This window comes from Vibrio sp. UCD-FRSSP16_30 (assembly GCF_001676025.1).
In the GTDB taxonomy this organism is placed as follows: domain Bacteria; phylum Pseudomonadota; class Gammaproteobacteria; order Enterobacterales; family Vibrionaceae; genus Vibrio.
In genome coordinates this window covers 1-57,671 of sequence record NZ_LZFW01000009.1, presented here as the reverse complement: position 1 = coordinate 57,671, position 57,671 = coordinate 1, and the positions used below count along the sequence as shown (strand labels likewise).

The window sequence follows — 57,671 nt, the reverse complement described above, 5'->3', positions numbered from 1 at the left end:
GTTAAACTGGCTGGAGAAGCGGGTTATAAAGGTCAATTAGAAGACCTAACTGATGATGTTCTGATTTACCATCTCAAGATGCGCAACAGTGGTAAAGATGAAGAGATTCCAGGACTTGCAAAAGATAGAGAAGACGATTTTAAAACCGCTCTTCTACGTGCTCGTGGCATTATCGACTAGTTTTATAAAGGTCAGTAACACCGCTTACTGACCTCTGCCAAAGATATCAAAACATCCTCGCTATTTATGCAACTCATGTAACAACTAATCTTTATTTAGTTCGCTATACTGCGCCTAAAGTTTAGGTTGGAAAGTGTTTAATGAACAAGGATCGTATCGACGTTAAAGACGTCACTGCCAAGGAATTTAATCCTAAGACGCATAAAGGTCAGGGTGATAGGTTCAACCCCAGCAATCGCATCTATGTCAGAGCAAGCAAGGGGGTATTTCAAAAACTGCGCCGTTACGGAGCTTGGTTACTGCTGCTTCTATTTGCTTTAGTACCATGGATTCCCTACGGAGAAAACCAAGCCATTCTATTGGATATTGGTCAGCAGCAATTCAATTTCTTTGGTACCACTCTATACCCACAAGATCTCACTTTGCTCGCCATGTTATTTATCATCGCGGCATTTGCGCTGTTCTTTATTACTACCTTTTTAGGCCGAGTATGGTGTGGCTACCTGTGCCCGCAAACCGTTTGGACATTCATGTACATTTGGTTTGAAGAGAAACTAGAAGGCGCGGCTAATAAACGAAAAAAGCAAGACTCCCAACCACTGACCACCTCTTTAGCATTTAGAAAAACCGCTAAGCATCTTATTTGGTTCGGCATCGCACTGCTGACTGGGCTCACCTTTGTTGGCTACTTTGTGCCGACTAATGAGCTTTGGTATGACTTCTTTACCTTAAACGCCTCATCTTGGACCTACTTTTGGGTGCTGTTTTTTGCGGTATGCACTTATGCCAATGCAGGTTGGATGCGATCTATCGTCTGTATCCACATGTGTCCTTATGCGCGCTTTCAATCGGCTATGTTTGATAAAGACACCTTTATTGTGGGCTACGACAAAAAACGAGGCGAAAGCCGAGGCCCTCGTTCGCGCAAAGCTATCCCTAGCGATCTCAATTTAGGCGATTGTATCGATTGTAATTTGTGTGTGCAGGTTTGCCCGACTGGCATAGATATTAGGGACGGTCTTCAATACGAATGCATCAACTGCGGAGCATGCATCGACGCTTGTGATGTAACAATGGATCGCATGAATTACTCAAAAGGTCTCATTAGTTACACCACAGAACACAAACTTGAAGGTACACAAACCAAAATCATGAGACCAAAACTCATCGGTTATGGCTTAGTCATGATACTGATGTTTGGCTTCTTCTTTATGCAGATTGCAACGGTTGACCCTGCTGGCTTAACCGTAATTCGAGATAGAACTCAGCTATATAGAACCAATAGTAATGGTCTTATTGAAAACACCTATACGCTAAAAATCATCAACAAAACCCAACAACGTCAACGTTATGATTTAGAAGTATCAGGGTTAAATGAAGCGCAGTGGTACGGTCGTCAAAGCATCAGTGTCGCACCTGGAGAGGTGTTTAACTTGCCAATCAGTTTAGGTATTGATCCTGAGCAACTGAGCTCACCGGTCACTACCATTGAGTTTGAGCTAGAAGATCAACACGGTTTTTCTATTGCAGTAGAAAGTCGCTTTATCAAACAGCTTTAGCAAGAATTAATATATAGAGAGGGTTATACTGCAAAATAACCCTCTTTTTTCGTCACTGGCAAATTCAACTATGACCACCCTATTCAACTTTGATTCTTTAACTCCAGATTTTATGTGGTATGCATTAGCCGGTATTGGAGTGCGTGCTGAGTCTGGTTTTCTAGCCCTTAACAGCTACGAAAATCGAGTTTATCAATTTGTTGACGAAGAAAAGAAACGCTACGTAGTAAAATTTTATAGACCTCAGCGTTGGAATGAACAGCAAATACAAGAAGAACATGACTTTACTTTATCCCTGCTAGAGCATGAAATTCCGATAGCGCCACCAGTCATTATCAATGGTAAAACCCTACATCGACATGAAGGTTATTTATTTACCCTGTTTGAAAGTGTTGGCGGAAGACAGTTTGAAGTCGATAATTATAATCAGCTAGAAATGGTTGGGCGGTTTCTTGGTCGTATTCATAAGGTCAGTGAGGGGTTACCCACTTTTCAACATAGGCCAACAATGGGGCTAGAAGAGTACCTGTATCAGTCTCAAGAAATACTCAAAAAAAGTCAGTTTATTCCTCAGTATCTTGAATCCGCTTTTTTCCAAGATATGCAGTCGTTAATTACTGCTATTGAAGAACAATGGCAACCAAATTACACACCAATTCGCTTACACGGGGACTGCCACCCAGGCAACATTCTTTGGCGTGACGGCCCCATGTTTGTTGATTTAGATGACGCGAGAAATGGGCCCGCCGTTCAAGATTTATGGATGCTTTTAAACGGAGATCGCCAAGAAAAATTGCTGCAATTGGATATCGTATTAGAAGGCTATCAAGAATTTTGTGATTTTGATGCTAATCAATTGAAACTGATCGAGCCTTTACGCGGTCTACGTTTAATACACTATATGTCTTGGCTCGCAAAAAGATGGCAAGATCCTGCTTTCCCTGTGGCATTTCCATGGTTTAATGATGCAAGATACTGGGAAGGTCAGGTGCTAGCATTAAAGGAACAGCTATCTGCGCTTCAAGAGCCAGCATTATCTCTAACCCCTAACTGGTAATACCCAAAAATTTTATTAAAGGAGTACCCCAATGAATAAGTTGATTGCCTTTGTGGCAACCATATTTCTAAGTCTATCTGTTCACGCAGCTCAGTTTACAGAAGGTCAAAACTATAAAGTTCTTGATTTGCCAGCAGCATCATCGCCAACCGTGAATGAGTTTTTCTCTTTTTACTGCCCGCATTGCCATCACTTTGAACCCATAATTAACAATCTAAAAAAAGCACTGCCTGCTAATGCTAAATTCCAAAAATCTCATGTTTCTTTCATGGGTGGCAATATGGGAACGCCAATGAGCAAAGCATACGCAACTATGATTGCTTTAGAAGTTGAAGATCAAATGATCCCAGTGATGTTTGACCTTATTCATAATAAAAATGCGGCGCCTCGTACTGAACAACAGTTACGCCAAATCTTTTTAGATAATGGCATTAGCGCGAAGAAATTTGATGCGGCATACAATGGTTTTGCTGTGGACTCTATGGTTCGTCGTTTTGATAAGCAGTTTAAAGACAGCGGCCTAACCGGTGTACCATCTATTGTTATTAATAATAAATATCTAGTTGAAATAAGTTCAATCAAGTCATCAGAAGATTTGAACAACCTAGTTAATTACTTATTAAAACTAAAGTAATAACAAATGGGGAGCCACTAGTAATAACTGGGGCTCCCCTTTTTATTAAAGCTACATCTTATTGAAGCAATATCAGCCTGCCACTTGCCGATGAATTGACTGTAATAAGCGATCCATTGCGCGATAACCTAGCGCCTCACTCAAGTGCTGTTTCTGTATATCTTCCGATTGCTCCAAATCGGCAATCGTACGCGCCACCCTGATTATTCGATGGTAGGCACGAATCGATAATCCTAAGCGATTAATTGCAAACTCTAAAAACTTCGCATCTTCTTTCTGTAAGCAACAATACCGCTCCATTTCCTGATTTGATAATAATGCATTCGCCTTGCCTGCCCGAGAGTTCATGATATTTCTCGCGTCATTAACTCTTTCTCGACAAGCCTGAGTTGACTGTCCTCGATCTCCACCTTCACTTAACGTACCTAGAGGCAACAATGGAATTTCAACTGACATATCGAAGCGGTCGAGAAAAGGCCCAGAAATACGACTCAAGTATTTCAATATCGACTGAGGAGACTGACCGTACTGATTCTCCTTATACTGCCCTGATGGACTTGGATTTAAAGCGGCAATTAACTGAAACTGAGCAGGAAACGAGGTTTTGCCTGACGCTCGTGAAATAGCCACTTCACCGGCCTCTAAAGGCTCTCTAAGCGCATCTAAAACTCGACGCTCAAACTCTGGTAGCTCATCCAAAAAAAGAATCCCATTATGCGCCAGCGATATCTCTCCCGGTCTAGGAGTTGAGCCTCCCCCCACTAAAGCAGCCATAGAACTGGAATGATGTGGCGCACGAAAGGGACGATTACGCCACGTTGTTTCATCTAAATCATGATCAAGTAACGAAGCAACAGCGGCAACCTCTAGCGCTTCTTGTCGACTCATCGGCGGGATTAAATGTGGCAGACGAGACGCCAACATGGTTTTGCCTGTACCCGGTGGACCCAAAAAAAGTAAATTATGCTGACCGGCAGCCGCTATCTCTAATGCTCGCTTACCTTGCTGCTGTCCAATAATATCCTGCATATCTTTGCTAGGTTTTGCAGTGAAAGGTTTTACAGTGAAAGGTACCACGCTAGTTTCGGCTAAATTTAATTCCCCTTGAGCCGCTAAAAAAGCCGCTACCGTAACTAAGTGGCTTGCTGATAAGTTACTTTTCTCATCAACCAAACGAACCTGATTGGCGTTATCTGTCGGGCTAATTAAAGTTCGTTGTTCTCTATTACTTGCTAAGGCGGCAGAAATTACCCCCTTAACAGGGCGCAACTCACCAGATAAAGCCAGTTCACCAAGCAGTTCGATATCATTGAGTTTATCAACCGGGATTTGCTCACTGGCAACCAAAATACCAATGGCAATAGGGAGATCAAAGCGTCCTCCCTCTTTAGGAAGATCTGCGGGAGCAAGATTGACAGTAATTTTATGACTGGGAAAACGAAACTTTGAGTTCAAGATAGCACTTCGCACCCTGTCTTTTGATTCCTTCACGCTGGTTTCGGCCAGCCCAACCAGATGAAAACCCGGCATACCAGGCCCAATATGAACTTCGACAGTCACCTCTGGCGCAGATACCCCTAAACTTGCTCGACTATGTACTATCGCTAACCCCATATAACACCCAGATATAGACTCCTATATAGGTTTAGATGTAGAGTCTATGAAGATAAAGTGAAAAAAGAATGAGTTTTTTCTTGTCAGATCGCAAGAAATTGTGATACCACTATTGGGATAAACACTGTGCAATTTTATTTGGGAATTATGCAAACTACCCTTCGACTACTTTCTCTGGTGAACCTTATTGTCGTGGTGATTATTCACATCGCGCGAGGGCGAGTAGGCGTAAACTAGCACAATGCTACTTACAAGCCCTCGCACTGAAAAGTTCGGGGGCTTTTTAGTTTATAGGTCTCGCAGAGACCCTGATTAGGAAAATGGAGCACAAGATGTGCAGTAAGACTGAGAACATAAACAAGCAGCAGCTTGTCTCATCACAAGGAGATGTCCAATGACGGGTGCACAACTGGTAGTAGAAGCACTTCGCCTACAAGGTATTAAAACCATCTTTGGCTACCCCGGTGGCGCAATAATGCCTATCTATGATGCATTATATGATGGTGGCGTTGAGCATATTTTATGTCGACATGAACAAGGAGCAGCAATGGCTGCAATTGGCATGTCACGCTCAACTCAAGACGTTGCTGTATGTATGGCCACCTCAGGTCCCGGAGCCACTAACTTAGTGACCGGTCTTGCTGATGCTTTCTTAGATTCTGTACCTGTTGTTGCGATCACAGGGCAAGTCGCAAGCACTCACATCGGTACTGATGCGTTCCAAGAAATGGACGTCATTGGTATGTCTCTGTCTTGTACTAAGCACAGTTACCTAGTTACCGACATCAACGATCTTGCACCGACACTGGCAGAAGCCTTTGAAGTCGCAAAAGCCGGTCGCCCAGGTCCTGTTCTAGTCGATATAGCTAAAGATGTTCAGCTTGCAGAAGCGCCAGAAACCGACTTCCCTGCATTTCATCAGCCAATGATGCCAGTTCCTCAACCAGAGGACTATCGTCTAGCTCAAGCGCTACTTCGAGAAAGTCATCGACCTGTGCTTTATGTAGGTGGCGGTGTTCAGTTAGCCAAAGCTACGGACTCTGTGCGACAGTTTTTATCTGACAATCCTATGCCTTCCGTAAGTACCTTAAAGGGCTTGGGAACCATTGAACGTCATGACCCTCATTATTTGGGCATGCTAGGTATGCACGGCACCAAAGCCGCTAACCTAATTGTTCAAGAATCTGATCTTCTTATCGTTGTCGGTGCTCGTTTTGATGATCGGGTAACAGGCAAGCTTGATACTTTTGCACCAAATGCCAAAGTCATTCATTTAGACATCGATAAAGCCGAATTTAATAAACTGCGCCATGCACATTCTGTATTGCGTGGCGATCTCAATGAAATCTTGCCCCAGTTGCATTTAGAAAGTGATATCACACCTTGGGTTCATCACTGTGAAAGTTTGCGTAGTGGGTTTAAGTGGCGTTATGACCATCCGGGTGACTTAATCTATGCACCTCGATTATTGAAGCAACTGTCAGATATGATGCCAGATAGCTCAATAGTATCGACTGACGTAGGTCAGCACCAAATGTGGGCAGCGCAACATATTCAGCCTCGCAACCCGCAGAATTTTATCTCTTCTGCAGGTTTAGGCACCATGGGCTTTGGTTTACCAGCGGCGATGGGCGCTGCAGTGGCAAGACCTGACGATCAATCCATTCTTATCTCTGGTGACGGTTCATTTATGATGAACGTACAAGAACTTGGTACGCTTAAGCGCCGCCAAATTCCAGTGAAGATGGTACTGATCAATAATCAACGTTTGGGTATGGTAAGACAATGGCAGTCCCTATTCTTTGATGGGCGCCATAGTGAAACTATTTTAGATGATAACCCTGACTTTGTAATGCTCGCGAAAGCATTTGATATTCCAGGAAAAACCATCACTAAAAAAGAAGAAGTAGAGCCAGCATTGAAAGAAATGCTAGCAAGCAAAACTGCTTATCTACTGCACGTTCTTATTGATGAAGAAGAAAACGTATGGCCATTGGTACCGCCAGGTGCATCCAATGCAGACATGCTAGAGAACACTTAATAGAGGCGATCATGGAAAGATATTTATTAGATATTAAAGCGGATGATAAGCCGGTTCTTTTAGAGCGTGTACTGCGTGTGGTTCGCCATCGCGGTTTTATCGTTCGCCAAGTTGCGGGTACACAGAATCATCAAAGCAAGATCGCCAGTGTGGAGATCATTGTCGACAGTGAACGTCCCATCACATTTTTAACCAATCAAATTGAAAAACTTTGGGATGTGATTAGCGTAGATGTCATCAAGATCGACAACAACGAACTCCCTAACAACAATTTACAGCACAACGTGAGCGCATAAGGAAAGCAGCAATGGCTACAAAGACAGCAGATTTTATTTGGTTTAACGGTGAAATGGTTCCGTGGGCAGATGCCAACGTACACGTGCTCACTCATGCAATGCACTACGGCACTTCAGTATTCGAAGGTGTTCGCTGTTATAACACCCCTAAAGGGCCTATCGTTTTTCGTCATCCAGAGCATGCAAAACGCCTAAAAAACTCAGCAAAAATTTACCGTTTTCCTATTCCTTACACTATTGAAGAAATCATGGAAGCAACACGCGAGACGATTCGTGTCAACAAACTTGAGAGCGCTTACATTCGCCCATTGGGTTTTGTAGGTAACGTTGGCTTAGGTGTTTGTCCTCCTGTTGATAGTGAAATGGAGCTTATTATTGCGGCATTCCCTTGGGGCTCTTACCTAGGTGAAGAAGCACTAGAAAACGGCGTAGATGCTATGATCTCTAGTTGGAACCGCGCAGCACCAAATACGATTCCAACAGCAGCTAAAGCGGGTGGTAACTACCTGTCGTCTTTACTGGTTGGTGGTGAAGCTCGTCGTCATGGTTACGATGAAGGTATTGCACTGAGTGTTGACGGCTACCTATCTGAAGGTGCTGGCGAGAACATCTTTGTCGTTAAAGATGGCACCATAATTACGCCACCAGCAACAGCTGCCATCCTACCGGGTATTACACGTGATTCAATCATGGTACTTGCACGTGACAAAGGCTATGAGATTGTTGAAAGCAATATTGCTCGTGAAGCACTATACCTTGCCGATGAGATATTCATGACAGGCACAGCAGCAGAGATTGTTCCAGTACGCTCTGTTGACCAAATTCAAGTCGGTGAAGGCAAACGTGGCCCTATCACTAAAGACTTACAAGAGACCTACTTTGGCCTATTTAATGGCACCACTGAAGACAAATGGGGTTGGTTGGATTATGTCTACCCAGCTGACGCAGAGAAATAAGGAATAATTATGCCAATCTATCGTAGCGCAACCACAACTCACGGTCGTAACATGGCTGGTGCACGTGCCTTATGGCGTGCAACCGGTGTAAAAGATGAAGATTTCGGTAAACCAATTATTGCCGTTGTAAACTCATTTACTCAGTTTGTTCCAGGACACGTTCACCTTAAAGATATGGGTCAACTTGTTGCTAAAGAAATTGAACAAGCAGGTGGTATCGCTAAAGAATTTAACACCATCGCCGTTGATGATGGTATCGCAATGGGTCACGGCGGCATGCTGTACTCTCTGCCATCACGCGAGCTTATCGCTGACTCTGTAGAATATATGGTAAATGCTCACTGTGCAGATGCGATGGTGTGTATTTCAAACTGTGACAAAATCACCCCAGGAATGCTAATGGCCTCTATGCGCCTTAATATCCCAGTGATCTTTGTTTCAGGTGGCCCTATGGAAGCGGGTAAAACCAAGCTTTCTGATCAGATCATCAAGCTCGATCTTGTTGATGCGATGATGCAAAGTGCCGATCCTACCGTATCGGATCAACAAAGTGAGCAAGTTGAGCGCAGTGCCTGCCCAACATGTGGTTCTTGTTCTGGTATGTTTACCGCTAACTCAATGAACTGTCTAACGGAAGCGCTGGGCCTTTCTCAGCCAGGTAACGGTTCAATGCTAGCCACGCACGCCGATCGTGAAGATTTATTCATTAATGCTGGTAAGCGTATCGTTGAGCTAACTAAGCGTTACTATGAGCAAGATGACGAATCTGCACTGCCTCGAAATATTGCCAACAAACAAGCTTTTGAAAATGCGATTGCTCTTGATATCGCAATGGGTGGATCAACCAATACGGTTCTTCACCTAATTGCTGCGGCTCAAGAAGGTGACGTTGATTTTACTCTAGAAGATATTGATGAAATGTCTCGCCGAGTACCAAACCTATGTAAAGTTGCACCGTCTACTCCTAAGTACCACATGGAAGATGTTCACCGCGCAGGTGGTGTAATGGCTATCCTTGGTGAGCTAAACCGCGCTGGATTGCTAAACAACCAATCTCGCACTGTACTTGGCCTATCGATGGAAGAGCAACTGGCACACTATGATGTTATCCAGACTGAATCAGAAGAAGTGAAATCTTTCTTCCGCGCAGGCCCTGCTGGCATCCGCACAACGAAAGCGTTCTCTCAAGATTGTCGCTGGGAGTCACTTGATGACGACCGTGAAGAAGGTTGTATCCGCAACAAAGCAAATGCGTATAGCCAAGACGGCGGCCTAGCGGTACTAAAAGGTAATATCGCTCTTGACGGTTGTATCGTTAAAACGGCAGGTGTTGACGAAAGTATCCTTAAATTTACTGGTCCTGCAGTCGTATTTGAAAGCCAAGAAGATGCAGTAGATGGCATCCTTGGTGGCAAAGTGAAGTCTGGCGATGTGGTAGTAATTCGCTACGAAGGCCCTAAAGGTGGTCCAGGCATGCAAGAAATGCTTTACCCAACCACTTACCTAAAATCTATGGGACTTGGTAAAGAGTGTGCACTATTAACTGATGGTCGTTTCTCTGGTGGTACCGCAGGTCTGTCTATCGGTCACGCTTCCCCAGAAGCAGCTGCTGGTGGCACAATCGGTCTAGTACAATCTGGCGACCAAATTGCCATTGATATCCCGAATCGTACTATCGAGCTAATGGTCTCAGAAGCGGAACTTGCCACACGTCGCGCGACACAAGACACTCTAGGCTGGAAACCAGTCTCTCGCCAACGTACTGTTTCGTTTGCACTAAAAGCCTATGCAAGCATGGCAACAAGCGCAGATAAAGGTGCGGTAAGAGATAAGTCTAAGTTTGAGGAGTAAGACAATGAGTCTTACTACCCCACTGTCTGGCGCAGATTATCTGCGCCAAGTTTTGCGAGCACCGATCTATGAGGTGGCAACACTCACTCCGTTGCAACACATGCCTCGTTTATCGGAGCGTTTAAATAACCATATTCAGATCAAACGTGAAGACCGTCAGCCAGTTCACTCTTTTAAGTTACGTGGCGCTTACAACATGGTGGCCAACCTAACCGAAGAGCAAAAACAAGCGGGCGTAATTGCCGCTTCTGCTGGAAACCATGCCCAAGGTATGGCGTACTCTGGTACTAAGCTCAATATCAGCACCACCATTGTTATGCCAAAAACAACACCGGATATCAAAGTGGATGCAGTGAGAGCTTTTGGTGGCAAAGTGGTTCTGCACGGTAGCAACTTTGATGAAGCCAAAGCTGAAGCTGTCCGACTTTCTGAACTACACGGTTACACCTTTGTCCCTCCCTTTGATCACCCGTTAGTGATTGCAGGACAAGGCACCATTGGTATGGAGATGATTCAGCAAAATGGCAATCTTGACTACATCTTTGTTCCTGTTGGTGGTGGTGGTCTAGCCGCCGGTGTTGCAGTGTTGGTAAAACAACTGATGCCAAACATCCAAGTGATTGCTGTTGAACCTGAAGACTCTGCTTGCCTTAAAGCGGCGTTAGATGCAGGCAAACCGGTGACACTGGATCAAGTGAGCATGTTTGCTGATGGTGTGGCGGTTAAACAGATTGGTAGTGAAACCTTCCGTTTATGTAATGAAAATATTGATGGCCATATCACGGTTAGCAGTGACGAAATTTGTGCTGCGGTAAAAGACATCTTTGAAGATACTCGCGCTATTGCTGAGCCTTCCGGCGCGCTGGCACTGGCTGGTTTAAAGAAATTTGCTGAGAAGAACCAACTTCAAGGTAAAAATCTAGCCACTGTATTATCTGGCGCGAATACCAACTTCCATGGTCTTCGTTATGTGTCTGAGCGTTGCGAATTAGGTGAAAAACGAGAAGGTCTACTTGCCGTTACTATCCCAGAGCGCCCAGGGGCTTTCTTTGAGTTTTGCAATATCATTGGCGGACGCGCGGTAACTGAGTTTAACTACCGTTACAACGATGATGAACAAGCCAATATCTTTGTTGGTGTACGCTTACATGAAGGTCAAGCCGAGCTAGATGGCATCATTGCCGATCTACAAACTGGCGGATACCCAGTGGTCGATCTTTCTGATGATGAAATGGCAAAACTGCATATTCGTTACATGGTGGGCGGTAAGCCGAAAAAACCAATCAAAGAACGCTTATACAGCTTTGAGTTTCCGGAATACCCGGGAGCCTTAGTTAAATTTCTAAGCACCCTTGGTACCCATTGGAATATCAGCTTATTCAACTACCGCAATCACGGCGCCGATTATGGCCGTGTACTGTGTGGTTTTGAGTTAACTGAAGACGATATCGAGCGCTTTTCTAGTCACTTACAAGAGCTAGGCTATGGCTACAAAGATGAATCGGATAACCCGTCTTATCGTTTCTTTCTTAGCTAATTAAATCTAACTCTTTATGAAGGCAGCCTTGGCTGCCTTTTTATTTGCTACTAATCCAATCACGATGCAATTTATCTTCATCTCCAAGGTAATCCAACATCCATTTGATTAACTTATTACTGCTATCTTTGCGCCATACCATACAACACTCACTTGGCGGAGCTTGAAAACCAATACTCAGAGCAACCAGATCTTGATTGCTAACTAAAGCATGCGCTATGTGTTCTGGTACAAAGCCCACCCCTACTCCTTCTTTAATGCACCGTATAGCCGTATGCCAGTTCGGTGTAAGCAAGCGTCTTTGATTAGTAAACAAGGTCTGATGACGCTTAGGAAGCACTCGAGACGTATCGTCTAAGCTCACGCTAGGGTATACCGCGATATCTTCTACGCTCAGGTTCGATTTATGCGTTAATGGATGATCAGGAGAGCACACAAAGACCCAATTCATCTTTCCCATGCCTTTAATGCCAAAATCACCACTGACCGGTATGGCAGAAGTTGCCCCAAGGACAATATCGGCTCGCTGTTGGGCGATCGCCTCCCAAGAACCATTGAAAACCTCCATATTGATTTGCAACTCAGCAAAATCAAACTGTCGATAAAAGTCATCAATAAGGTGCTGTAAATTATCTAGCTTTACTACGTTATCAAGCGTGATTTTTAAGGTTTGTTGCCAACCCTGCGCAGTACGCTTTGCTTGAGATTTAGCTTCTTCCATTTGTCGTAGCATTGAACGCACTTGCTCTAAATAGATCTCGCCTGCTGGCGTCAATTCCACTCTTCGCGGTAATCGCCTAAATAGAATGACATCCAGCTCTCGCTCTATTTGGCGCACTGAATAACTGACAGCTGAAGGGACTTTATGTAGATACTCAGCCGCTGCGGAAAAACTGCCTAATCGGGCAATCACATCTAATAACTCAAAGTTCTTTTGCGATAACATAGCTTTCAAATTTTTTGATAGATAACCACATATATTAGCGCTTAATTTGTTAGTTAAGCCAATTTAGAATGCATCACAATTAATATCTATTTGAAATGGCGTCTAATGTCTGTCAGTAAATTACAACTGGGTTACCTTGCCCTACTTTCCATGCTTGGCTTTATCGCCACGGATATGTATCTTCCAGCATTCCAAACACTGCAAGCAGAGTTTGCGACAGGCCCTGAGCCTATCGCTCTATCACTAAGTATCTTTTTAATTGGTTTAGCGTCTGGTCAACTGGCGTGGGGTATCCTCTCTGACCGATTTGGACTGCGTAACTCTCTAGTGCTCGGACTTATCATATTTACGGTCGCCTCTATTGGCATCAGTTTAAGCACTACCGTTTCGCAATTATTGGTGTTTAGATTTATTCAGGCTATTGGCGTATGTGCTCCGACCGTTATTTGGCAAGCAATGGTCATTCAGCGCTACCAAGCAGATGACCGCCAACGTATTTTTGCCTCCATCATGCCCTTGGTGGCGTTATCTCCGGCTTTAGCACCGCAACTTGGCGTACTACTAAATACCACCTTAGGTTGGGAAAGCATCTTTGTGGTGCTGGCGATTATCGGAACGGGCTTACTGGTCGTGACCGCTAAACAACCAAAAGAAGCAAAACCTGAAAAATCACTTTCTTTAAAAACAGATCTTATCGGTTTGATAAAAAACCGTACCTTTATTGGCAATGTCACCATCTTCTCTGTCACCTCAGCGGTATTTTTTGCCTACCTTACGGGTATGCCAGAGATCATGACTCAGCTTGGTTATTCAGCAAAAGACATCGGTATGAGTTTTATTCCGCAGACGATTGCTTTTATGCTTGGTGGATATGTCGGTAAAAAAGCTGTTGAGCGCTATGGTGATGGAAAAGTACTGTCGATAATTTTAGTCATATTTACACTGGCTGTCGGCGCGGTATTTATTGCGAGCCAAAGCACGCTTACATCAATTTGGCCCGTTCTACTGCCGTTTTGTTTTGTCGCGGTTGCTAACGGCGCTCTGTACCCAATAGTGGTGAACCGCGCTCTATCTAGCGCTCAAAATAGCCCTGCAACCGCCGCAGGACTGCAAAACAGCATTCAGATATGCGTTAGTAGCCTTGCAAGCATGACCGTGGCTATATTTGCGCAGCAAGCGCTGATTGCCATTGGTTGGACAATGCTAGTTTGTTTGTTGGGCTTAGCTGGTGGTTTACTGCTTACTCGTCAAAAAAGTGTATTAGTTGAAGCGACAACTCAATAAATAACAGGCATAAAAAAGGAGCGATTAATCGCTCCTTTTAAAATTTAATCAACACTTACAGGCTAGTTAAGCCCCACTTCTTAGCGGTTTTATCAAAGAAGCCTTGCGCTGTTTTTAGTTCAATCCAATGGTTTACATAATTAATCCACACTTGGTCTTTCTGTGGCAATAACATCGAAATTGGCGTTGGGTTCTTTGGTTCTGCAACTGGAACAACGGCCAATTGTTTAAACTTCTCCACCAGCGTTGCCGCTTCTACATTTGAAGTAACCGATACATTCGCTCTGCGAGCAAGCAATTCTTGAAAGTCTCGCGCTGGCGCTTCAATCACAATGTGTTGCGCGTTAGGGAAAAGCTCTTTCACCATTTTCTCTTGTACTGTACCTAGAGTCGCCGCCACTTTAATCTCTGGCTTATCAAAATCAGCCCAGCCAGTGTACTTCTCAAGATCTTTTTTCGGTACCACTGGAACAAAAGCAAGATAGAAATAAGGTTGGCTGTAGCCAGCAACTTTCGCGCGTGACATGTTTAATGAAGCACTACCCGTAATGTCGTATTTGTTGGCTGTAATACCGTTAACTAGGGTTTTCCAATCTGTTGCGACGTACTCAACCTTAACGCCCATATCTTTAGCAAGTTCAGTCGTGACATCAATATCAAAGCCTCGATAGCTGTTATTGGCTGGGTTTTTCATCGACATTGGATTCCAATCACCAGTAGTTCCGACTCTTAACACTCCATTGTTTAAGATCTCTTGCAGTCGGCTAGAATCAGCCATTGCAGGTGAAAGGGTCAAGATAGATAGGCCTAAAGCCAAAAGTAATTTTTTCATCATAAATCCTTTTAAAGCAGTAACGTTTGCATGATGGTCTGATACCATAACAGCTTATAAGCTATTGTGTGCTTAAGGATAGGCATATTTTGAAATTTAATATTTTAACCGTAACGCTATGTTGTCTTTTTCTTACTGGCTGCTCAAATTATGAGTGGGGCTGGTATGTGCTTGATCCATCAACCGATCAGGGAAAGATCAACCTGAGTTTTCTTACTGATGGCTTTGGCGCTACTATCAGCCTTTCGCTGCTCAGTATGCTATTTGCGATGGTGATCGGTTTTATTATCGCTCTGCCTGCACTCTCTTCCAATCCTTATGTACGCAGTATTAATCGGGTCTACGTAGAGGTCATTCGCGCTATTCCAGTGCTGGTACTTCTTCTTTGGGTTTACTACGGCTTACCCACTTTAATGGATATTTCTTTAAACCATTACTGGGCGGGAGTCATTGCATTATCCATTGCCGAAAGCGCCTTTATGGCTGAGGTATTTAGAGGCGGTATCCAAGCCATTCACCGTGGTCAACATGAAGCAGCTCACGCGCTGGGATTAAGCTACTGGAAAACAATGAGGCTGGTGGTCTTTCCACAGGCACTACGTCAAATATTGCCGCCGCTTGGCAACCAATTTGTGTACATTTTAAAAATGTCATCGCTCGTCAGTGTTATCGGACTGAGCGATCTCACCAGACGTGCTAATGAGTTGGTGGTCAATGAGTACCTGCCATTGGAAATTTATACTTTCTTGGTGTTGGAATATTTAATTTTGATTCTGGCGGTTTCGCAAGGGGTGCGCTGGTTAGAAAGACGTTACGCCATTCCCAACTATTAACGACTAAATATTGAATAAACAAAACCCCGCATTAAGCGGGGTTTTGTTTATGTATGTTAAGCACTTAAGTTAAACATTAAGTGTCAAAACTCAGCTTTATTTTTTCTTAACTGGGCGCTGCCAATTGGCAATGCGGCGCTCTTTAGCGCGAGAAATAACAAGCTCATTCTCATTCACATTCTTAGTGACCGTTGCGCCAGCACCAATGGTGGCACCGTCAGCAATAGTAACAGGAGCAATCAGTTGGCTATCAGAACCGACAAAGACGTCATTGCCAATAATGGTTTTAAACTTGTTAGCGCCATCGTAGTTACAAGTAATCGTACCCGCGCCAATATTAGTACGTTGACCAATTTCAGCATCACCTAGATAAGTAAGGTGATTGGCTTTAGAACCTTCACCAAGACGAGCATTTTTCACTTCAACGAAGTTACCCACATGCGAGTCATTACACATCTCAGCACCAGGGCGAAGACGAGCAAACGGCCCAACAGTACACTGCTCACCCACAGTTGCGTTCTCAATAATAGAATATGGACGCACAACGGTGTTGTCGTCGATTTCACAATCTTTTAGTACACAGCCTGCACCGATAACAACATTATCACCAATAGTGACGCTGCCTTCGATAACGACATTAACGTCAATCTCTACGTCCATACCGCATTGTAATGAACCACGTAGGTCAAAACGATTAGGATCGCGAAGCATTACACCTTGCTCTAATAATTTGTCGGCTTGCATCTGTTGGAAAGCGCGTTCTAGACGAGCTAGTTGACGACGGTCGTTGACACCTTCCACTTCTACTGCACTTGCAGGATGTACTGCTTCAATTTTCTTACCATCATTGTGCGCAGCCGCAATAATGTCAGTTAAATAGTATTCACCTTGAGCGTTGTCATTGCTTAGGTTAGACAACCAACGCTTAAGATCTTTACCATCAGCCACAAGAACGCCGGTGTTAATTTCACAAATGGCTTTTTGCTGTTCTGTTGCATCTTTTTGCTCAACGATAGCAACAACAGAGCCGCTCTCACGAACAATACGTCCGTAACCCATAGGGTTGTCTAAAACGACAGTTAATAGCCCTACACCGCCTTGTGGCTGGCCATCAAGAAGTGCTTCAACTGTTTCGCTAGTAATAAGAGGAACGTCACCGTAAAGAACCAGCACTTTTTCATCATCTGAAAAATGAGCTGAAGCCTGATCAACTGCATGCCCAGTACCAAGTTGATCTTTTTGCTCAACCCAATTAACAGGTTCACTGGCCAATGTCGCTTTCATTTGATCACTGCCGTGACCAAACACTAAGTGGATGTTGTTAGCGCCTAAACCAACACAGGTATCAATAACATGCTTAGCCATTGGCTTGCCTGCTAATGTATGCAGTACTTTGGGCTTTTTCGAATACATGCGAGTACCTTTACCCGCAGCCAGAATGACAGCACTAAAATTATTCATTACCTATTTCCTTGAAACTGAACGTGAGCTTTTATTATTTTAACCCTATGACATGGCTAAATTGTGGCATGTCTGGGCATTACTTGATTGTCATTATATGACTCAATAATTTCAAGGTGACACGCGCAATATCGTGGCATCGTGAAATCACTGGGGCATATATTACCCTAAATATTATCGCTTTGGGCATTAAACAAAAAGGTGACCCTAAGGTCACCTTTATCATTACGCTATGGCTAATAAAATTAGCGACGCTTTCTGGTAAGTTCTGCAACTCGGACTTGAGCAATCGCTTTAGCCAATTCACTGGCTGCCTGAGCAAAGTCCATATCGCCGTGCTGATTGAGAATGCTCTCTTCAGCTTTGCGTTTGGCTTCTTCTGCTTTGGAAGCATCGATATCTTCACCACGAATAGCGGTGTCAGCTAGAACTGTCGCGTTACCAGGCTGAACTTCAACAATACCACCAGAGACATAAATGAACTCTTCGTGACCATGTTGCTTAACGATGCGAACCATACCAGGAGTAATAGCGGTCAACAGCGGGGTGTGGCCATGGAAAATACCAAGCTCACCTTCGCTACCGGACACCTGGAACGTTTCTACGCGCCCAGAAAACAATTTTTTCTCTGCGCTTACCACGTCAAGGTGAAAGGTTATTGCTGCCATATTGCCTCCTAATCAGACTTATAGCTTCTTAGCGTTCTCTAGAGCTTGATCAATGCTACCGCAGTACATGAATGCTTGCTCTGGAATGTCGTCGTAATCACCAGCTAGTAGGCCTTTAAATCCACGTAGTGTCTCTTTAAGAGGTACGTAAACGCCTGGGTCACCAGTAAATACTTCCGCTACGTGGTAAGGCTGAGTAAGGAACTTCTCAATCTTACGTGCACGAGATACCACTTGCTTATCTTCTTCAGAAAGCTCATCCATACCTAGGATTGCGATGATATCTTTTAGCTCTTTATAGCGCTGTAGCGTTGTTTGAACGCCTGAAGCTACGTCGTAGTGCTCTTGACCAACAACCAACGGATCAAGCATACGAGATGTTGAGTCCAATGGGTCAATCGCAGGGTATAAACCCATAGCTGCGATGTTACGGCTAAGTACAACCGTTGCATCCAAGTGAGCAAACGTTGTTGCCGGAGATGGATCCGTCAAGTCATCCGCAGGTACGTATACCGCCTGTACAGATGTGATAGAACCCGTCTTCGTTGACGTGATACGCTCCTGTAGAACACCCATCTCTTCTGCAAGAGTTGGCTGATAACCTACCGCAGATGGCATACGACCTAGAAGTGCCGATACCTCTGTACCCGCAAGGGTATAACGATAGATGTTATCTACGAAGAACAGTACATCACGGCCTTCATCACGGAAACGTTCCGCCATGGTTAGACCTGTCAATGCAACGCGCAGACGGTTACCCGGTGGCTCGTTCATCTGACCGTAAACCATTGCTACTTTTGATTCTTCAGGTTTTTCGATGTTTACAACACCTGCTTCCTGCATTTCAAAGTAGAAATCGTTACCTTCACGAGTACGCTCACCTACACCTGCAAATACAGATAGGCCCGAGTGTTGTAGTGCGATGTTGTTGATAAGTTCCATCATGTTGACGGTCTTACCTACACCAGCACCACCGAATAGACCGATTTTACCACCCTTAGCGAATGGGCAAACCAAGTCGATAACTTTAACACCAGTTTCTAGAAGTTCAGTAGCATTTGACTGGTCTTCATAACTAGGTGCTGGTCGGTGAATTTCGTAATGCTCTTCAGCACCGATTTCACCACACTCATCAATCGCGTCACCAAGAACGTTCATGATACGACCAAGAGTTTTAGTACCTACTGGAACTGTAATTGGAGCACCAGTATTTGTAACATCTAGTCCACGACGTAAACCGTCTGAGCTACCCATTACGATAGTACGAACTACGCCACCGCCTAACTGTTGCTGAACTTCAAGAACTAAACGTTCTGGAGCGTCAACTACGTTAAGTGCGTCGTATACACGTGGTACTTCGCCTTGTGGGAACTCTACGTCGACTACCGCACCGATGATCTCTACGATCTTACCTGTAGCCATTGTTAATCCTCTAAACTAATTCGTTTGACCTAAAACTAAACCGCAGCAGCACCAGAACAAATTTCTGATAGCTCTTGGGTAATCGCCGCCTGACGAGCTTTGTTATAAACAAGCTCTAAATCTTCAATCAGGTTACTTGCGTTATCCGTTGCAGCTTTCATCGCAACCATTCGTGCGGCCTGTTCACTAGCTAAGTTCTCAACCACGCCTTGATACACGCTAGATTCGATATAACGAATCAAAAGTGCATCTAGCAGAGGTTTTGGCTCTGGCTCGTAAATGTAGTCCCACTGATGCTCGCGCTGCATCTCTTCACTGTCTGATTTAGGTAAAGGCAGTAATTGATCGATCGTTGGTTCTTGAACCATAGTATTCACAAACTTATTGAACACTATGAAAAGGCGATCCAACTCACCTTCATCATATTTCTTCAACATAACACCGACAGAACCGATCAAATCTTCAAGGCTTGGCTTATCGCCTAGACCAGAAGTTTGCGCCGATACTTTCGCGCCACTGTTGTTAAAGAATGCTGTTGCCTTAGAGCCAATTACGGCAAGGTCAATTTCAGCACCACTTTCCTTCCAAGTTTGCATATCTGTAATGGCTTTTTTGAACAAGTTAATGTTCAAGCCACCACACAAACCACGGTCGGTAGAAACTATGATGTAACCAACACGCTTGGCTTCGCGTTCCTCTAGGTACGGATGTTTGTACTCTAGGCTACCGCTAGCCAAATGACCGATCACCTTACGCATTGTTTCTGCATACGGACGGGACGCTTCCATCGCATCTTGCGAGCGACGCATTTTTGAAGCGGCTACCATTTCCATAGCTTTCGTAATCTTCTGTGTGCTTTTAACACTACCGATTTTATTACGTATTTCTTTTGCGCCGGCCATCGTTACTCTCCGTTAGTAGGTGACTCTTTCAAGTCACCAACCAATTACCAGGTTTGGGTTGCTTTAAAATCAGTGACGATTTTTTGAAGCTGAGCTTCAATTTCGTCATTGTAAGCACCCGTTTGGTTGATCTCTTTCGCTAGATCAGCGAACTGACCATGAGCATACGACAGTAGAGCGGCTTCAAAATCTAGGATCTTATTAAGTTCAATATCCCCTAGGAAACCACGCTCAGCAGCAAAGATAACTAGTGCTTGGTCAAAAACTGACATAGGAGCGTATTGCTTCTGCTTCATCAGTTCGGTCACTTTAGCACCGTGGTCAAGTTGCTTCTTAGTCGTGTCATCAAGGTCTGAAGAGAACTGAGCAAATGCTGCTAGTTCGCGGTATTGAGCTAGTGCTGTACGAATACCACCAGACAATTTCTTGATGATCTTAGTCTGCGCTGAACCACCTACACGAGATACCGAGATACCTGGGTCAACTGCTGGACGTACGCCGGCGTTGAATAGTTCAGTTTGAAGGAAGATCTGGCCATCAGTAATCGAGATTACGTTAGTCGGTACGAATGCTGATACGTCACCAGCTTGGGTTTCGATAATAGGAAGAGCGGTCAAAGAACCTGTCTTACCTTTTACTTCACCCTTGGTGAAACGCTCTACATACTCTTCGCTTACGCGAGCTGCACGCTCAAGTAGACGTGAGTGGAGGTAGAATACGTCACCAGGGAATGCTTCACGACCCGGTGGACGTTTCAGTAGTAGAGAGATTTGACGGTACGCTACCGCTTGCTTAGACAAATCATCATAAATGATTAGAGCGTCTTCGCCGCGATCGCGGAAGTATTCACCCATTGCACAACCAGCATAAGGCGCTAGGTATTGCAGTGCAGCAGATTCAGATGCAGAAGCAACAACAACGATAGTGTTAGCTAGTGCACCGTGCTCTTCAAGCTTACGAACCACGTTAGCGATGGTTGAAGCTTTCTGGCCGATTGCTACATAAACAGAGAAAATACCAGAATCTTTCTGGTTAATGATGGCATCGATTGCCATCGCTGTTTTACCAGTCTGACGGTCACCGATGATAAGTTCACGCTGACCACGACCGATAGGGATCATGGAGTCAACTGACTTATAACCAGTTTGTACAGGTTGGTCTACTGATTTACGGTCGATAACGCCAGGTGCGATAACTTCTACAGGAGAAGATAGTGCTGCGTTAATCGGACCTTTACCATCAATAGGCTCACCAAGTGTGTTTACCACACGACCTAGTAGTTCAGGACCAGTTGGTACCTCAAGGATACGACCTGTACCTGTTACTTTCATGCCTTCCTGTAGGTCAGCATACGGGCCCATTACAACTGCACCAACCGAGTCACGCTCAAGGTTAAGTGCAAGTGCATAACGGCCACTTGGTAGTTCAATCATTTCGCCCTGCATAACTTCTGCAAGGCCGTGGATACGAATAATACCATCACTTACTGAGACGATAGTACCTTCGTTGCGAGCTTCATTTACAACGTTGAAAGATTCAATACGTTGTTTAATTAGATCGCTAATTTCCGTGGAATTAAGTTGCATGATCCAATCCCCATTAAGACTGCAATGCATCGCTCAGGCGGTTCAAACGACCACGCGCTGAGTTATCGATGACTAGGTCTCCGGCTCGAATAATAACCCCACCAAGTAGGGTCTCATCTATACTGCAATTCAGCTTCACTTTGCGGTCAAAGCGTAGCGCTAACTTGTCAATCATGTCGTTTTGCTGTTGCTCCGACAGTTCTGACGCAGAAATAACTTCTACATCAATACACTTGTCGTGCTCTCTTCTAAGAGCTAAGAACTCAGCAAGAACATCAGGTAACGCCTTTAATCGGCCGTTATCTGCCATTACCTTAAGTAGGTTTTGGCCATGCTCATCAAGTTGGTCGCCACAAACAGCAATGAAAAGTTCAGATAGTTTGTTGGCTGTTAATGAGCCATCAAGCAAATCAGAAATTTCATGATGTTTTGTTACTTCAGCAGAGAAAGCCAACATTTGACCCCATTGGTCTAACGTGTCTTTTTCTACCGCAAATTCGAATGCTGCTTTAGCATAGGGGCGTGCGATTGTTACCAAATCCGACATAAGCGCCCCTTGCGTTAAAGTTTTGCAGTAATGTTTTCAAGAATATCTTTTTGCGCATCTTTATCGATTGTGCGCTCCAAGATTTTCTCGGCACCAGCAATAGCCAGAGTAGCAACTTGTTTGCGCAGTTCATCGCGAGCGCGACTACGATCAGCTTCAACTTCTGCTTCAGCTTGCGTTAAGATTTTTTGGCGTTCTGCCTGTGCATCTTCACGAGCTTCGTCAATAATTTGAGCTTTACGTTTATTCGCTGAATCGATGATCTCAGTTGCTGTGCGCTTCGCTTCTTTCAATTGTTCAGAAGCGTTGGCTTGTGCCAGGTTCAAATTTTTCTCTGCGCGTTCAGCAGCAGAGAGACCGTCAGCAATTTTCTTCTGACGTTCCTCGATAGCTTCAATGATTGGTGGCCATACATATTTCATGCAGAACCAAACAAACATAGCAAACGAGATGGCTTGACCTAGCAGAGTTGCGTTCATTTCCACAACAGCTACCCCTTTTAGTTAATCAACAAAGTTTCAGATGAATGATCGACTGATTAACCGGCTAGTTGACCGACAAATGGGTTTGCAAATGTGAATAGTAGTGCAATTACGATACCGATCATTGGGATCGCATCTAGAAGACCCGCGATGATGAACATCTTAACTTGAAGCATTGGTGCCATTTCAGGTTGACGCGCAGCGCCTTCTAGAAATTTACCACCTAGGATAGCGAAGCCAATAGCAGTACCCACTGAACACAGACCAACGATGATCGCTACAGCAACAGCAGAAAAACTCAGAACAGTTTCCATTTAAAAATTCTCCAATTTAAATTTTAGAGTTTACGTTTATAAAATTAGTGATCACTATCTTCATGAGCCATCGATAGATATACGATCGTTAGCATCATAAATACAAAGGCTTGAATCAAAATAACCAAAATATGGAAGATAGCCCAAGGTAGAGAACCTACCCATTGTAAGTACCAAGGGAGCATTGCAGCACAAAGAATAAACACAACCTCACCAGCAAACATGTTACCGAACAGACGCATACCAAGAGAAATAGGCTTCGCTAGCAGCGATACTGTTTCTAATAGCAAGTTGAACGGAATCATAAGTGGATGATTAAAAGGATGCAGTGCTAATTCTTTAGCAAAGCCACCGATGCCTTTAACTTTAATGCTGTAGTAAATCATCAAAGCAAACACACCAAGTGCCATCGACATAGTAATACTCACGTCTGCTGTAGGAACCACCTTAAGATAAGGGATACCAACTAGCTGAGCTGGATATGGTAAGAAGTCGATAGGCACAAGGTCCATCAAGTTCATTAAAATAATCCACACGAATATTGTTAATGCCAACGGTGCAATCAACGGGTTGCGTCCATGGAAAGTGTCTTTTACGTTCTCACCAACGAATTCCACTACCATTTCTACAGCACATTGCAATCGGCTTGGTACACCAGTTGTTGCTTTCTTAGCTACCGAGCGAAATACCCAAAGGAATAACACACCGGTCAACACAGAAAAGAACAGGCTATCGATATGCACGTTCCAGAAACTGCCCTCAGCAACAACACCTAGCTTAGCTAAAGATAAATGTTGTAAGTGATGGTCAATGTAACTGGAAGATGTCAACGCTTCACCAGGCGTAGCCATAACTTTTCCTATTTTCTTTTGTTAATAAAAAACACTGGAGCAAACATATTTATAAGTAAGACCAGCAAATAGGTTAGCTTGAGAGGAACAAGTTCCAACTCCATATACACGTAGGCAATGGTAAACAAGACTATAGTTAGGAGTATCTTAAGCGCTTCACCTGTATAGAATGAAAAAGCGACAAACTTTACCGCTCTTGCACCTGCATACATAAACGCAAATAAAGAAAACACTGCATTTGCTATGACAAAAATGCCACCACCTATGAGTGCCGATAGCCCCCAACTAGGATTAACAGTAATGCTTATCCCAATTGCCACTAATGTAACCACGCTAAACTCAATCATTAGCAAGCGCCTAGCAAGCTCTCGCCCTGGTTTGGCTAACGCAGTTACCATGTATTCTTCCTCGAAAAACAATTTTTGCTTCTAACACCAAGCAAAAATTTCGAATTTTGTATCTAAAGTCTCTTATTTCACGCAAAAAATCACGAAGTGCATGAATAATAAAAACTTATATTGAATAAATGTGATTATCACACGATGCGTTCAAGCTTCGCGATTAACTGCTCTAATTTGTGAGGCTCGTCAATACTAATCGTCAATTTTGCTGTGCCACTTTTGTTTCTAATCAAAGAAACATCATTTCCTAATTTTTTTGACAATATTTGTGACAAAGAAACCGCCTCTTGATCGATGATTTTTTCATCTGTTTTTGTTGGCGGTTGAAGGGTTTTCTTAACCAGTTGTTCCGTTTGTCTAACCGTTAATTGTTTCTTCACTGCAAGTAAGGCTAATTCGACTTGTTGCTCACCATCGAGAGCTAACAGTGCTCGGGCGTGCCCCATATCCAGTGATCCATCAGAAACTAATTTTTTGACGTCATTTTCTAATTGATTTAAACGTAATAGGTTACTAACAGCCGCTCTAGATTTACCTATTACTTCAGCTATTTGCTGATGCGATAACTCAAACTTGGTGCGTAGGCTCTCTAATGCATGAGCTTCTTCAACCGCATTTAAGTTTTCACGTTGAATATTTTCGATTAAAGCCATCGCTATAGCGGCTTTATCTTGTACACGCTTAACAACACAAGGAACTTGAGTTAACCCTGCCAGTTTTGCTGCGCGCCAACGTCTTTCACCAGCGATAATTTCATATTTAGCGTTATCAACTTGACGAACAACGATAGGCTGGATAATGCCTTGTGAACGAATAGAAGCACTTAATTCACTTAACGCCTCTTCATCCATCTCAGTTCGGGGCTGATAAACACCTGGCTGTAATTTTTCTACCGCTATATCTTGCATGTCTCCACTAGCCGACGTTTGAGATACATTTGAATCTGTCGTTGGAGTTGCTTTTTCTCTTGCAATTGCACTGGTTGATAGCAGTGCATCTAATCCTTTACCTAGGCCGCGCTTTGACATTGTTGTTGTTCCTTAAAAATAGAATTTAGGCGGTAACTTCATCACGGCGCAATATCTCTCCAGCAAGGGCAAGATAAGCTTTAGCTCCAGCTGAATGTTTATCGTAATACATCGCTGGTTTACCATGACTTGGAGCTTCAGCTAAACGTACATTTCTAGGTATCACTGTACGATAAACTTTGGTTCCAAAATGTTGCTTTAATTGATCGGAAACCTCATTTGAGAGACGGTTTCGAGGATCAAACATTGTACGCAACAAGCCTTCTATTTTTAGGTTTTCGTTTACAACTGCTGCCAATTTACTGATGGTATCCATTAATGCCGTCAACCCTTCAAGGGCAAAGTATTCGCACTGCATAGGAACTAATACTGAGTCCGAAGCAGCCATCGCATTAATGGTGAGTAAATTTAATGATGGCGGACAATCGATAAAAATAAAATCGTACTGGTCTTTCACACTCGCTAAGGCATTTTTTAGCCTTACTTCTCGCGCAAACACTTCCATTAACTTTATTTCTGCCGCAGTCACATCACCGTTTGCTGCGATTAAATCGTAGCCACCCGTTGTTGAACGAGTAACAACTTCTGCAAAAGGGGTCTCTTCCACCAACAAATCGTATGCTGTTGTTTCGATTTGATATTTGTCCACTCCGCTTGCCATTGTGGCATTGCCTTGTGGATCAAGATCGATAACTAAAACGTTGCGTTTAGTAGCAGCCATAGAGGCAGCTAGGTTGACGCAGGTTGTGGTTTTACCGACACCGCCTTTCTGATTGGCTATTGATATAATTCTTCCCACGTTCAAACTCTTCCCTGCTCTTGGTCTTGTAACATTACAAGATGTCGCTCACCATCAAGCTCAGGTACTATCAAAGGTTTGACGCCGATCACGTTACACCAATCAGGAAGCTGATCTATCTCTTCTTGCGAGGCTTGGCCTTTAAGAGCCATAAACACTCCGGATTCCTCTTTGGTCAAATGACGACACCAAGTCACCATGTCAGTCATTGACGCAAACGCTCGACTCAAAACAGCATCAAACTTTTCTTCGGGTTGAAATTCTTCAACGCGGCTAAGAACAGTTGTTACGTTCTCAACTTTAAGCTCATGCAATACTTGTTTGATAAAACGAATTCGTTTGCCAAGACTATCCAAAAGGAAAAACTCGCAATCAGGATTCATAATCGCTAATGGAACACCTGGTAAACCAGGGCCTGTACCTACATCGATAAATCGCTCTCCCTGCAAATGGGGAGAAACGACAATACTGTCCATAATATGTTTAATTAACATATCTTCTGGATTGCGTACCGACGTTAAGTTGTAGGCTTTGTTCCATTTGTTTAATAATTCCACATAGCCGACTAACTGATCAATCTGTTTTGGTGAAACTGTCAATTCTGTTTTTGCAACAAGTAATTCTAGTTGTTGGTGTAAACTCATTTTTCAATTTCCTCGCCTTTCTTCAACAAACCTTGTTTTTTTAAGCTAACGAGCAAAATAGATATTGCTGCTGGCGTGATTCCAGAGATACGAGAGGCGATGCCAATCGTTTCTGGTTTAGTGTCACTTAACTTTGCGACAACCTCGTTGGACAAGCCTGAAACGTGTGAATAATCGAAATCGATTGGGATTTGGGTATTCTCATGACGCAACGATTTGGCAATCTCATCTTGTTGACGCTGAATATAACCTTCATATTTAACTTGAATCTCAACTTGCTCTGAGGCTTGTAGGTCATCAATCGCTGGTGCAAAAGTATCTAACGCAGCAAGTTGCTGATAATTCAGTTCAGGTCTGCGTAGAAGATCTTCACCGCTGGCTTCTCTGGTCAATGGTGTTTTCAAAATGCTGTTTAGCTTGTCTACACCTTCAGATTTAGGATTAACCCAAATACTGGCTAATCTTTGACGCTCAGTTTGCATGTTTTCCATTTTCTGATTGAATCGCGCCCAGCGCTCCTCAGAAACTAAACCAAACTCACGGGCTTTTTCAGTTAAACGAATATCGGCATTGTCTTCACGAAGCAACAAGCGATATTCCGCACGAGAAGTGAACATACGGTACGGTTCTTTAGTGCCCATTGTTGATAAATCATCAATCAATACGCCCATATAAGCTTGATCACGACGTGGTGACCAACCTTCTTTTTCTTGAGAGTACAAACTTGCATTAAGACCTGCCATCAAGCCTTGCGCAGCCGCTTCTTCATAACCCGTAGTTCCGTTAATTTGACCGGCTAAGAACAGACCTTGAATAAACTTAGTTTCATAGGTGTGCTTCAGATCCCTAGGATCGAAGAAGTCATATTCGATCGCATAACCAGGGCGCACAATGTGTGCATTTTCAAACCCTTTCATAGAGCGCACGATCTGCACTTGAACATCAAATGGCAAACTTGTTGAGATACCATTTGGGTATAATTCGTGTGTGGTTAAACCTTCTGGCTCAATAAAAATTTGATGACTATTTTTATCAGCAAAGCGCATCACTTTGTCTTCGATAGAAGGGCAATATCTTGGGCCAATACCTTCGATAACACCTGCATACATAGGGCTTCTATCTAAATTATTGCGAATGACTTCATGAGTAGATTCGTTGGTGTACGTGATGTAACACGGCACTTGCTGAGGCTGTTGATTACGCTTGCCCATGAACGAGAAAACAGGGGTTGGATTATCACCGTGTTGTACTTCTAATTGGCTAAAATCAACACTACGAGCATCAATTCTTGGGGGTGTCCCTGTTTTAAGTCGATCAACTCTAAATGGAAGATCACGTAATCGTTGAGCTAAAGCGATCGAAGAAGGATCACCTGTACGGCCTCCAGAAGCACTTTCCATACCAATATGGATCTTGCCACCTAAAAACGTTCCAACTGTCAATACAACCGCTTTGGCTTCGAATTTGAGGCCCATTTGGGTAATAACACCTTTCACTTGATCCTTTTCAACGATCAGATCATCGACTGATTGCTGAAATAACGTGAGGTTAGGGGTGTTCTCTAATTCTGATCGAACAAAAGCCTTGTACAGCGCTCTGTCTGCTTGAGCACGAGTAGCACGTACTGCCGGACCTTTTGAAGCGTTTAGTGTTCTAAATTGAATACCTGCGTGATCAATCGCTCTTGCCATTAACCCGCCCATGGCATCGACCTCTTTCACGAGATGACCTTTACCAATACCACCAATGGCAGGGTTGCAAGACATTTGGCCTAAAGTATCAATATTGTGAGTCAACAGGAGTGTCTTTTGGCCAGTTCTAGCTGCAGACAAGGCAGCTTCTGTACCAGCATGACCACCACCAACGATGATGACATCAAATTTTTCGTGATAAAGCATAGTTGACCTCGAATACGGCTATCGTGAAATGAGTGAACAAAAAGGACGCGTATTCTACCTTCTTTCTGATCATTAGAAAATTGCTTTTAATGTTTTGCACATTTATCCAAGAGCTTAATATATATAAGATCTTTATATAGATCTTTTATTAGATCTATTATTAAGGAAGCGATCCACTGTGGATAAGTCAATTTTGATCAATAAGATCAACACGTTTTAGAGGATCACTTTCTGTGATCTCTACCGGATCAAACTCTGTATTAGCTGGGATCAAAATAGGTACTTATTCACAGGGGGTGGGATCACTATAAGTTGTTATTGGGATAACTATAGGTTAATCACTGAATACCTATGTACTTATCCACAGAAAATATTTTTCTTTTTGCTTATTAAATGAGCGGTTGAACATAAAAAAGAAAAAGCCGTTGAGCGTTTTATCGCATCAACGGCTTTAAATGGATGGGGAAAGCAGGGGATTTAGAAGAGGTGTTTATGATCTTCGAACCAATCTTCAGCCGCTTCTTCAGGCACTGGGTGGCGAAGAACATCAATAGTTAGGCACTCAGCAAGCGCTGTTGCTCCAATATCTTCTAGCAATTCATAACAATTTAAGCCGGCACCACAGAAGGTATCGTAGCTTGAATCACCTATCGCGATAACCACATAGTTCAGAGACTTAGTATTCGGTGGTGTCTCTTGAAGTTGAGCAATGAAAGGTTGGATATTGTCTGGATAATCACCTGCGCCGTGGGTCGAGGTGACTATGATCCAAGTACCTTCCACTGGGATTTCAGCAAGGTTAGGATGATTATGAATCGCGGTATCTTTATCTATACCGTGCAGTAGATCGCTAAGATGATCTGCTACATATTCAGCGCCACCGAGGGTGCTACCTGTAATTAATTGAATGGTGGACATCGTTACTTCCCTATACAAAATGATGTAAATATACGACCTAGTAGATCATCAGAGCTAAATTCTCCGGTGATCTCATTAAGGTGTTGCTGAGTGATTCTAAGCTCTTCTGCTAAGATTTCTCCTGCCATATAGCCTTCTAATTGCTGCTGGCCAATAGAGAGGTGCTGGGCTGCTTTATCCAATGCGTCTAAGTGTCTACGACGCGCCATAAAGCCGCCTTCTGTCGTGCCAGAGAAGCCCATGCACTCTTTTAGATGATTACGAAGAGCATCAATACCTTGACCTGTTTTGGCGCTAAGACGAATCAAAGTAGGATCGTTGACGTGGCAAATCCCTAGCGCTTCTGTGGTTTGATCAACTTTATTGCGAATTACGGTCATACCCATATTATCAGGTAGTCGATCGACAAAGTCGGGCCAAATTTCTTGAGGGTTGGTGGCATCGGTTGTTGTGCCGTCAACCATAAACAATACTCGGTCGGCTTGTTCTATTTCTTCCCAAGCTCGCTCGATACCAATTTTTTCAACTTCGTCGGATGCTTCACGCAGGCCTGCGGTATCGATAATGTGCAGAGGCATTCCATCAATGTGGATATGCTCTCTAAGAACATCACGAGTGGTCCCGGCAATATCAGTCACGATAGCTGAGTCTTTACCTGACAGGGCGTTTAACAGGCTTGATTTACCAGCATTTGGTCTACCGGCAATAACCACCTTCATACCATCACGCATAATTGCGCCTTGATTGGCTTGGGCACGAACGGCTTCTAGGTTATTAATAATCGTTTGTAAGTCAGTACTTACTTTACCATCGGCTAAGAAATCAATTTCTTCTTCTGGAAAATCGATGGCCGCTTCAACATAGATACGCAGATGAATGAGTGAGTCGACAAGAGTTGTGATTTTCTTAGAAAATTCACCTTGTAGCGATTGCAGAGCAGATTTTGCCGCTTCTTCTGAGCTTGCATCAATTAAATCTGCAATAGCCTCTGCTTGAGTTAAATCCATCTTATCATTAAGAAAAGCTCGTTCAGAGAACTCTCCTGGGCGCGCTGTGCGGATGTTAGGAATCGTTAGGATACGTTTAATAAGCATATCCATTACCACTGGACCACCGTGTCCCTGAAGCTCTAAAACATCTTCACCTGTGAAAGAGTTTGGATTGGGAAAATAAAGCGCGATGCCTTGATCCAGTTGCACTCCAGCATCATCGACAAAAGGAAGATATTCAGCTCTTCTTGGTTGCAGCTCGCGTCCAACAACTAACTTAGCCACTTGGTTAGCTTGTGGGCCTGAAACTCGAATTATGCCGACTCCGCCTCGTCCTGGCGCCGTAGCTTGAGCTACGATGGTATCGTTAGTCATGTTCGTCTCAATTGGAATAATTAGGTAAATTGTATATTTAAACAACTACGATTGATATTAGTTGCTCAATTTATAGAAAATAAAAAGGCGACCCTAAAAGGTCGCCTTCTGTTTATCAATGTAGGCTAACTTAAGCTCTATTTCTTAGAGTGTAAGCCTTTTTTCTCTAGACCTCGGTAGATCAACGTTTGCTGAATCAGCGTAACAACGTTTGATACCAACCAGTATAGAACTAGACCAGACGGGAACCAAAGGAAGAAGAAAGTAAACATAACCGGCATGAAGGTCATGATCTTCTGTTGCATTGGATCCGTTACAGTCGTTGGACTCATTCTTTGAATCATAAACATACTTGCACCCATCAATAGGGGAAGAATGTAGTACGGGTCTTGTGCTGAAAGGTCAGTGATCCATCCAAAGAACGGAGAGTGACGTAATTCAACTGATTCCATTAGTGCCCAGTAAAGGGAGATGAAAATAGGCATTTGCAGAATAAGAGGTAAACAGCCACCTAGTGGGTTTACTTTCTCTTCTTTATACAGCGCCATCATTTCTTGGCTCATACGTTGACGGTCATCGCCGATACGTTCGCGCATTGCAGCCAGTTTTGGTTGCAGCATACGCATTTTAGCCATTGAGGTGTACTGAGCTTTAGTCAGTGGGTACATCGCACCACGAACAATAAATGTCAGTACCATGATTGCTAGACCCCAGTTAATTACTACGCTTTGAATCATAGAAAGTAACCAGTGAAGTGGTTTAGCAATGAACCACAACCAACCATAGTCAACTACAAGCTCAAGATTTGGAGCAACAGCAGCCATTTCTTTTTGCAGTTTAGGACCAACCCAAAGTGTTGCTTTCATTTCGCCGGTAGTACCGTTAGCGATAGTCTTGTTAGGAAGACGAACACCGATATCACCAAGGTTACCTACAACGCGAGTATAAAGGCTTGCACCTTCTGCATCACGAGGAACCCAAGCTGAAGCAAAGTAGTGCTGAAGCATTGCAACCCAACCTTGACCTGTAGGCAGGTTTTGTTGAAGGTTACGATCTTGCATGTTGTCGAAGCTGTATTTCTTATAGCGAGTCGACTCAGTAGAATATGCGCCGCCACGATATGTTGGCATTGTTAGACTGCCACCAGCATCTTTTAGGTTCTCACGAAGATGAGCGTACATACCAACGGTTGCGTTCGCACCAGAGTTGTTCGCAATGTCATATACAACATCAATAGCGTAGCTACCGCGTTTTAGGACGAAGGTTTTAGTGTATTGGATACCATTGTCTGTATAAGTCATTGGGATGCGCAATTCGTCTTGACCATCAGCCATAGTGAAGCTTTTTGCATCTACGGTGTAATGAGGACGAGTTGTGCTACTTAAATCGATACCCTGAGGACCAATAAGACCACTTTGAGCAATGTACTGCTCGTTGCCTTTTTTGCTTAGAAGGGTAAAGCGTTCTTCTGAGCCAAAGTCTTTAGCGTATTTATTTAGCGCTGCAGATACTACATCACCACCGACAGCATCGATAGATAGAGTAAGTACATCTGTTTTAACAGAGACAATACTTGCCGTGTGTTGCGCTTCTGGAGCAGGATCTGCCATTTCATCCGTGAATGAAGCTGGCAATGTACTATTACTGCCTGTATTAGTACTTGATTGTGCCTGGTTAGTCACAGGAGCTACAGGGTTTTCACTTTTTTGCCATTGTTGAAATAGCAGAAATGAAACCATAGCTAATGCGATAAACAGAATATTACGTTGAGAACCCATCGTTATTTATCTCTGTTTGTTGTGTTTTTAGGGGGTACAGGGTCGTATCCGCCATCATTTAAAGGGTGGCATTTTAATAGACGTTTGCCCGATAACCAACATCCTTTTACAAATCCATGGCTTTTTAATGCCAAGATTGCGTACTCGGAGCAGGTTGGGGTAAAACGACAGCGTGGTCCGATGAACGGACTAATGCCAACTCTATATAGGTAAACTAGACCTATTGCTATCCACGCGAAGGGCGAGAAAGTCTTAGCCATAGCTTATCAAAGAGTTTAAACATATCATCATTGCTCAATTCTTGGGCACTTTTCTTTGCGATAACAACGAAATCTTTGTTAGCAAGTTTGTGCTGATTAAGACGGAAGCTTTCTCTAGCAATTCTTTTGAATCGATTACGGCCAGGGGCAGTTTTGATTTGTTTTTTAGGTACTGCTAATCCAAGTCTTGGATGAGAAAGAGAGTTTTTACGGGCAATGATAGTAAAATGAGGGGAGCCAGCTCTGTGAGCTTTTTCAAAGACATTTTGATAATGTTCGGGAGTTAACAGACGTAACTCCCGATTGAACGCGTGCGTAGTCAAAATAATCGCGAATTATTTTGAAAGGCGCGCACGGCCTTTTGCACGACGTGCATTAATAACTTTACGACCGTTCTTAGTAGCCATACGAGCACGGAAGCCGTGAGTACGTTTACGCTTTAGAACTGAAGGTTGAAAAGTGCGTTTAGACATGGTTATTACCTTTACTGATCAGTAGTTTTTAGGTTCTTGTTAAACCCGACGTGGGCTATAAAATCTCTCTCTATATAAGAGGGATACCGACGTCTCTCAACAAAGAGGCGGAATTGTAATCACTGTCTTTAAAATAGTCAATGATTGGTTTAGCTCTAGGACCAGTTATCTTCTACCTAGTTATAAAAATTATAACGTCAATAAAGATTGCTGACTAGAAATTCCGGTCGACGGATTATACGTGTATAAATTCAAATCACAAGGATCTTATTAGATCCCGACCTGATTTAAAAACTTTTGCAAACGAGGATCCTGTGGATTACCAAAGATATCCTCAGGTTTTCCCTGTTCAACAATGTTGCCTTCTGCCATGAAGATCACTTTATCTGCGACTTCACGAGCAAATTGCATTTCGTGTGTAACAACTAGCATGGTTTGATGCTGAGCCGCTAACGTTTTCATTAAACTTAATACTTCACCTACCCACTCAGGATCAAGTGCTGAGGTTGGTTCATCAAATAATAGTAATTCTGGCTTAAGTGCCATTGCTCGCCCAATACCAACACGCTGCTGTTGGCCACCAGACAGAGCTGCAGGATAGCTATCTCCCTTATCACTCAAACCAATGTCATCTAATATTTGCTGCGCGCGAAGTAATGCTTGGTCTTTTTTCCAACCGTGAACGGTGATTAACCCTTCCGCTATATTTTGGCGAGCCGTCATATGGGAAAAGAGTGCGTAATTTTGAAAAACAAAGCCTGTTTTACGTCTTAAAGCCAGTTCTTCTGCTCGAGTGTGCTTGGCGCAGTTTATATAGGTGTCATCAATACTAATTTCGCCTTGTTCTGCGTTCTCCAGAAAGTTCACACAGCGTAATAGTGTTGATTTACCGGTGCCACTAGAGCCAATAATCACGATGATCTCTCCTTTATTAATATCGATATCGATACCTTTTAGGATTTCACTATCACCAAAGCGTTTATGGATGTTTTTTAGCTTAATCATCTTTGATAGGCCTTATTCAATCTTTTCTCTGCCCAGATTTGAACTCGAGTGAGCAGGATAACCACGAACCAGTAGATGAGCGCAACGGCAAGAAACGCTTCCAAGAAGCGAAAACTTGAAGAGGCTTCCATCTGCGCTTTAGCCATAATTTCTGCCACACCTAAAGTAAAGGCAAGAGAGGTAGATTTAATCATGTCGATGAAATAGTTCATCAATGAGGGAAGGGCAACACGAGTCGCTTGAGGCAAAATGATTCTTTGCATTGCTTGGCGCGTTGTCATGCCAATAGATAAGCTGGCTTCCATCTGACTGCGGTCAATACCAATGATTGCCGCTCGAATACTCTCTGCCATGTAAGCGGCAAAGTGCAGTGTGAGCCCGATAACCGCAGCACTAAATGCATCGATACCTACCATTACAGGGAATATCTGTGGTAACCCGTAATAAAGAAGAAATAGCTGTACTAATAGCGGGGTGCCACGAAAGAAGCTGATATATAGCTGACATAGCTGATCAAGAACAGGAACTTTGAATACCCGAATATTTGCTAGAATAAGAGCAAATATTAAGGCAAATACTCCGCCCAAAAGTGCCATTTCTATAGTGATGTGCAGATACTTAAATAGTATCGGCAGCAGCTCTAGCATGTAGTTGAAATCAAATCCCATGTTATTACTTCTCGTTGATTAAATAGCAAAGCCCACTATCTCTATAGAAACAGTGGGCTCCAAGCCTAGTGGCTAAGGTAACTATATGATAGATAACTATTTCTTGGTGATATCAGCACCAAACCACTTGTCTGAAATTTTCGCTAACGTGCCATCTTTGCGCATAGCTGAGAGTGCTTGGTTAACTTCTTTATGAAGCTTTTGACCTTTTTCGTTGTTCACAAATGGCATTACGCTTTCAATTGTTTCAAACGGTTCACCGGCTAGTTGCAATGGCAAGCCTGTTTTCTTGACCAATTCTAGCGTTGAAAGGCGGTCCATAACAAAGGCATCAACACGGCCTAGCGCAACATCATGTTCAAGCCCAGTATCGTAGGTTTTGATAATGATTTTGTTATCTTTATTGTGGTTGCGTAGCAGTTGCTCAAAGTTTGAACCTAGGTTAACAGCAACAGTTTTGCCTGCTAGATCATCAATGCCTTTAATTTCATTGTTGCCTTTACGTACGGTGATTTGAGCACCGTCTATAACATAAGGGTCAGATAATAAGTATTTTGCTCTGCGAGCATCAGTTGCCGTAATTTGGTTAGAAATAGTATCGATACGACCTGTTTCTAGCATACCAAATAGGCCAGAAAAGCTCGATGTTACGTATTTCATTTTATAGTCATTGCGACTTGCAATTTCGTCCCAGATATCAACTTCAAAACCTTGTAGTTTATCTTTCTCTACAAAGGTAAATGGGTAATAGCGTCCCGACATTCCAACTTTTACTTCTGTTGCAGCATAAGCAACTTGTCCCAAGCTAGCAACTAGTGCTAATACGTAAATTAAGCCTTTAAACCAGTTTTTCATACTGCTACTCCTCGTTATTATGATGGGAATATTACAGTTAACTTTAGCTTAAGCTAATACCCAAAAGTTATTAATAATAACGCATTGTTTTAGTCTGTTTTGCACAGCTCGAAAATGTGAAAAAAACTGGGGATAACTTATGTGATCGAGTCTTAATCCTTCGATCTGGGGCTTTTCTGTGGGTAATCCTGCGGATCTTGTCAAAATATCCGAGTTAATTGTGAATAACTTTGATCTTATACACTGGATCTTCGATCATTTACTAGCGATCTTGATAAACTGGGGGTAAAATTACTGTCCTTAATTTTTTATTCGTATTGTGGGGTCGATGTGTCATCTTCGCTTTGGACTCAATGTTTGCAGCAACTTCAAGAAGAACTTCCTGCGACCGAATTCAGCATGTGGGTACGACCACTACAAGCTGAGCTAAGCGGTAATACGCTTACCTTATTTGCCCCAAACAGATTTGTTTTAGACTGGGTGCGTGATAAGTACATCAATAGCATCAATCGTCACCTGCAAGAATTCTGCGATAACGATATTCCTAGCCTTAGGTTTGAAGTCGGTAGTAAGCCTGTTTCTGCGCCGCCACCGATCAAGAAAACAGCTGCGGATGTAGCCGCTGAATTTTCGGCTCCTGCGCAACTTGCACGCCGCAAACCTGTGCATAAAACTTGGGACAATGATCGTGATGTCTCTGACATTACTTATCGCTCCAACGTCAATGTTAAGCACCGCTTCAATAACTTCGTTGAAGGTAAGTCTAACCAGTTAGGTTTAGCCGCGGCACGCCAAGTCTCTGATAATCCAGGCGCTGCATATAACCCACTGTTTTTATATGGTGGTACAGGTTTGGGTAAAACTCACCTGTTGCATGCTGTAGGTAATGCCATTGTTGATAACAAGCCAAACGCAAAAGTGGTGTACATGCACTCTGAGCGTTTTGTTCAAGATATGGTTAAAGCCCTGCAAAATAATGCGATTGAAGAATTTAAACGTTACTACCGAAGTGTTGATGCATTATTAATTGATGATATTCAATTCTTTGCCAATAAAGAGCGCTCACAAGAAGAGTTCTTTCATACCTTTAATGCGCTATTAGAAGGTAATCAGCAGATTATCCTTACTTCAGATCGTTATCCAAAAGAGATAAACGGTGTAGAAGATCGATTGAAATCTCGCTTTGGTTGGGGCTTAACTGTCGCAATTGAACCGCCAGAGCTAGAAACTCGCGTTGCTATCTTGATGAAGAAAGCCGAAGATCATCAAATTCATCTAGCAGATGAAGTGGCTTTCTTTATTGCTAAGCGCCTTCGCTCTAATGTTCGTGAGCTTGAAGGGGCATTAAACCGCGTTATCGCTAATGCCAACTTTACTGGTCGCCCAATTACCATTGATTTTGTTCGAGAAGCGTTACGCGACTTATTAGCACTACAAGAAAAGCTAGTCACTATTGATAATATTCAAAAGACGGTCGCAGAATATTACAAAATCAAAATGGCTGACTTATTATCTAAGCGTCGTTCACGCTCGGTTGCTCGTCCTCGTCAATTAGCCATGGCATTAGCCAAAGAGCTGACTAACCATAGCTTGCCTGAAATTGGTGATGCATTTGGTGGGCGTGACCATACAACTGTGCTTCACGCGTGTCGTAAGATAGAGCAGCTTAAAGAAGAGAGTCATGATATTAAAGAAGACTACTCGAACTTAATCCGTACCCTTTCATCGTAATAGGTAATTAATAGAATGAAATTCACTATTAATCGTCAGCTTCTTATCAAGCCACTTCAACAAGTTTCTGGTGCACTTGCTGGTCGTCCAGCGCTGCCTATTTTAGGTAATGTACTATTGAAAGTTGATAATGGCGTTTTATCGATGACTGCCACTGATCTTGAAGTTGAATTGATTAGCCAAGTCCAGTTAGAAAATGACTTTGAAGCAGGAAGTATTACCGTACCTTCTCGCAAGTTTTTTGATATCTGTCGTGGACTACCTGACAATTCAGACATCACTCTTTCTGTCGATGCTGAACGTGTTGTTGTGCGTTCAGGTCGAAGCCGTTTTTCATTGGCGACACTGCCCGCGATAGATTTTCCAAATATTGAAGATTGGCAGTCCGATATTGAGTTAACCCTAACTCAAGGTAGTCTGCGAGCATTGATAGAGAAGACCCAATTCTCTATGGCTAACCAAGATGTTCGTTATTACTTAAACGGTATGCTGTTTGATATTGATGGCAATATATTGCGTTCTGTTGCAACTGATGGTCACCGCATGGCGGTATCAGAAACAACATTGGCCGAGAGTCACCCTCAGCAACAAGTCATCATTCCTCGTAAAGGGGTGCTTGAGTTGATGAAGATACTCGATCAGCCAGATGAAATGGTTACGCTGCTTATTGGGTCTTCAAATATCAGAGCAAGTGTATCTAATTTCGTCTTTACTTCGAAGCTAGTTGATGGCCGTTTCCCAGATTATCGCCGCGTAATGCCGCAAAATACCACTAAGACAGTGATTGCTGAATGTGAAGACTTGCGTCAAGCGTTCTCTCGCGCCGCTATCTTGTCGAATGAAAAATTCCGTGGTGTTCGAGTCAACCTTTCTAGTGGCACAATGCAGATCACCGCCAACAACCCAGAGCAAGAAGAAGCTCAAGAAGTGGTTGATGTTGATTATGAAGGGGACGATTTAGAGATTGGCTTTAACGTAAGCTATGTTTTAGATGTATTGAATGCCGTGCGTTGCAACAAGGTATCGCTTTCTATGTCTGATGCTAATGCAAGTGCCCTGATTGAGAATGCTGATGATTCCAGCGCTCAATACGTGGTAATGCCAATCCGCCTATAACGGTATGCCTTTAAGTAGACTGATTATAAAACAGTTCCGAAACATTGAAGCCTGCGACGTTAGTCTGTCGTCAGGCTTTAATTTTCTGATAGGGGGTAATGGCAGTGGCAAAACGAGCTTACTGGAAGCCATTTATCTTCTTGGGCATGGTCGTTCTTTTAAAAGCTCAATAACAGGCCGTATCATTCAGCATCAATGTGATGAACTGTTTGTGCATGGACGACTACAGAACCCGGAACAGTTCGAATTACCTATCGGTATTAATAAGCGCCGAGACGGTTCAACAGAGGTTAAAATTTCTGGTGAGTCAGGACAAAAATTGGCAGAACTGGCTAAGGTCTTGCCGTTACAACTGATTCATCCCGAAGGCTTTGATCTGTTAACCGACGGTCCAAAGCATCGCCGAGCATTTATTGATTGGGGTGTTTTTCATTGTGAACCTCAATTTCATGCTGCATGGGGGCGAGTAAAACGTCTCAATAAACAACGTAATGCATTATTAAAAACGGCAACCAGTTATCGTGAATTAAGCTATTGGGATCAAGAGTTAGCAAAACTCGCGGAAATGATCTCTAACTGGCGCGCACAATATGTGATGCAGTTGAAAGAAGTTGCTGAGCCTTTGTGCAAAGATTTTCTTGCCGAGTTTGACGTTTCTATCTCTTTTTACCAAGGTTGGGAGAAAGGTGCGGATTATGCTGAATTATTGGAAAGAAATTTCGAGAGAGATCAGCACCTTGGCTATACTTTTAGTGGTCCAAACAAGGCTGACCTCAAAATTAGAATAAATGGTACTCCAGTTGAAGATATCTTATCTCGTGGTCAGCTTAAATTATTGGTGTGTGCGCTTAGGGTTGCTCAAGGTCAACACCTAACCAAACTCACCGAAAAGCAGTGTATCTATTTGATTGATGACTTTGCATCAGAGCTTGATAGTCAACGTAGAGCACGCTTAGCGGACTGTTTAAAGGAAACTGGAGCACAAGTATTTGTAAGCTCTATTACAGAAAGCCAAATTGCTGAAATGAACAGCGAAAATAGCAAGATGTTTCATGTGGAACGTGGCAAAATAGAGTTAGTAAAGTAAGGGGTAAAATATAGGTTTCCCCCTCTAATTGTAGCAACGTAAATTATACAAATTAACGAAAATTTAGGATTTAGACCGAAGAGGGTAACTAACCCCTCAAATTATACGTTTAAGTCTTTAGGTGCTACCTCAAGTGCTAGGGAGTTTTTAACTTCTTGGCGTAGTAGAACATATTCAATATAGATGGCTATTATCGGTATTTGCTAGCTCGCCAGACTTTACTTAGGTTGAGAGCAACATGGATGATACATAGACCCAAATAGAGAGTAACTCATGGCAGAAAATTACGATTCATCGAGTATTAAAGTACTAAAAGGTCTAGATGCGGTTCGTAAGCGTCCAGGTATGTACATAGGTGATACGGACGACGGAACAGGTCTTCATCACATGGTATTCGAGGTAGTGGATAATTCAATTGATGAAGCGTTAGCAGGTCACTGTAACGACATCATCGTTACTATCCATGACGACGATTCAGTTTCTGTTCGAGATGACGGTCGTGGTATTCCAACCGAATTACACGAAGAAGAACAAGTTTCTGCGGCAGAGGTTATTATGACCGTTCTGCATGCGGGCGGTAAATTTGATGATAATTCGTATAAGGTTTCGGGTGGTCTTCACGGCGTTGGTGTTTCAGTAGTAAACGCACTGTCTAAGAAAGTGGCTCTTACCATCAAACGTGGTGGTCATATTTATACTCAAACTTACAGACATGGTGAGCCTGAGGCTCCATTAGCCGCTGTAGGTGATACCGATGAAACGGGTACCGAAATCCGTTTTTGGCCAAGTGAAGATACTTTCACTAATATCGTATTTTACTACGAAATTCTTGCTAAGCGTCTACGTGAGTTGTCATTCCTGAACTCAGGTGTCTCTATTCGTCTTGTTGATGAGCGTGAAGAAGACAAATCAGATCACTTTAGATTTGAAGGTGGTATTCAAGCTTTTGTTAACCATCTAAACACCAATAAAACGCCAATTATTCAGAAAATCTTCCATTTTGATAGCGAACGCGATGACGGTATTACTGTTGAAGTGGCGATGCAGTGGAATGATGGTTTCCAAGAAAATATCTTCTGTTTCACCAATAACATCCCTCAGAGAGATGGTGGTACTCACTTAGCAGGCTTCCGCTCTGCTCTAACACGTACCTTGAACACTTTCATGGATAAAGAAGGCTTTTCTAAGAAAGCGAAAGCGTCTACTTCTGGTGATGATGCCCGTGAAGGTTTGACCGCTGTTATTTCTGTGAAGGTACCTGATCCTAAGTTCTCAAGCCAAACTAAAGATAAGTTAGTATCGTCTGAAGTGAAATCTGCTGTGGAATCAGCGATGGGTGAGAAACTTTCTGAGTTCCTTGTAGAAAACCCAGGCGAAGCAAAAATTGTTTGTGGCAAGATCATCGATGCAGCTCGTGCTCGTGAAGCCGCGCGTAAAGCTCGTGAAATGACTCGTCGTAAAGGCGCATTAGATTTAGCGGGTTTGCCAGGTAAGCTTGCCGATTGCCAAGAAAAAGATCCGGCTCTTTCTGAACTATACATAGTGGAAGGGGACTCTGCTGGCGGCTCAGCCAAGCAGGGGCGTAACCGTAAAAACCAAGCAATCTTGCCGCTAAAAGGTAAAATTCTAAACGTTGAGAAAGCACGCTTTGATAAAATGCTTTCTTCTCAAGAAGTTGCAACACTGATTACCGCACTAGGTTGTGGTATTGGTCGTGACGAATACAACCCAGATAAATTGCGTTACCACAACATCATCATCATGACCGATGCCGATGTGGATGGTTCGCACATCCGTACTTTGCTATTGACCTTCTTCTATCGTCAAATGCCTGAGCTTATTGAGCGTGGTTACATCTACATTGCTCAGCCACCACTGTACAAAGTGAAGAAAGGCAAGCAAGAGCAGTACATTAAAGATGAAGACGCAATGACCCAGTACCAAACAGCGCTAGCATTAGATAATGCTGCACTGTTTGTTAATGCTGAAGCTCCTGCACTATCTGGTGCTCCTTTAGAAGCATTGGTTACTGAGTTTAACCAAGCAACTAAGCTGGTTGATCGTATGGCTCGTCAATTGCCAAAAGCTCTAGTTCAAGAGTTCATCTATGTTCCTCGCCTAACGGTAGAAGAGTGCCAAGATGAAGCGGCAGTCACTGCTTGGGGTGAGCGTTTAATTGCTCAGCTTAATGAAAAAGAAGTGGGTGCGAGTCAGTACAACTTGGAAGTTGAAAAACATGAAGAGCTGAACGTGTGCTTGCCAAAAGTTGTAGTGCGTACACACGGTGTTCATTATGAATATGTCATTAGTCGTGAACTGCTAGCAACGAAAGAATACGGCAAACTAGCTACACTTTCTGAGTCTCTAAATGGCTTACTCGAAGAGGGTGCTTTCGTTAAACGTGGTGAGCGTACTGCGCCAGTAACAACTTTCCTTGAAGTACTTGAATGGCTATCAAAAGAGTCACGCCGTGGTCTTTCATTACAGCGTTACAAAGGTCTAGGTGAGATGAACCCTGATCAACTTTGGGAAACCACAATGGACCCAGATACCCGTCGCATGATGCAAGTTACCATCGATGATGCTGTAGGCGCAGATCAGCTGTTCACTACTTTGATGGGTGATCACGTTGAACCTCGTCGTCGCTTCATTGAAGATAACGCTCTGAAAGTTGCTAACTTAGACGTGTAGTTTAGACGTATAGTCATTGTGATTGGTTTAGAATCATAATTGATTAAGCATAATAAAAGCACTGCCGATTTAGGTGGTGCTTTTTTATGTCCCAAGCAAAAAGAACAAAAACTTTAATAGACACCTTGAAAGTAGGGTTACTCATCCTTATATCTAGTTATGAAGAAGATGCCTAACGGGTCTTTTGAACCGCTTTACTCACTTCGCTCTTAAGAGGAAGGATAGAGGTAAGCACATAACTTAATTCGTTGAACCCATGTCCTTTGTGGAATGGAAACAACACCCTTAATTCGCCACTCTGAATTAAGGCTATTGCTAGAAACAGGATAGTATTATGAGAACTGTAGATTTCACTCCTTTGTACCGCAACGCTATTGGCTTTGATCGTCTATTAAATATGATGGAATCATCTTCCGCTAAAAACGCATCTGCGGGATACCCTCCATATAATATCGAACAGCAAGATGAAAATAACTACCGTATAACTATGGCAGTGGCAGGCTTTGCTGACGAACAATTGGATATTACTCAAAAAGAAAACGTATTAATTGTACGTGGTGAACGTAACGCTGAAGACGGTAAACAATATATCTACCAAGGCATTGCAGAGCGTGATTTTGAGCGTAAATTCCAATTAGCAGATTATGTGAAAGTAGTTGGGGCGACTATGGAAAATGGCTTATTGCATATTGATTTGCAACGAGAAATTCCAGAAGCAATGCAGCCGCGTAAAATTGCTATAAATGGTCAAAAACTCATTGATGGTAACGCCCAGTAGTGAGCAAATAAACAAAGTAGTGAAAGAGCGCCTAAGGCGCTCTTTTTTGATCTAAGCGTAAGCTTTTCGCACTTCCTCAGCGATGATCTGAATACCTTTTTGCATATCATCATCATTTTGTACGTAGTTCATTCTTAAACATTGATGCGAATGCTGCCAATGGTCTTCTTGACCAAAGAAGAAATACTCTCCAGGGACAATTAATACACCTCGGGCTTTCAAGCGCAGATAAAGCTCCATTGTGGTAATGGGTAATTCATCAAACCATAGCCAAAGAAAAATGGCGCCTTCTGGTTTGTGGATTCTAAATCTAGGGTCGGTAATTGCTGATTGTAGCAATGCGATGGCACGCTCAGATTTTTGCTTATAGAAAGGTCTGATAACGTCATCACTTAATCTAAGTAAGTCATTGGACTCTATCATGTGCTGAGCCACTGTTGGACCAATGCTACCCGGCGCTAAGCCTATAATACCGTTGATGTTTGTTAAGGCCTGAGTAATGGCTTCATTAGCAATTACAATGCCACATCGCAGCCCCGGTAATCCAAGCTTGGATAAGCTCATGCACAAAATAGTGTTGTCATTCCAAAATGGCGTTGCTTGTTCAAAAACAATATTAGGGAATGGCGTGCCGTAGGCGTTATCAAGAATCAGCGGAATATTGTGTTTACGCGCTAGCTCGTCTAGCTTATAAACTTCCTCATCAGTTAATAGATTGCCAGTTGGATTGGTTGGTCTAGAGGCGCAGATAGCAGCAATTGAGTCATCAATTTCTATTTGTGAGAAGTCGATATGGTATTTAAATTGTCGCTCATTAAGCAGTTCAATCTCAGGCTTGTATGAGATAAAAATATCATCGGCAATACCAGAGTCACTATAGCCAATGTATTCAGGTGCTAAAGGAAGCAGGATTTTCTTATGACTACCATCTGGTTGTTTGCCTGCAAGTAAGTTGAATAGGTAGAAGAATGCACTTTGGCTGCCGTTAGTTAATGAGATGTTTTTCTCGCTGATATCCCAGCCATAGGTTTTATTGAGTAGCTTGGCCAACCCTTTTACAAAACTGTCTTTTCCTTGTGGCCCATCATAATTTGCCATCGCCGAAACTAACTCACCGCTTGCGAGCATAGTTGCGGTGATTTCAGAGAAATAATCGAGCATCTCAGGAATAGCGGCAGGGTTTCCACCGCCCAGCATAAGTGCTCCTGGGGTACGCAATCCATCATTGAGATCATCCATTAACTGAGTGATGCCAGAATAACGGTTAAATTTTTCCCCAAAGCTTGAGTAAGTTTTTGATGAAGACATGTAAGGGCCTGACTGTTTCTAATAAATGTATAGCAAAGAGATAAACATTAGCTTACAGGCGGGGGAAGGCTCAATAGAAAAGAGTAAAAAGTAGTAAGAAAAAGCCCAGCAATTTGCTGGGCTATAAAGGATTATTTCTGTAGAAGAGAAATATCGGCAATCTGTAGGAACAGATTACGTAGCTTATTAAGTAGTGTTAAGCGGTTCTTTTTCAGTGCTTCATCGTCAGCCATAACCATTACATTATCAAAGAACGCATCAACAGGTTCACGCAAATCAGCAAGCTTACTGAGTGCTTGTTGGTAGTTACCTGTTGCAAATGCAGGCTCTAGTGCTTCAGCCATGACTTCAACACTTTCTGCTAGTGATTTTTCTGCATCTTCTTGAAGAAGCGCAAGATCGATCTCTTTAGATAGTTCGCCATCAAACTTAGCTAGGATATTACCCACACGTTTGTTTGCTGCTGCTAGTGCGTCTGCAGCTTCTAAACCACGGAAATGAGATACCGCTTTAACGCGCTGATCAAAATCAGCAGGTTTAGTTGGGCGACGTGCCAGTACTGCTTGGATAATATCAACACTGAAACCAGCATCTTGATACCAAGCGCGGAAACGACCTAGCATGAAGTCAAGAACATCAGTTTCTACGTTTTCGTTGGTAAGCTTATCGCCAAGCTGTGCTTTTGCTTGCTGGATAAGATCAACAAGGTCTAGGTTGTAACCGTTTTCAACAATAATACGCAGAACACCTAATGATGCGCGACGTAGTGCAAACGGATCAGAACCTTTGGGTGCTTGACCAATACCGAAGATACCAACAATAGTATCCAGCTTATCAGCCATTGCGACAGCCGATGAGATACCTGTGCTAGGAAGAGTATCACCTGCAAAACGAGGCATGTATTGCTCGTATAGTGCTAGGGCAACTTGCTCATCTTCACCATCATGGGTGGCATAGTGCATGCCCATAACGCCTTGAGTGTCAGTGAACTCAAATACCATTGAGGTCATTAGGTCACATTTCGCAAGCAGACCGGCACGAGTTGCTTTTTCAACATCAGCACCAATTTGTTTTGCGATGTAACCAGACAACGCGGTAATGCGATCGGTTTTATCTTTGATAGTACCAAGCTGCTTTTGGAAGATCGCTTGTTCTAGTTCAGGAAGACGATCGATAAGTGGGCGCTTACGGTCGGTATTAAAGAAGAATTCAGCATCCGCTAGACGAGGACGTACCACTTTCTCATTGCCTTCGATAACGTGGCGAGGCTCTTTAGATTCGATATTAGAAACGAAGATAAAGTTAGGCAGTAGTTTTTTGTTTTCGTTGGTTACTTCATGTGAGTAAACCGGGAAGTACTTTTGGTCACCTTTCATGGTGTAAACCAAAGCTTCAGAAGGTACTGTTAGGAACTCTTCTTCAAACTTCGCTGTTAATACGACTGGCCATTCAACCAATGATGTAACTTCTTCAACAAGTTCATCGTCTAGGTCTGCAACGCCGCCGACAGCCGCCGCCGCTTTTTTAGAATCAGCAAGGATGATGGCTTTACGAGCATCGTAATCTGCCATTACTTTACCGCGCTCTTCTAAAATAGCTGGGTATTGGTCTGCAGAATCAATGGTGAACTCTTGCTCACCCATGAAGCGGTGTCCACGAATAGTTCTTGCTGATGCAACGCCAAGGATTTCACCTTCAACTAATTCATCACCTAGTAGCACTGTTAGTGTTTTTACTGGACGAATAAAGTGAATGTCTGAGTCGCCCCAGCGCATGACTTTAGGAATAGGCAGACCAGTTAAGGCTTTAGCTGCGATATCAATAACCAATTCTTGAACTGGTTTGCCAGTAACTTCTTGTTTGAAAAGAAGCCATTCGCCTTTGTCTGTTTTTAGACGGTCAGCTTGCTCAACAGTAATACCGTTACCACGAGCCCAGCCTTGAGCAGCTTTAGTTGGGTTACCTTCAGCATCAAATGCAACAGAAATAGCCGGACCGCGTTTTTCAACAACTTTATCCGCCTGACCTTCTGCCAGTTGAGTCACTTTAAGTGCTAGACGACGAGGTGCTGCGTACCATTTGATACCTTCGTGAGAAAGCTCAGCGGCTTTTAAGCCTGCTTCAAAGTTAGCTGCAAATGCTTCTGCTAGAGAGCGAAGCGCTTTCGGTGGTAGCTCTTCAGTACCTAACTCAATTAGAAAATTCTTCGCCATGATTATTTTTCCTCGTTCTTTTGCGCAGTTCGGCACATAGGGAAGCCAAGAGCTTCACGTGACGCGTAGTACGCTTCGGCAACCGCTTTAGTTAGGTTGCGAATACGAAGAATATAGCGTTGACGCTCTGTTACTGAGATTGCTTTACGCGCATCAAGCAAGTTGAATGCGTGGCCTGCTTTTAGAATTCGTTCGTATGCAGGAAGAGGTAGAGGTTTCTCTAGCTCAAGCAATCCTTTACATTCTTTCTCACACTGCTCGAAGAAACCAAGAAGGAAATCAACATCGGCATGTTCAAAGTTGTAAGTAGATTGTTCTACTTCATTTTGATGGAAAATATCGCCGTAAGTAACGTGTGAACCATCGGGTGCTACGTTCCATACTAAGTCGTAAACAGAATCGACTTCTTGGATGTACATTGCTAGACGTTCGATACCATAAGTGATTTCACCAGTTACTGGTTTACACTCAAGGCCGCCAACTTGCTGGAAGTAAGTAAACTGAGTGACTTCCATGCCGTTTAGCCAAACTTCCCAGCCAAGACCCCATGCACCCAGTGTTGGATTTTCCCAGTTGTCTTCTACGAAACGAATATCGTGAACTAATGGATCGATACCAAGAACTTCAAGTGAGCCTAGGTACAGCTCCTGGATATTATCCGGAGATGGCTTTAGAGCTACTTGGAATTGATAGTAGTGCTGTAGGCGGTTAGGGTTCTCACCATAACGTCCATCAGTTGGACGACGAGATGGTTGAACATATGCCGTAGCCATTGGCTCTGGGCCAAGTGCTCGTAGACACGTCATTGGGTGAGAGGTGCCAGCACCTACTTCCATATCTAACGGCTGAACAATGGTACATCCGTTTTGAGCCCAATAATCCTGCAGCGCGAGGATCATTCCCTGGAAGGTTTTGATATCGTATTTTTGCATAGTCGTTTCGCGCAATTCTTTTGTTTAAAAATGAAATAACTTCAAATTATACCTATGAATTGCGATTGGGAGTAGCGAAAAAAACACCAATCCTTATACAAAAATCCTAATAATGATAAGTAGCAGAGTGGATCTGGTAGAAAACTTTGACTAAAGAAGTGTTATACCAGACCTTTTTTGATCAGATATTGAAAGGGGGCTGAATCCGTTTCTTTGGCAATTAGCTGGTGGTCCATAAAACGACAGAAGCTTGGAATATCACGTACAGTTGAAGGATCATCGGCTTTGACCAATAAAATTTCACCTTCTTGCATGGTGCGAATGGTTTTTCTGACCATCATGACGGGTTCTGGACAGCGCAAGCCTTCCGCCTCGAGGACGTGATGCGCAACTTCTGGATTAAAAGACATATTGTTAACTCTCAAAAAACGAGGTCGAGATCATACTTGAGTATAAAAAATATTCAATATCAACTTGGCAATCTAGCTATGTGGGTATAAAGTTAATTTAGTGAATTTAACATACTGATAACACGAAATTGGTAGCGCATGATTAATAGCAATTGGTTGTGGTCAGTATTCTAATACTCTTTACTTGGGCTTTCCCGCACTTGGTTGCGGGATTTTTTTGTCTGTCATTTATGATTCCCAGTGGTTTATGATGTCAGACAGAGTTGATTGCTGGGAAAAGTCTTTCGACGTTTCAGTAAAACAATAAAGAGTGTTGGTGTTAGAGGTTACATGGAATTAGAAGATATTTATCGTCGAGATCTTAATCTACTTATCGCATTACGTGTATTGGTAGAGGAAGGAAGTGTTAGCCGAGCGGCGCTTAGGTTGAATTTGAGTCAGTCAGCAATGAGCCGAGTGCTAGGGCGTTTAAGAGAGTTGCTTAATGATCCTCTATTTACTCGTAATGGGCAGAATTTAATCGCAACCGAGAAAGCCTTGCAGTTTAATGAGCAAATTCAATTTCCATTGGAGGCAATTCGAGAACTGCTTACGCCAACAGACTTTGATCCTTCACAATGTACGCAACGTTTTGTGGTGGCAACCACCGATTACGCAATGCAGACCATATTGCCATTTGCCTTACCTAAGATTTACGAACAGGCTCCAAATATCTCTTTGGATTTTCAGCCATTACAACATGACAATATTTACCACCAATTAACGGCCGAAAGGGTCGATATGGCAATTTGTCGCCCGGTGTCTGATATTGAGCCTCTGCGCCGAGAAGTATTGGGAAAGGTTGGGGTGAGTTGTTTGGTCTCTAAGCATCATCCATTGGCAGGAAAAAGCTTAACCATCGATGACTTTCTGACATTGCCTCATGCAATGATCGCCATTAGTGATGGGGTTAAGTCGCTTATTGATGAGAGTTTAAAGTGTCACGGCTCAATGAATTTGATATTACGTGCTTATCATCTAGAAGCGGCGTTAGCGATTGTGGATCGTTTACCCATCATCATTACCGTGCCAGCCGATTTAGCCTATTTAGTTTCAGAGAGATATGACTTGGTGGTTAAATCACTACCATTTGAATTTATTCCATTTGATTATTCATTAATCTGGCATTCAAGGTGTGATACGTCTTCAACGCAAAAATGGTTGAGGGGGATGTTAAAAAGTGAGTGTGGTCGATTGATTGAGAAGCGTGTGATGGATATGGGGTTGGAGTAAGTCAGCGAATTAATCCGCTGACTTATAGATTGCTGCCCCCAGCAAACTAGCTCACTTTAATCACAACACGTCCAGTAATTTGGCCGTTGGTGATGTCATTGGCTGCTTGAATTGCATCTTCAAGATTAATCAGCTTTGTTGCTTGCTCGTAAAATGAAGCAGGTAGTAGTTCAACTAAACGCTCCCATGCTTGAATACGTTTTTCGCGTGGGCACATAACAGAATCCACACCTTGCAAACGAACATTACGTAAAATAAATGGCATTACTGTGGTTGGTAGATCAAATCCACCGGCAAGACCACATGCTGCAACAACGCCGTTGTAGTTCATTTGAGTTAATACTTTCGCCAGTACTTTGCTACCAACAGTATCGACAGCGGCAGCCCAAACTTGACGCTCAAGTGGTTTTGCTGGCTCTTCAAGTTCAGAGCGCTCAACAATGCGAGAAGCACCAAGGCTTTTTAGAAGCTCACCATTTTGAGAGGCACGGCCTGTAACCGCTGCAACAGAGTAACCAAGTTGGCTAAGCAGGGTAACAGCAACACTACCCACACCACCGCTTGCGCCAGTGACTAGTACTTCGCCGTCTTCAGGTTTTACGCCACCATCAACAATTGCTTGTACACACAACATAGCGGTAAAGCCTGCAGTACCTACACTCATTGCTTGTTGACCTGATAGGCCATCAACAAGAGGAACCAACCAGTCACCTTTAAGGCGAGCTTTTTCAGACATGCCACCCCAATGGTTTTCACCAACGCCCCAGCCTGTAAGAACAACTTGGTCACCAGCTTGATAGCGAGCATCATCAGAAGTGGTCACTGTACCCACTAAATCGATACCAGGAACCATAGGGAAGTTACGGATGATTCTGCCTTTACCTGTAATAGCTAAACCGTCTTTATAGTTTAATGATGAGTAGTCTACAGCAACTTCAACATCACCCTCTGGTAGTAGTGATTCATCTACCTGCTCAATAGCTGCAAGGGTTTTCTTATCTTCTTGGTTTAGAACAAGTGCTTTAAACATGAATAGCTCCAAAGGGGTAATGTGTTTGATTGCTAACTAGTTTAGGTAAGAATCAATAATAAAAAAAATGATTTGTCATCATTGATACTATGCGTTTTGTGCATTAATTGCTGTTAAAGCATGATTAGTTTGAGAAAATGAAACAGCCTTAGTTAAAACTAAGGCTGTTATAGCAAGGGGAGAGGTGGTTTTTACGGACGTTCAAATATGGTCGCAATTCCCTGACCTAAGCCAATACACATAGTGGCTAGCCCATATTTAGCATTCTTGCTTTCCATTAAGTTAATCAGCGTCGTTGAGATTCGAGATCCAGAGCAGCCAAGAGGGTGACCCAAGGCAATAGCACCGCCATTGAGGTTTACCTTCTCATCTAACACATCAAGTATTCCAAGATCTTTCGCGACAGGCAGTGCTTGAGCGGCAAATGCCTCATTTAGCTCAATAACGTCCATATCATCCATAGTCAGTCCAGCTCTACGCAATGCTTTCTTGGTGGCTGGTACGGGGCCGTATCCCATGGTGGCAGGATCGCAACCGGCAATCGCCATTGATTTAACTTTGGCTCGAATTGTTAAGCCAAGCTCAAGCGCTTTATCTTCACTCATGATCAGCATAGCCGATGCTCCATCGGATAGAGCCGATGATGAGCCTGCGGTCACCGTGCCATTTACTGGGTCAAATACAGGTCTTAGTTGTGATAAACCTTCGACGGTTGTTTCTGGGCGAATCACTTCATCGTAGTCGAGTGAAATGAGTGAGCCATCAGGCGCATGAGCTTCGGTAGCATAGATTTCCGATTTAAATGAGCCATCTAATGTTGCTTGATGAGCTCTAGCGTGAGAGCGGGCAGCAAATTCATCTTGCTGCTCTCTTGGTATGCCATGTAACTTACCTAGCATCTCTGCGGTAAGACCCATCATGCCTGATGCTTTGGCGACACTTTTGCCTAATCCATCATGAAAATCAACGCCATGATTCATCGGTACGTGTCCCATGTGTTCCACGCCACCAATAATGCAGATATCAGCATCGCCTACCATGATAGAGCGGCTGGCATCATGCAGAGCTTGCATAGATGAACCACAAAGTCTGTTTACTGTGACCGCGCCAATCTCAATGGGTAGCCCAGCAAGTAAAGAGGCATTTCTTGCGACGTTAAATCCTTGCTCAAGTGTTTGTTGTACACAGCCCCAATAAATATCTTCAATTTCATTGGGGTTAACGGTTGGGTTTCTTTTTAGTAAGCCTTTCATTAAGTGAGCAGATAAATCCTCTGCTCGAACATGACGAAAAGCACCGCCTTTAGAGCGTCCCATTGGCGTACGAATGCAATCAACAATTACGACATTTTTCATTTTTAATCCCTCTTATTGATTACACGCTGGTGGTTTGTTGGTTAGCGTAAAAAGTGTTACCAGAATCGGCCATGCTATAGAGCAGTTGTGGTGCCTTATAAAGTGGCCCTAACGATTGATACTGTTCGCACAGTGCTAGGTACTGATTAATGCCGATGCTGTCTAAGTAGCGGAATGCGCCTCCTCTAAATGGAGGAAATCCAAGACCATAAACTAAAGCCATATCCGCTTCTTGAGGTGATGCGATAATGTTCTCTTCAAGACATAACACCACTTCATTAATTAGTGGGATCATCATTCGATGCAGAATCTCTTCATCACTAAACTGTTTTTGTGGTGCGTTTAGCGCTGTTAAGTGCTGCAATACGTCAGGGTTGAAGGTTTTTTTCGGTTTACCTTTACGGTCAGGTTGATATTCATAAAATCCAAGACCATTCTTTTGCCCATAACGCTGCTCTTCAAATAACAGGTCAATGGCATCAATACCTTGTTTTGCCATGCGTTGTGGGAATCCCTTAGACATCACTTGCTGAGCATGATGAGCGGTATCTAATCCAACTACATCAAGAAGATAGGCAGGCCCCATTGGCCAGCCAAATTGACGCTCCATCACTTTATCTATGTGTTGGAAATCAGCGCCATCGCTAACCAGTTGGCTAAAGCCGTTGAAGTATGGAAATAAAACGCGGTTTACAAAAAATCCGGGGCAATCATTAACAACAATCGGTGATTTCCCCATTTTTGCAGCGTAAGCCACGACGCGATTAATGGTTTCATCGGATGTTTTCTCACCCCTAATGATCTCAACTAAAGGCATGCGATGCACAGGGTTGAAGAAGTGCATGCCACAAAAGTTTTCTGGTCGTTGTAGTGATTTAGCCAGTAGATTAATAGGAATGGTACTGGTGTTGGAGGTGATGACGGTTTCTTTATTTGCGTGCTGTTCAACCTCTGCAAGTACACTGGCTTTAATTTTAGGATTCTCAATGACCGCTTCTATGATGACATCCGCTTGCTCGATACCTGCATAGTGAAGGCTAGGGGTGATAGAGTTTAATACCTTGGTTAATTTATCAGAGCTAATACGCTTACGCTCAAGGCGTTGATTAAGTAATTTTGACGCTTCAGTTAACCCTAAATCCAGTGATGGTTGCGCTATGTCCTTCATGAAAACAGGCACCCCCTTAAGGGCCGATTGGTAGGCGATACCGCCCCCCATGATCCCCGCACCCAATACACCGGCGCTATTAGTTGGTTTTGTCGATGATTTAGCTGCTTTTTTTGCTAATCCCTTGATGTACTGATCATTCAGGAATAATCCCACTAACGAAGTGGCGACTTCAGTTTGGGTGAGGGTAATAAAGTTGGCTCTTTCTATATTCAGTGCTTCGTCACGAGAAAAGCGAGCTGCACTTTCAATGGTTTTGACGGCCATCATTGGCGCAGGGTAGTGAGGCCCAGCTTTTTGTGCAACCAGTCCTTTAGCGGTAGTGAAACTCATCATGGCTTCGAGCTTTTTCAGGCCTAATGGTGAGGTTTTTTGTGTACGACGCCCTTTCCAGTCAATTGCTCCACTATTGGCATCGTTAATCAGCTTAATAGCCGATTCAAATAATTTGTCAGTATCTACTATCGCATCAATTAAGCCTATTCTAAGCAATTGATCTGCTCGTTTTGAGCTGCCCGCAGTAATGATTTCCATCGCACTATCTGCGCCAACGACACGAGGCAGTCTAACTGTTCCGCCAAAGCCCGGCATAATGCCTAACTTAGTTTCAGGCAGACCAATGTTGGCTGTTTTATCGGCAATACGAAAATCAGTCGCTAGGATGGCTTCACATCCACCCCCAAGCGCATGACCTTTGATGACAGAAATGGTTGGTACAGGCAGATCTTCTAGATTGTTAAAGATGGAGTTGGCAAACAATAACCATTGGTCTAATTCTTGTTGGGGCTTAGCAAATAATCCCAAAAACTCAGTAATATCGGCTCCAACAATGAAAGTGTCTTTATCACTGGTGAGTAGTACGCCTTTTAGGTTCGGCAACTGCTGCAAAGATTGAATAGCAACATCAAGAGCCTCTAGTGTTTTAAGGTCGAGTTTATTTACGGAGTTATCTCCACAAAAGCATATCTCTGCTATGCCGTCTTGGTGTTCTTTGACCGTGAGGGTCTCTGCTTGATAGATCATCCTTGTTCTCCATGAGTCGGGTCAGCCTAAATGGCGAGATAGTTATCGTGGTAAGACCAGTTGATTTTGACCATATAATAAGTAAATTACAATACATTTATACAACAATTTATTAACAATCGTTATTGTGGTCACTATTAATAGAAAGGAGATCTCGTGGTAAACTGTTTTGATTACCTCAAAATATATAGACCCAATGAACGTCTCTCCTTATTTAATACCGGCTAAATCAACGATTTTTGAAGAAGAAATTAAGAAGAGTCAGTTTATTACCTACCTAGCTCACACTCCGTCCATTGAAGAAGCCAAAGCATTTGTAGATAAAATCAAGGCAAAACATAATGACGCCAGGCATAACTGTTGGGCATTTGTGGCCGGTCGACCTGAAGATTCAATGAAGTGGGGCTTTAGTGATGATGGCGAGCCCTCTGGCACAGCGGGTAAACCAATACTGGCGCAGTTAACAGGTTCTGGTGTGGGAGAGCTTACCGCAGTTGTTACTCGATACTATGGTGGTATCCGTTTGGGTACTGGCGGTTTAGTGAAGGCATACGGTGGTGGAGTACAGCAAGCTTTAAAAGAGCTAGAAACAACCGAAAAGAAAATCACCACTTTGCTAATGCTTGAGGTCGATTACTCTCTTATATCTTTAACACAGTCCATCATGGCGCAATACGGTGCAGTAGAGATCTCAGCTTCGTATGATATTAACGCTAAACTGACGGTGGAAATTGAAGTTCTCAATGAAAATGATTTTATTCTGACCATGACAAACAAAACAGGGGCGAGAGCCTTAATCTCAAAGGTGAGCTAACTCAAGTATGCAGTTTCGTTCCATTATTCGAATCGTAGGTCTATTGCTGGCACTCTTCAGTGTGTCGATGTTAGCCCCTGCAGGTGTTGCCCTTATTTATCGGGACGGCGCAGGTGTGCCTTTTGTGGTTACCTTTATCATATTACTGATCTGTGGTTTTGTGTGTTGGTTTCCCAATAGACACCAGAAGCGAGATCTCAAAGCCCGTGATGGTTTTTTAATTGTCGTATTATTTTGGACTGTTATTGGCAGTGCGGGTGCTCTTCCTTTTCTCCTTATAAATAGTGGTTCAGTCGGGGTCGCAGATGCATTCTTTGAATCTTTTTCTGCACTAACAACAACAGGTGCAACGGTTATTGTTGGGCTTGATGAACTGCCTAAAGCGATTCTCTTTTATCGTCAATTCTTACAGTGGTTTGGTGGTATGGGGATCATTGTACTTGCAGTCGCCATATTACCGGTGCTCGGGATTGGTGGGATGCAGCTGTATCGAGCCGAAATCCCTGGGCCTGTCAAAGACAGCAAAATGACCCCAAGGATTGCGGAAACAGCCAAGGCACTTTGGTATATATACCTTAGCTTGACGGTAGCCTGTGCGATTGCGTTTTGGTTGGCGGGTATGAGCATGTTTGATGCCATAGGGCATAGCTTCTCTACAATCGCGATTGGTGGCTTCTCTACACACGATGCCAGCATGGCTTACTTCGATAGCTACGCCGTAAATATGATAACGGTGGTGTTTTTACTTATCTCAGCTTGTAACTATTCTCTACACTTTGCCGCTTTTGCATCAGGTGGCGTGCATCCTAAATATTACTTAAAAGATCCTGAGTTTAGAGCCTTTATCTTTATTCAGGTGATGTTGTTTGCTATCTGCTTTTTGGTTCTGCTTAATCATCATAGTTATGACACTTATTATGAAGCGTTTGACCAAGCTTTGTTCCAGAGTGTCTCTATCTCGACAACCGCAGGTTTTACCACTACAGGTTTTGCAGAGTGGCCTCTATTCCTACCTATGCTACTGCTATTTGCATCCTTTATTGGTGGCTGTGCAGGTTCAACAGGTGGTGGGATGAAGGTAATAAGAATACTGTTACTTACCCTGCAAGGGTTTCGAGAGTTAAAACGCTTAGTTCACCCACGAGCGGTATTTACCATTAAGTTAGGTAATAAAGCTTTATCCTCTAAGGTCATTGATGCGGTATGGGGATTCTTCTCTGCATATGCGTTGGTTTTTGTTGTGTGTATGCTGGCTCTCATTGCAACGGGAATGGACGAACTAACCGCTTTTTCTGCTGTAGCCTCAACATTGAATAACCTTGGCCCGGGTTTGGGCGAAGTCTCTTTACATTATGGTGATATCAGCGATGCCGCGAAATGGGTATTAGTTGTCTCTATGTTGTTCGGACGACTTGAAGTATTCACCCTATTGATTTTGTTTACTCCAGCATTTTGGAAGAGTTAAGGAATTACCATTGAAAAAGGCTGCATTGTTATACTCCACGACTGATGGGCAGACACAAAAAATTTTGACTCATATAGAAAGTGAACTGGAAGGGTTCAAATGTGACTCTTTTGATTTATCTAAAATGGATAGCATTGATTTACTGGCTTATGACCGCGTTGTTGTTGGCGCCTCTATTCGTTATGGTCATTTGAGTAAGTCTCTTTATCAGTTCATTCAAAAGCATTTAGTACAGCTTGAGCAGATAAATGCGGCATTCTTTTGTGTAAACCTAACCGCGCGCAAAGAAGACCAAGGTAAAGACACACCAGAAGGCAGTGCCTATATAAAGACATTCCTTAAAAAATCGCCATGGCAGCCAAAGCTTATTGGTGTTTTTGCTGGTGCACTTTTATATCCAAGATATAACTTCTTAGATAAATTCATGATTCGCCTAATTATGTCGATGACAGGGGGTGAAACAGATACAACTAAAGAAGTTGAATATACCAATTGGGGGAAAGTGTCGTTATTCACCCAAAAAGTATCAGAAATGGATATGAAATAAGCAGTTTTTGAGCTTGCTGCTGTAATTTTCACCGAACAATCAGAAAATCAAAAAAAATGCCAGAAAACGCTTGCCAACGTGATGCAGGTCTCTATAATGCGCCCCACTGACACGGCAACAGCGACAACGCTTCGCAGTGTTTCAGTAGGCTAATTAGCTGAATCATTTAAGTTTAACTTCTCTCAGAAAACAAACTTAAAAAAGTGTTTGACACTGAGATTCAAATCGCTAAAATAGCCGTCCACTTGAGAGGTAAGCCTCGAAAGTACGCTCTTTAACAATTTAAACCTATCAATCTGTGTGGGCACTCGTTGATGATAATCGAAAAGATTTATCAATGAACTGAGTGACCAATACAATGATTTTTAATCATTGGCACAGTCAATTCATTACTATTCTGTTGGAATAGTAATAGCTTTAAAATTACTTCTTACTTTCGAGTAAGGAACAGTTTTGAAGTCAGTATTCATTGAGCCGCATCTTAGATGCAAAAAACTTTAATTGAAGAGTTTGATCATGGCTCAGATTGAACGCTGGCGGCAGGCCTAACACATGCAAGTCGAGCGGAAACGACAACATTGACCCTTCGGGTGATTTGTTGGGCGTCGAGCGGCGGACGGGTGAGTAATGCCTGGGAAATTGCCCTGATGTGGGGGATAACTATTGGAAACGATAGCTAATACCGCATAACGTCTACGGACCAAAGAGGGGGACCTTCGGGCCTCTCGCTTCAGGATATGCCCAGGTGGGATTAGCTAGTTGGTGAGGTAATGGCTCACCAAGGCGA

General features: G+C 43.1%; 53 protein-coding genes and 1 rRNA gene (1 of these 54 running past the window's edge). 21 read left to right on the top strand and 33 right to left on the bottom strand.

From position 1 onward, the window contains the following. The 4 genes from A9260_RS06255 to A9260_RS06240 form a co-directional block, all read left to right on the top strand. A protein-coding gene (locus tag A9260_RS06255) for a YihD family protein (protein WP_068697251.1) crosses the window boundary here: on the top strand, window positions 1-180 show its 3' portion. The gene continues 87 nt to the left of window position 1, outside the view; only the last 180 of its 267 coding nucleotides appear in the window; its start codon lies beyond the left edge, outside the window; the stop codon is at window positions 178-180. Between the two features lie 140 nt (window positions 181-320). Next, window positions 321-1,739, top strand: coding sequence for a cytochrome c oxidase accessory protein CcoG (gene ccoG / locus A9260_RS06250; protein WP_068697249.1), 1,419 nt, complete (start codon window positions 321-323; stop codon window positions 1,737-1,739). Between the two features lie 70 nt (window positions 1,740-1,809). Further along, window positions 1,810-2,796 (top strand): serine/threonine protein kinase, encoded by a 987-nt coding sequence (locus A9260_RS06245; RefSeq protein ID WP_068697247.1) that lies wholly within the window; start codon window positions 1,810-1,812, stop codon window positions 2,794-2,796. Between the two features lie 31 nt (window positions 2,797-2,827). Further along, window positions 2,828-3,430 carry a thiol:disulfide interchange protein DsbA/DsbL gene (locus A9260_RS06240; protein ID WP_068697245.1) on the top strand — a complete coding sequence of 201 codons (603 nt, stop codon included), beginning with the start codon at window positions 2,828-2,830 and terminating at the stop codon, window positions 3,428-3,430. A 72-nt stretch (window positions 3,431-3,502) separates the two neighbouring features. Here the strand turns inward: A9260_RS06240 and A9260_RS06235 are convergent, their stop codons facing one another. Next, window positions 3,503-5,044 (bottom strand): YifB family Mg chelatase-like AAA ATPase, encoded by a 1,542-nt coding sequence (locus A9260_RS06235; RefSeq protein ID WP_068697243.1) that lies wholly within the window; start codon window positions 5,042-5,044, stop codon window positions 3,503-3,505. A gap of 394 nt (window positions 5,045-5,438) precedes the next feature. Between A9260_RS06235 and ilvG the strand changes: the two genes are divergently transcribed. The 5 genes from ilvG to ilvA are packed head-to-tail and all read left to right on the top strand — an operon-like array spanning window position 5,439 to window position 11,725. Beyond that, a complete protein-coding gene (gene ilvG / locus A9260_RS06230) occupies window positions 5,439-7,085 on the top strand; it encodes an acetolactate synthase 2 catalytic subunit (RefSeq protein ID WP_068697241.1) in 1,647 nt (548 codons plus the stop codon). Window positions 7,086-7,096: 11 nt separating this feature from the next. Beyond that, the gene (gene ilvM / locus A9260_RS06225; RefSeq protein WP_068697239.1) at window positions 7,097-7,381 is read left to right on the top strand and encodes an acetolactate synthase 2 small subunit; all 285 of its coding nucleotides are present in this window, start codon (window positions 7,097-7,099) and stop codon (window positions 7,379-7,381) included. A gap of 11 nt (window positions 7,382-7,392) precedes the next feature. Then, the gene (gene ilvE / locus A9260_RS06220) at window positions 7,393-8,337 is read left to right on the top strand and encodes a branched-chain-amino-acid transaminase (RefSeq protein WP_068697237.1); all 945 of its coding nucleotides are present in this window, start codon (window positions 7,393-7,395) and stop codon (window positions 8,335-8,337) included. Between the two features lie 9 nt (window positions 8,338-8,346). Continuing rightward, window positions 8,347-10,188 (top strand): dihydroxy-acid dehydratase, encoded by a 1,842-nt coding sequence (ilvD, locus tag A9260_RS06215; RefSeq protein WP_068697235.1) that lies wholly within the window; start codon window positions 8,347-8,349, stop codon window positions 10,186-10,188. A gap of 4 nt (window positions 10,189-10,192) precedes the next feature. Then, a complete protein-coding gene (gene ilvA / locus A9260_RS06210; RefSeq protein ID WP_068697233.1) occupies window positions 10,193-11,725 on the top strand; it encodes a threonine ammonia-lyase, biosynthetic in 1,533 nt (510 codons plus the stop codon). 40 nt (window positions 11,726-11,765) lie between these two features. On the opposite strand, the gene punR is transcribed toward ilvA, so the two are convergent. Beyond that, window positions 11,766-12,671, bottom strand: a complete 906-nt coding sequence (gene punR / locus A9260_RS06205; protein ID WP_068697231.1) for a DNA-binding transcriptional activator PunR — start codon at window positions 12,669-12,671, stop codon at window positions 11,766-11,768. Window positions 12,672-12,776: 105 nt separating this feature from the next. On the opposite strand from punR, the gene punC reads away from it, so the two are divergent. Then, window positions 12,777-13,955 (top strand): purine nucleoside transporter PunC, encoded by a 1,179-nt coding sequence (gene punC, locus A9260_RS06200; protein ID WP_068697229.1) that lies wholly within the window; start codon window positions 12,777-12,779, stop codon window positions 13,953-13,955. 55 nt (window positions 13,956-14,010) lie between these two features. On the opposite strand, the gene A9260_RS06195 is transcribed toward punC, so the two are convergent. Next, entirely contained in the window at window positions 14,011-14,787 is a 777-nt protein-coding gene (locus A9260_RS06195; RefSeq protein ID WP_068697227.1) for a transporter substrate-binding domain-containing protein, read from the bottom strand. Between the two features lie 89 nt (window positions 14,788-14,876). Between A9260_RS06195 and A9260_RS06190 the strand changes: the two genes are divergently transcribed. After that, window positions 14,877-15,620 carry an amino acid ABC transporter permease gene (locus A9260_RS06190; RefSeq protein WP_068697225.1) on the top strand — a complete coding sequence of 248 codons (744 nt, stop codon included), beginning with the start codon at window positions 14,877-14,879 and terminating at the stop codon, window positions 15,618-15,620. A 96-nt stretch (window positions 15,621-15,716) separates the two neighbouring features. On the opposite strand, the gene glmU is transcribed toward A9260_RS06190, so the two are convergent. The 23 genes from glmU to A9260_RS06080 all read right to left on the bottom strand — a co-directional run bounded on the left by glmU (window position 15,717) and on the right by A9260_RS06080 (window position 35,944). Next, the gene (gene glmU / locus A9260_RS06185; RefSeq protein WP_068697223.1) at window positions 15,717-17,081 is read right to left on the bottom strand and encodes a bifunctional UDP-N-acetylglucosamine diphosphorylase/glucosamine-1-phosphate N-acetyltransferase GlmU; all 1,365 of its coding nucleotides are present in this window, start codon (window positions 17,079-17,081) and stop codon (window positions 15,717-15,719) included. A gap of 245 nt (window positions 17,082-17,326) precedes the next feature. Continuing rightward, window positions 17,327-17,749 carry a F0F1 ATP synthase subunit epsilon gene (locus A9260_RS06180; RefSeq protein WP_068697222.1) on the bottom strand — a complete coding sequence of 141 codons (423 nt, stop codon included), beginning with the start codon at window positions 17,747-17,749 and terminating at the stop codon, window positions 17,327-17,329. An 18-nt stretch (window positions 17,750-17,767) separates the two neighbouring features. Continuing rightward, window positions 17,768-19,171 carry a F0F1 ATP synthase subunit beta gene (gene atpD, locus A9260_RS06175; RefSeq protein ID WP_068697220.1) on the bottom strand — a complete coding sequence of 468 codons (1,404 nt, stop codon included), beginning with the start codon at window positions 19,169-19,171 and terminating at the stop codon, window positions 17,768-17,770. A gap of 35 nt (window positions 19,172-19,206) precedes the next feature. Then, entirely contained in the window at window positions 19,207-20,073 is an 867-nt protein-coding gene (atpG, locus tag A9260_RS06170; protein WP_068697218.1) for a F0F1 ATP synthase subunit gamma, read from the bottom strand. A 44-nt stretch (window positions 20,074-20,117) separates the two neighbouring features. Next, window positions 20,118-21,659 (bottom strand): F0F1 ATP synthase subunit alpha, encoded by a 1,542-nt coding sequence (atpA, locus tag A9260_RS06165; RefSeq protein WP_068697216.1) that lies wholly within the window; start codon window positions 21,657-21,659, stop codon window positions 20,118-20,120. Window positions 21,660-21,672: 13 nt separating this feature from the next. Further along, on the bottom strand, window positions 21,673-22,206 hold the full coding sequence (gene atpH / locus A9260_RS06160; protein WP_068697214.1) for a F0F1 ATP synthase subunit delta: 534 nt from the start codon (window positions 22,204-22,206) through the stop codon (window positions 21,673-21,675). Between the two features lie 14 nt (window positions 22,207-22,220). Beyond that, complete coding sequence (gene atpF, locus A9260_RS06155) at window positions 22,221-22,691, bottom strand: F0F1 ATP synthase subunit B (protein ID WP_068697212.1); 471 nt, start codon at window positions 22,689-22,691, stop codon at window positions 22,221-22,223. Between the two features lie 53 nt (window positions 22,692-22,744). Then, complete coding sequence (gene atpE, locus A9260_RS06150; RefSeq protein ID WP_017029793.1) at window positions 22,745-23,002, bottom strand: F0F1 ATP synthase subunit C; 258 nt, start codon at window positions 23,000-23,002, stop codon at window positions 22,745-22,747. Between the two features lie 44 nt (window positions 23,003-23,046). After that, entirely contained in the window at window positions 23,047-23,853 is an 807-nt protein-coding gene (atpB, locus tag A9260_RS06145; RefSeq protein ID WP_068697210.1) for a F0F1 ATP synthase subunit A, read from the bottom strand. A gap of 8 nt (window positions 23,854-23,861) precedes the next feature. Further along, complete coding sequence (locus tag A9260_RS06140) at window positions 23,862-24,251, bottom strand: F0F1 ATP synthase subunit I (protein ID WP_068697207.1); 390 nt, start codon at window positions 24,249-24,251, stop codon at window positions 23,862-23,864. 137 nt (window positions 24,252-24,388) lie between these two features. After that, window positions 24,389-25,282, bottom strand: coding sequence for a ParB/RepB/Spo0J family partition protein (locus A9260_RS06135; RefSeq protein WP_068697205.1), 894 nt, complete (start codon window positions 25,280-25,282; stop codon window positions 24,389-24,391). Between the two features lie 25 nt (window positions 25,283-25,307). Beyond that, window positions 25,308-26,081, bottom strand: coding sequence for a ParA family protein (locus A9260_RS06130; RefSeq protein ID WP_068697203.1), 774 nt, complete (start codon window positions 26,079-26,081; stop codon window positions 25,308-25,310). Between the two features lie 2 nt (window positions 26,082-26,083). Continuing rightward, window positions 26,084-26,725 carry a 16S rRNA (guanine(527)-N(7))-methyltransferase RsmG gene (gene rsmG, locus A9260_RS06125; RefSeq protein WP_068697201.1) on the bottom strand — a complete coding sequence of 214 codons (642 nt, stop codon included), beginning with the start codon at window positions 26,723-26,725 and terminating at the stop codon, window positions 26,084-26,086. After that, entirely contained in the window at window positions 26,722-28,623 is a 1,902-nt protein-coding gene (gene mnmG / locus A9260_RS06120) for a tRNA uridine-5-carboxymethylaminomethyl(34) synthesis enzyme MnmG (protein WP_068697199.1), read from the bottom strand. Before mnmG ends, rsmG begins: the two co-directional genes overlap by 4 nt. Before the next feature lie 477 nt (window positions 28,624-29,100). Next, window positions 29,101-29,541 carry an FMN-binding protein MioC gene (mioC, locus tag A9260_RS06115; RefSeq protein ID WP_068697197.1) on the bottom strand — a complete coding sequence of 147 codons (441 nt, stop codon included), beginning with the start codon at window positions 29,539-29,541 and terminating at the stop codon, window positions 29,101-29,103. Window positions 29,542-29,543: 2 nt separating this feature from the next. After that, window positions 29,544-30,905 carry a tRNA uridine-5-carboxymethylaminomethyl(34) synthesis GTPase MnmE gene (gene mnmE / locus A9260_RS06110; protein ID WP_068697194.1) on the bottom strand — a complete coding sequence of 454 codons (1,362 nt, stop codon included), beginning with the start codon at window positions 30,903-30,905 and terminating at the stop codon, window positions 29,544-29,546. Window positions 30,906-31,042: 137 nt separating this feature from the next. Next, window positions 31,043-32,683 carry a membrane protein insertase YidC gene (gene yidC, locus A9260_RS06105; protein ID WP_068697191.1) on the bottom strand — a complete coding sequence of 547 codons (1,641 nt, stop codon included), beginning with the start codon at window positions 32,681-32,683 and terminating at the stop codon, window positions 31,043-31,045. 2 nt (window positions 32,684-32,685) lie between these two features. After that, on the bottom strand, window positions 32,686-32,943 hold the full coding sequence (gene yidD, locus A9260_RS16575; protein WP_082957073.1) for a membrane protein insertion efficiency factor YidD: 258 nt from the start codon (window positions 32,941-32,943) through the stop codon (window positions 32,686-32,688). After that, window positions 32,910-33,233: a ribonuclease P protein component gene (gene rnpA, locus A9260_RS06100; RefSeq protein ID WP_231892571.1), complete on the bottom strand. Its 324-nt coding sequence runs from the start codon at window positions 33,231-33,233 to the stop codon at window positions 32,910-32,912. The genes yidD and rnpA overlap by 34 nt, the downstream gene beginning before the upstream one ends. A gap of 45 nt (window positions 33,234-33,278) precedes the next feature. Then, window positions 33,279-33,416, bottom strand: coding sequence for a 50S ribosomal protein L34 (rpmH, locus tag A9260_RS06095; RefSeq protein WP_004400210.1), 138 nt, complete (start codon window positions 33,414-33,416; stop codon window positions 33,279-33,281). 270 nt (window positions 33,417-33,686) lie between these two features. Then, the gene (locus A9260_RS06090; RefSeq protein WP_068697186.1) at window positions 33,687-34,421 is read right to left on the bottom strand and encodes an amino acid ABC transporter ATP-binding protein; all 735 of its coding nucleotides are present in this window, start codon (window positions 34,419-34,421) and stop codon (window positions 33,687-33,689) included. Beyond that, window positions 34,418-35,089 (bottom strand): amino acid ABC transporter permease, encoded by a 672-nt coding sequence (locus tag A9260_RS06085; protein WP_068697183.1) that lies wholly within the window; start codon window positions 35,087-35,089, stop codon window positions 34,418-34,420. Before A9260_RS06085 ends, A9260_RS06090 begins: the two co-directional genes overlap by 4 nt. A 96-nt stretch (window positions 35,090-35,185) precedes the next feature. Further along, window positions 35,186-35,944, bottom strand: a complete 759-nt coding sequence (locus A9260_RS06080; protein WP_068697181.1) for an amino acid ABC transporter substrate-binding protein — start codon at window positions 35,942-35,944, stop codon at window positions 35,186-35,188. Window positions 35,945-36,274: 330 nt separating this feature from the next. Here A9260_RS06080 and dnaA point away from each other — a divergent pair, with 330 nt between their 5' ends. The 5 genes from dnaA to A9260_RS06055 all read left to right on the top strand — a co-directional run bounded on the left by dnaA (window position 36,275) and on the right by A9260_RS06055 (window position 43,347). Continuing rightward, window positions 36,275-37,675, top strand: a complete 1,401-nt coding sequence (dnaA, locus tag A9260_RS06075; RefSeq protein ID WP_068697180.1) for a chromosomal replication initiator protein DnaA — start codon at window positions 36,275-36,277, stop codon at window positions 37,673-37,675. A gap of 15 nt (window positions 37,676-37,690) precedes the next feature. After that, the gene (gene dnaN, locus A9260_RS06070; RefSeq protein WP_068697178.1) at window positions 37,691-38,791 is read left to right on the top strand and encodes a DNA polymerase III subunit beta; all 1,101 of its coding nucleotides are present in this window, start codon (window positions 37,691-37,693) and stop codon (window positions 38,789-38,791) included. A 4-nt stretch (window positions 38,792-38,795) separates the two neighbouring features. Then, window positions 38,796-39,878 (top strand): DNA replication/repair protein RecF, encoded by a 1,083-nt coding sequence (gene recF, locus A9260_RS06065; protein ID WP_068697177.1) that lies wholly within the window; start codon window positions 38,796-38,798, stop codon window positions 39,876-39,878. Between the two features lie 273 nt (window positions 39,879-40,151). Then, complete coding sequence (gyrB, locus tag A9260_RS06060; protein ID WP_068697175.1) at window positions 40,152-42,569, top strand: DNA topoisomerase (ATP-hydrolyzing) subunit B; 2,418 nt, start codon at window positions 40,152-40,154, stop codon at window positions 42,567-42,569. A 334-nt stretch (window positions 42,570-42,903) separates the two neighbouring features. Beyond that, window positions 42,904-43,347: an Hsp20 family protein gene (locus A9260_RS06055; RefSeq protein ID WP_068697174.1), complete on the top strand. Its 444-nt coding sequence runs from the start codon at window positions 42,904-42,906 to the stop codon at window positions 43,345-43,347. A 51-nt stretch (window positions 43,348-43,398) separates the two neighbouring features. Here the strand turns inward: A9260_RS06055 and A9260_RS06050 are convergent, their stop codons facing one another. The 4 genes from A9260_RS06050 to tusA all read right to left on the bottom strand — a co-directional run bounded on the left by A9260_RS06050 (window position 43,399) and on the right by tusA (window position 48,210). After that, entirely contained in the window at window positions 43,399-44,655 is a 1,257-nt protein-coding gene (locus A9260_RS06050; RefSeq protein ID WP_068697173.1) for a valine--pyruvate transaminase, read from the bottom strand. 131 nt (window positions 44,656-44,786) lie between these two features. Next, the gene (gene glyS / locus A9260_RS06045; RefSeq protein WP_068697172.1) at window positions 44,787-46,868 is read right to left on the bottom strand and encodes a glycine--tRNA ligase subunit beta; all 2,082 of its coding nucleotides are present in this window, start codon (window positions 46,866-46,868) and stop codon (window positions 44,787-44,789) included. 2 nt (window positions 46,869-46,870) lie between these two features. Continuing rightward, a complete protein-coding gene (glyQ, locus tag A9260_RS06040; RefSeq protein WP_068697170.1) occupies window positions 46,871-47,800 on the bottom strand; it encodes a glycine--tRNA ligase subunit alpha in 930 nt (309 codons plus the stop codon). Between the two features lie 161 nt (window positions 47,801-47,961). Further along, the gene (gene tusA / locus A9260_RS06035) at window positions 47,962-48,210 is read right to left on the bottom strand and encodes a sulfurtransferase TusA (RefSeq protein WP_068697169.1); all 249 of its coding nucleotides are present in this window, start codon (window positions 48,208-48,210) and stop codon (window positions 47,962-47,964) included. A gap of 330 nt (window positions 48,211-48,540) precedes the next feature. On the opposite strand from tusA, the gene A9260_RS06030 reads away from it, so the two are divergent. Beyond that, the gene (locus tag A9260_RS06030) at window positions 48,541-49,482 is read left to right on the top strand and encodes a LysR family transcriptional regulator (protein ID WP_068697168.1); all 942 of its coding nucleotides are present in this window, start codon (window positions 48,541-48,543) and stop codon (window positions 49,480-49,482) included. 46 nt (window positions 49,483-49,528) lie between these two features. Here the strand turns inward: A9260_RS06030 and acuI are convergent, their stop codons facing one another. The 3 genes from acuI to fadB form a co-directional block, all read right to left on the bottom strand. Beyond that, entirely contained in the window at window positions 49,529-50,512 is a 984-nt protein-coding gene (acuI, locus tag A9260_RS06025; RefSeq protein ID WP_068697166.1) for an acrylyl-CoA reductase (NADPH), read from the bottom strand. Window positions 50,513-50,703: 191 nt separating this feature from the next. Further along, window positions 50,704-51,867, bottom strand: coding sequence for an acetyl-CoA C-acyltransferase FadA (fadA, locus tag A9260_RS06020; protein WP_068697165.1), 1,164 nt, complete (start codon window positions 51,865-51,867; stop codon window positions 50,704-50,706). A 19-nt stretch (window positions 51,868-51,886) separates the two neighbouring features. After that, a complete protein-coding gene (gene fadB / locus A9260_RS06015) occupies window positions 51,887-54,058 on the bottom strand; it encodes a fatty acid oxidation complex subunit alpha FadB (RefSeq protein WP_068697162.1) in 2,172 nt (723 codons plus the stop codon). A gap of 196 nt (window positions 54,059-54,254) precedes the next feature. On the opposite strand from fadB, the gene A9260_RS06010 reads away from it, so the two are divergent. The 4 genes from A9260_RS06010 to A9260_RS05995 form a co-directional block, all read left to right on the top strand. Then, a complete protein-coding gene (locus A9260_RS06010; RefSeq protein ID WP_068697160.1) occupies window positions 54,255-54,872 on the top strand; it encodes a YigZ family protein in 618 nt (205 codons plus the stop codon). A 7-nt stretch (window positions 54,873-54,879) separates the two neighbouring features. Then, a complete protein-coding gene (locus A9260_RS06005) occupies window positions 54,880-56,337 on the top strand; it encodes a TrkH family potassium uptake protein (RefSeq protein ID WP_068697158.1) in 1,458 nt (485 codons plus the stop codon). A gap of 10 nt (window positions 56,338-56,347) precedes the next feature. After that, window positions 56,348-56,884, top strand: coding sequence for a menaquinone-dependent protoporphyrinogen IX dehydrogenase (gene hemG / locus A9260_RS06000; RefSeq protein ID WP_068697156.1), 537 nt, complete (start codon window positions 56,348-56,350; stop codon window positions 56,882-56,884). 498 nt (window positions 56,885-57,382) lie between these two features. Next, window positions 57,383-57,671 (top strand): 16S ribosomal RNA (locus A9260_RS05995); the annotation flags it as partial.

What these genes read in the sequence shown, in the direction of transcription:
- ccoG (WP_068697249.1), top strand. Translation starts at nt 321, where the DNA reads ATGAACAAGGATCGTATCGACGTTAAAGACGTCACTGCCAAGGAATTT.
- A9260_RS06245 (WP_068697247.1), top strand. Translation starts at nt 1,810, where the DNA reads ATGACCACCCTATTCAACTTTGATTCTTTAACTCCAGATTTTATGTGG.
- A9260_RS06240 (WP_068697245.1), top strand. Translation starts at nt 2,828, where the DNA reads ATGAATAAGTTGATTGCCTTTGTGGCAACCATATTTCTAAGTCTATCT.
- A9260_RS06235 (WP_068697243.1), bottom strand. Translation starts at nt 5,044, where the DNA reads ATGGGGTTAGCGATAGTACATAGTCGAGCAAGTTTAGGGGTATCTGCG.
- ilvG (WP_068697241.1), top strand. Translation starts at nt 5,439, where the DNA reads ATGACGGGTGCACAACTGGTAGTAGAAGCACTTCGCCTACAAGGTATT.
- ilvM (WP_068697239.1), top strand. Translation starts at nt 7,097, where the DNA reads ATGGAAAGATATTTATTAGATATTAAAGCGGATGATAAGCCGGTTCTT.
- ilvE (WP_068697237.1), top strand. Translation starts at nt 7,393, where the DNA reads ATGGCTACAAAGACAGCAGATTTTATTTGGTTTAACGGTGAAATGGTT.
- ilvD (WP_068697235.1), top strand. Translation starts at nt 8,347, where the DNA reads ATGCCAATCTATCGTAGCGCAACCACAACTCACGGTCGTAACATGGCT.
- ilvA (WP_068697233.1), top strand. Translation starts at nt 10,193, where the DNA reads ATGAGTCTTACTACCCCACTGTCTGGCGCAGATTATCTGCGCCAAGTT.
- punR (WP_068697231.1), bottom strand. Translation starts at nt 12,671, where the DNA reads ATGTTATCGCAAAAGAACTTTGAGTTATTAGATGTGATTGCCCGATTA.
- punC (WP_068697229.1), top strand. Translation starts at nt 12,777, where the DNA reads ATGTCTGTCAGTAAATTACAACTGGGTTACCTTGCCCTACTTTCCATG.
- A9260_RS06195 (WP_068697227.1), bottom strand. Translation starts at nt 14,787, where the DNA reads ATGAAAAAATTACTTTTGGCTTTAGGCCTATCTATCTTGACCCTTTCA.
- glmU (WP_068697223.1), bottom strand. Translation starts at nt 17,081, where the DNA reads ATGAATAATTTTAGTGCTGTCATTCTGGCTGCGGGTAAAGGTACTCGC.
- A9260_RS06180 (WP_068697222.1), bottom strand. Translation starts at nt 17,749, where the DNA reads ATGGCAGCAATAACCTTTCACCTTGACGTGGTAAGCGCAGAGAAAAAA.
- atpD (WP_068697220.1), bottom strand. Translation starts at nt 19,171, where the DNA reads ATGGCTACAGGTAAGATCGTAGAGATCATCGGTGCGGTAGTCGACGTA.
- atpG (WP_068697218.1), bottom strand. Translation starts at nt 20,073, where the DNA reads ATGGCCGGCGCAAAAGAAATACGTAATAAAATCGGTAGTGTTAAAAGC.
- atpA (WP_068697216.1), bottom strand. Translation starts at nt 21,659, where the DNA reads ATGCAACTTAATTCCACGGAAATTAGCGATCTAATTAAACAACGTATT.
- atpH (WP_068697214.1), bottom strand. Translation starts at nt 22,206, where the DNA reads ATGTCGGATTTGGTAACAATCGCACGCCCCTATGCTAAAGCAGCATTC.
- atpE (WP_017029793.1), bottom strand. Translation starts at nt 23,002, where the DNA reads ATGGAAACTGTTCTGAGTTTTTCTGCTGTTGCTGTAGCGATCATCGTT.
- atpB (WP_068697210.1), bottom strand. Translation starts at nt 23,853, where the DNA reads ATGGCTACGCCTGGTGAAGCGTTGACATCTTCCAGTTACATTGACCAT.
- A9260_RS06140 (WP_068697207.1), bottom strand. Translation starts at nt 24,251, where the DNA reads ATGGTAACTGCGTTAGCCAAACCAGGGCGAGAGCTTGCTAGGCGCTTG.
- A9260_RS06135 (WP_068697205.1), bottom strand. Translation starts at nt 25,282, where the DNA reads ATGTCAAAGCGCGGCCTAGGTAAAGGATTAGATGCACTGCTATCAACC.
- rsmG (WP_068697201.1), bottom strand. Translation starts at nt 26,725, where the DNA reads ATGAGTTTACACCAACAACTAGAATTACTTGTTGCAAAAACAGAATTG.
- mnmG (WP_068697199.1), bottom strand. Translation starts at nt 28,623, where the DNA reads ATGCTTTATCACGAAAAATTTGATGTCATCATCGTTGGTGGTGGTCAT.
- mioC (WP_068697197.1), bottom strand. Translation starts at nt 29,541, where the DNA reads ATGTCCACCATTCAATTAATTACAGGTAGCACCCTCGGTGGCGCTGAA.
- mnmE (WP_068697194.1), bottom strand. Translation starts at nt 30,905, where the DNA reads ATGACTAACGATACCATCGTAGCTCAAGCTACGGCGCCAGGACGAGGC.
- yidC (WP_068697191.1), bottom strand. Translation starts at nt 32,683, where the DNA reads ATGGGTTCTCAACGTAATATTCTGTTTATCGCATTAGCTATGGTTTCA.
- yidD (WP_082957073.1), bottom strand. Translation starts at nt 32,943, where the DNA reads ATGGCTAAGACTTTCTCGCCCTTCGCGTGGATAGCAATAGGTCTAGTT.
- rpmH (WP_004400210.1), bottom strand. Translation starts at nt 33,416, where the DNA reads ATGTCTAAACGCACTTTTCAACCTTCAGTTCTAAAGCGTAAACGTACT.
- A9260_RS06090 (WP_068697186.1), bottom strand. Translation starts at nt 34,421, where the DNA reads ATGATTAAGCTAAAAAACATCCATAAACGCTTTGGTGATAGTGAAATC.
- A9260_RS06085 (WP_068697183.1), bottom strand. Translation starts at nt 35,089, where the DNA reads ATGGGATTTGATTTCAACTACATGCTAGAGCTGCTGCCGATACTATTT.
- A9260_RS06080 (WP_068697181.1), bottom strand. Translation starts at nt 35,944, where the DNA reads ATGAAAAACTGGTTTAAAGGCTTAATTTACGTATTAGCACTAGTTGCT.
- dnaN (WP_068697178.1), top strand. Translation starts at nt 37,691, where the DNA reads ATGAAATTCACTATTAATCGTCAGCTTCTTATCAAGCCACTTCAACAA.
- recF (WP_068697177.1), top strand. Translation starts at nt 38,796, where the DNA reads ATGCCTTTAAGTAGACTGATTATAAAACAGTTCCGAAACATTGAAGCC.
- gyrB (WP_068697175.1), top strand. Translation starts at nt 40,152, where the DNA reads ATGGCAGAAAATTACGATTCATCGAGTATTAAAGTACTAAAAGGTCTA.
- A9260_RS06055 (WP_068697174.1), top strand. Translation starts at nt 42,904, where the DNA reads ATGAGAACTGTAGATTTCACTCCTTTGTACCGCAACGCTATTGGCTTT.
- A9260_RS06050 (WP_068697173.1), bottom strand. Translation starts at nt 44,655, where the DNA reads ATGTCTTCATCAAAAACTTACTCAAGCTTTGGGGAAAAATTTAACCGT.
- glyS (WP_068697172.1), bottom strand. Translation starts at nt 46,868, where the DNA reads ATGGCGAAGAATTTTCTAATTGAGTTAGGTACTGAAGAGCTACCACCG.
- glyQ (WP_068697170.1), bottom strand. Translation starts at nt 47,800, where the DNA reads ATGCAAAAATACGATATCAAAACCTTCCAGGGAATGATCCTCGCGCTG.
- tusA (WP_068697169.1), bottom strand. Translation starts at nt 48,210, where the DNA reads ATGTCTTTTAATCCAGAAGTTGCGCATCACGTCCTCGAGGCGGAAGGC.
- A9260_RS06030 (WP_068697168.1), top strand. Translation starts at nt 48,541, where the DNA reads ATGGAATTAGAAGATATTTATCGTCGAGATCTTAATCTACTTATCGCA.
- acuI (WP_068697166.1), bottom strand. Translation starts at nt 50,512, where the DNA reads ATGTTTAAAGCACTTGTTCTAAACCAAGAAGATAAGAAAACCCTTGCA.
- fadA (WP_068697165.1), bottom strand. Translation starts at nt 51,867, where the DNA reads ATGAAAAATGTCGTAATTGTTGATTGCATTCGTACGCCAATGGGACGC.
- fadB (WP_068697162.1), bottom strand. Translation starts at nt 54,058, where the DNA reads ATGATCTATCAAGCAGAGACCCTCACGGTCAAAGAACACCAAGACGGC.
- A9260_RS06010 (WP_068697160.1), top strand. Translation starts at nt 54,255, where the DNA reads ATGAACGTCTCTCCTTATTTAATACCGGCTAAATCAACGATTTTTGAA.
- A9260_RS06005 (WP_068697158.1), top strand. Translation starts at nt 54,880, where the DNA reads ATGCAGTTTCGTTCCATTATTCGAATCGTAGGTCTATTGCTGGCACTC.